The 57,671-nt window shown below is 37.4% G+C and carries 52 protein-coding genes and 1 riboswitch (1 of these 53 running past the window's edge); of the genes, 44 read left to right on the plus strand and 8 right to left on the minus strand.

Annotated features, from left to right (window positions below; all coding sequences use genetic code 11):
- Window positions 1–196 precede the first annotated feature (196 nt).
- The 11 genes from I589_RS16835 (at window position 197) to I589_RS16885 (ending at window position 14,105) form a co-directional block, all read left to right on the plus strand.
- A complete protein-coding gene (locus I589_RS16835; protein WP_010766892.1) occupies window positions 197–688 on the plus strand; it encodes a hypothetical protein in 492 nt (163 codons plus the stop codon).
- Complete coding sequence (locus I589_RS16840) at window positions 666–2,123, plus strand: helix-turn-helix domain-containing protein (protein WP_010766893.1); 1,458 nt, start codon at window positions 666–668, stop codon at window positions 2,121–2,123. Before I589_RS16835 ends, I589_RS16840 begins: the two co-directional genes overlap by 23 nt.
- A 434-nt stretch (window positions 2,124–2,557) precedes the next feature.
- A complete protein-coding gene (gene rny / locus I589_RS16845) occupies window positions 2,558–4,114 on the plus strand; it encodes a ribonuclease Y (protein ID WP_010766894.1) in 1,557 nt (518 codons plus the stop codon).
- Window positions 4,115–4,503: 389 nt separating this feature from the next.
- Window positions 4,504–5,211: a response regulator transcription factor gene (locus tag I589_RS16850; RefSeq protein ID WP_010766895.1), complete on the plus strand. Its 708-nt coding sequence runs from the start codon at window positions 4,504–4,506 to the stop codon at window positions 5,209–5,211.
- Window positions 5,201–6,544, plus strand: coding sequence for a sensor histidine kinase (locus I589_RS16855; RefSeq protein ID WP_010766896.1), 1,344 nt, complete (start codon window positions 5,201–5,203; stop codon window positions 6,542–6,544). The genes I589_RS16850 and I589_RS16855 overlap by 11 nt, the downstream gene beginning before the upstream one ends.
- Window positions 6,545–6,655: 111 nt before the next feature.
- Window positions 6,656–7,339, plus strand: coding sequence for a PepSY domain-containing protein (locus I589_RS16860; RefSeq protein ID WP_010766897.1), 684 nt, complete (start codon window positions 6,656–6,658; stop codon window positions 7,337–7,339).
- Window positions 7,340–7,488: 149 nt separating this feature from the next.
- Complete coding sequence (gene mprF, locus I589_RS16865) at window positions 7,489–10,071, plus strand: bifunctional lysylphosphatidylglycerol flippase/synthetase MprF (RefSeq protein WP_010766898.1); 2,583 nt, start codon at window positions 7,489–7,491, stop codon at window positions 10,069–10,071.
- 211 nt (window positions 10,072–10,282) lie between these two features.
- Complete coding sequence (locus tag I589_RS16870; RefSeq protein ID WP_010766899.1) at window positions 10,283–11,308, plus strand: threonine aldolase family protein; 1,026 nt, start codon at window positions 10,283–10,285, stop codon at window positions 11,306–11,308.
- A 331-nt stretch (window positions 11,309–11,639) separates the two neighbouring features.
- Window positions 11,640–12,596 carry an ABC transporter substrate-binding protein gene (locus I589_RS16875; protein WP_010766900.1) on the plus strand — a complete coding sequence of 319 codons (957 nt, stop codon included), beginning with the start codon at window positions 11,640–11,642 and terminating at the stop codon, window positions 12,594–12,596.
- Window positions 12,580–13,353, plus strand: a complete 774-nt coding sequence (locus tag I589_RS16880; RefSeq protein ID WP_010766901.1) for an ABC transporter ATP-binding protein — start codon at window positions 12,580–12,582, stop codon at window positions 13,351–13,353. Before I589_RS16875 ends, I589_RS16880 begins: the two co-directional genes overlap by 17 nt.
- On the plus strand, window positions 13,350–14,105 hold the full coding sequence (locus I589_RS16885; RefSeq protein ID WP_010766902.1) for an ABC transporter permease: 756 nt from the start codon (window positions 13,350–13,352) through the stop codon (window positions 14,103–14,105). Before I589_RS16880 ends, I589_RS16885 begins: the two co-directional genes overlap by 4 nt.
- Before the next feature lie 71 nt (window positions 14,106–14,176).
- Here I589_RS16885 and I589_RS16890 read toward each other — a convergent pair whose 3' ends face one another.
- The 3 genes from I589_RS16890 to I589_RS16900 all read right to left on the minus strand — a co-directional run bounded on the left by I589_RS16890 (window position 14,177) and on the right by I589_RS16900 (window position 15,718).
- Window positions 14,177–14,365: a hypothetical protein gene (locus I589_RS16890; protein WP_010766903.1), complete on the minus strand. Its 189-nt coding sequence runs from the start codon at window positions 14,363–14,365 to the stop codon at window positions 14,177–14,179.
- A gap of 11 nt (window positions 14,366–14,376) precedes the next feature.
- Window positions 14,377–14,862 carry an RrF2 family transcriptional regulator gene (locus I589_RS16895; RefSeq protein ID WP_010766904.1) on the minus strand — a complete coding sequence of 162 codons (486 nt, stop codon included), beginning with the start codon at window positions 14,860–14,862 and terminating at the stop codon, window positions 14,377–14,379.
- Between the two features lie 178 nt (window positions 14,863–15,040).
- The gene (locus I589_RS16900) at window positions 15,041–15,718 is read right to left on the minus strand and encodes a YoaK family protein (protein ID WP_034685568.1); all 678 of its coding nucleotides are present in this window, start codon (window positions 15,716–15,718) and stop codon (window positions 15,041–15,043) included.
- A 287-nt stretch (window positions 15,719–16,005) separates the two neighbouring features.
- Here I589_RS16900 and ispE point away from each other — a divergent pair, with 287 nt between their 5' ends.
- The 9 genes from ispE (at window position 16,006) to thiT (ending at window position 25,862) form a co-directional block, all read left to right on the plus strand.
- Window positions 16,006–16,857 carry a 4-(cytidine 5'-diphospho)-2-C-methyl-D-erythritol kinase gene (gene ispE, locus I589_RS16905; protein ID WP_034685570.1) on the plus strand — a complete coding sequence of 284 codons (852 nt, stop codon included), beginning with the start codon at window positions 16,006–16,008 and terminating at the stop codon, window positions 16,855–16,857.
- A 611-nt stretch (window positions 16,858–17,468) separates the two neighbouring features.
- The gene (locus I589_RS16910) at window positions 17,469–18,392 is read left to right on the plus strand and encodes a DUF7916 family protein (protein ID WP_010766907.1); all 924 of its coding nucleotides are present in this window, start codon (window positions 17,469–17,471) and stop codon (window positions 18,390–18,392) included.
- 336 nt (window positions 18,393–18,728) lie between these two features.
- A complete protein-coding gene (locus tag I589_RS16915; protein WP_010766908.1) occupies window positions 18,729–19,652 on the plus strand; it encodes a metal ABC transporter substrate-binding protein in 924 nt (307 codons plus the stop codon).
- A 19-nt stretch (window positions 19,653–19,671) separates the two neighbouring features.
- Window positions 19,672–20,352 carry a metal ABC transporter ATP-binding protein gene (locus tag I589_RS16920; protein ID WP_010766909.1) on the plus strand — a complete coding sequence of 227 codons (681 nt, stop codon included), beginning with the start codon at window positions 19,672–19,674 and terminating at the stop codon, window positions 20,350–20,352.
- Complete coding sequence (locus tag I589_RS16925) at window positions 20,325–21,158, plus strand: metal ABC transporter permease (protein ID WP_010766910.1); 834 nt, start codon at window positions 20,325–20,327, stop codon at window positions 21,156–21,158. The genes I589_RS16920 and I589_RS16925 overlap by 28 nt, the downstream gene beginning before the upstream one ends.
- Before the next feature lie 143 nt (window positions 21,159–21,301).
- Window positions 21,302–22,123, plus strand: a complete 822-nt coding sequence (gene purR / locus I589_RS16930; protein WP_010766911.1) for a pur operon repressor — start codon at window positions 21,302–21,304, stop codon at window positions 22,121–22,123.
- Window positions 22,124–22,333: 210 nt separating this feature from the next.
- Window positions 22,334–23,722 carry a bifunctional UDP-N-acetylglucosamine diphosphorylase/glucosamine-1-phosphate N-acetyltransferase GlmU gene (gene glmU, locus I589_RS16935; RefSeq protein WP_010766912.1) on the plus strand — a complete coding sequence of 463 codons (1,389 nt, stop codon included), beginning with the start codon at window positions 22,334–22,336 and terminating at the stop codon, window positions 23,720–23,722.
- A gap of 116 nt (window positions 23,723–23,838) precedes the next feature.
- Window positions 23,839–24,810: a ribose-phosphate diphosphokinase gene (locus I589_RS16940; RefSeq protein WP_010766913.1), complete on the plus strand. Its 972-nt coding sequence runs from the start codon at window positions 23,839–23,841 to the stop codon at window positions 24,808–24,810.
- Window positions 24,811–25,117: 307 nt separating this feature from the next.
- Window positions 25,118–25,219, plus strand: a riboswitch (TPP riboswitch).
- A 103-nt stretch (window positions 25,220–25,322) separates the two neighbouring features.
- Complete coding sequence (gene thiT, locus I589_RS16945; protein ID WP_245561639.1) at window positions 25,323–25,862, plus strand: energy-coupled thiamine transporter ThiT; 540 nt, start codon at window positions 25,323–25,325, stop codon at window positions 25,860–25,862.
- Between the two features lie 200 nt (window positions 25,863–26,062).
- On the opposite strand, the gene I589_RS18405 is transcribed toward thiT, so the two are convergent.
- Both I589_RS18405 and I589_RS16950 read right to left on the minus strand, forming a co-directional pair.
- The gene (locus I589_RS18405; protein ID WP_010766915.1) at window positions 26,063–26,230 is read right to left on the minus strand and encodes a hypothetical protein; all 168 of its coding nucleotides are present in this window, start codon (window positions 26,228–26,230) and stop codon (window positions 26,063–26,065) included.
- A gap of 475 nt (window positions 26,231–26,705) precedes the next feature.
- Complete coding sequence (locus I589_RS16950; protein WP_010766916.1) at window positions 26,706–27,485, minus strand: hypothetical protein; 780 nt, start codon at window positions 27,483–27,485, stop codon at window positions 26,706–26,708.
- A gap of 237 nt (window positions 27,486–27,722) precedes the next feature.
- Between I589_RS16950 and I589_RS16955 the strand changes: the two genes are divergently transcribed.
- The 22 genes from I589_RS16955 to I589_RS17060 all read left to right on the plus strand — a co-directional run bounded on the left by I589_RS16955 (window position 27,723) and on the right by I589_RS17060 (window position 52,704).
- Entirely contained in the window at window positions 27,723–28,445 is a 723-nt protein-coding gene (locus I589_RS16955; RefSeq protein WP_010766917.1) for a class A sortase, read from the plus strand.
- A gap of 99 nt (window positions 28,446–28,544) precedes the next feature.
- Window positions 28,545–30,227: a patatin-like phospholipase family protein gene (locus I589_RS16960; RefSeq protein ID WP_010766918.1), complete on the plus strand. Its 1,683-nt coding sequence runs from the start codon at window positions 28,545–28,547 to the stop codon at window positions 30,225–30,227.
- On the plus strand, window positions 30,221–30,439 hold the full coding sequence (locus I589_RS16965; RefSeq protein ID WP_010766919.1) for a YdbC family protein: 219 nt from the start codon (window positions 30,221–30,223) through the stop codon (window positions 30,437–30,439). The genes I589_RS16960 and I589_RS16965 overlap by 7 nt, the downstream gene beginning before the upstream one ends.
- 16 nt (window positions 30,440–30,455) lie before the next feature.
- Complete coding sequence (locus I589_RS16970; protein WP_010766920.1) at window positions 30,456–31,340, plus strand: YicC/YloC family endoribonuclease; 885 nt, start codon at window positions 30,456–30,458, stop codon at window positions 31,338–31,340.
- Between the two features lie 64 nt (window positions 31,341–31,404).
- Window positions 31,405–31,689 carry a hypothetical protein gene (locus I589_RS16975; RefSeq protein ID WP_010766921.1) on the plus strand — a complete coding sequence of 95 codons (285 nt, stop codon included), beginning with the start codon at window positions 31,405–31,407 and terminating at the stop codon, window positions 31,687–31,689.
- A 261-nt stretch (window positions 31,690–31,950) separates the two neighbouring features.
- On the plus strand, window positions 31,951–32,565 hold the full coding sequence (gene gmk / locus I589_RS16980) for a guanylate kinase (protein ID WP_010766922.1): 615 nt from the start codon (window positions 31,951–31,953) through the stop codon (window positions 32,563–32,565).
- A 4-nt stretch (window positions 32,566–32,569) separates the two neighbouring features.
- Window positions 32,570–32,875 (plus strand): DNA-directed RNA polymerase subunit omega, encoded by a 306-nt coding sequence (rpoZ, locus tag I589_RS16985; RefSeq protein ID WP_010766923.1) that lies wholly within the window; start codon window positions 32,570–32,572, stop codon window positions 32,873–32,875.
- A 165-nt stretch (window positions 32,876–33,040) separates the two neighbouring features.
- The gene (gene priA / locus I589_RS16990; RefSeq protein ID WP_010766924.1) at window positions 33,041–35,458 is read left to right on the plus strand and encodes a primosomal protein N'; all 2,418 of its coding nucleotides are present in this window, start codon (window positions 33,041–33,043) and stop codon (window positions 35,456–35,458) included.
- A 14-nt stretch (window positions 35,459–35,472) separates the two neighbouring features.
- Window positions 35,473–35,964, plus strand: a complete 492-nt coding sequence (gene def, locus I589_RS16995; RefSeq protein ID WP_010766925.1) for a peptide deformylase — start codon at window positions 35,473–35,475, stop codon at window positions 35,962–35,964.
- On the plus strand, window positions 35,957–36,898 hold the full coding sequence (fmt, locus tag I589_RS17000; protein ID WP_010766926.1) for a methionyl-tRNA formyltransferase: 942 nt from the start codon (window positions 35,957–35,959) through the stop codon (window positions 36,896–36,898). The genes def and fmt overlap by 8 nt, the downstream gene beginning before the upstream one ends.
- A complete protein-coding gene (gene rsmB / locus I589_RS17005; RefSeq protein ID WP_010766927.1) occupies window positions 36,898–38,262 on the plus strand; it encodes a 16S rRNA (cytosine(967)-C(5))-methyltransferase RsmB in 1,365 nt (454 codons plus the stop codon). The genes fmt and rsmB overlap by 1 nt, the downstream gene beginning before the upstream one ends.
- A gap of 13 nt (window positions 38,263–38,275) precedes the next feature.
- Window positions 38,276–39,037, plus strand: a complete 762-nt coding sequence (locus I589_RS17010; protein ID WP_010766928.1) for a Stp1/IreP family PP2C-type Ser/Thr phosphatase — start codon at window positions 38,276–38,278, stop codon at window positions 39,035–39,037.
- A complete protein-coding gene (gene pknB / locus I589_RS17015; protein WP_010766929.1) occupies window positions 39,013–41,025 on the plus strand; it encodes a Stk1 family PASTA domain-containing Ser/Thr kinase in 2,013 nt (670 codons plus the stop codon). The genes I589_RS17010 and pknB overlap by 25 nt, the downstream gene beginning before the upstream one ends.
- Window positions 41,026–41,176: 151 nt before the next feature.
- Window positions 41,177–42,064 carry a ribosome small subunit-dependent GTPase A gene (gene rsgA / locus I589_RS17020; protein ID WP_010766930.1) on the plus strand — a complete coding sequence of 296 codons (888 nt, stop codon included), beginning with the start codon at window positions 41,177–41,179 and terminating at the stop codon, window positions 42,062–42,064.
- Between the two features lie 12 nt (window positions 42,065–42,076).
- Complete coding sequence (gene rpe, locus I589_RS17025) at window positions 42,077–42,727, plus strand: ribulose-phosphate 3-epimerase (RefSeq protein WP_010766931.1); 651 nt, start codon at window positions 42,077–42,079, stop codon at window positions 42,725–42,727.
- A 1-nt stretch (window position 42,728) separates the two neighbouring features.
- Entirely contained in the window at window positions 42,729–43,367 is a 639-nt protein-coding gene (locus tag I589_RS17030; RefSeq protein WP_010766932.1) for a thiamine diphosphokinase, read from the plus strand.
- 443 nt (window positions 43,368–43,810) lie between these two features.
- Entirely contained in the window at window positions 43,811–46,534 is a 2,724-nt protein-coding gene (gene acnA, locus I589_RS17035) for an aconitate hydratase AcnA (protein ID WP_010766933.1), read from the plus strand.
- Window positions 46,518–47,792 (plus strand): NADP-dependent isocitrate dehydrogenase, encoded by a 1,275-nt coding sequence (icd, locus tag I589_RS17040; protein ID WP_010766934.1) that lies wholly within the window; start codon window positions 46,518–46,520, stop codon window positions 47,790–47,792. The genes acnA and icd overlap by 17 nt, the downstream gene beginning before the upstream one ends.
- A 208-nt stretch (window positions 47,793–48,000) precedes the next feature.
- Window positions 48,001–48,858: a rod shape-determining protein MreC gene (mreC, locus tag I589_RS17045; RefSeq protein WP_010766935.1), complete on the plus strand. Its 858-nt coding sequence runs from the start codon at window positions 48,001–48,003 to the stop codon at window positions 48,856–48,858.
- Between the two features lie 4 nt (window positions 48,859–48,862).
- Complete coding sequence (gene mreD / locus I589_RS17050; protein WP_010766936.1) at window positions 48,863–49,372, plus strand: rod shape-determining protein MreD; 510 nt, start codon at window positions 48,863–48,865, stop codon at window positions 49,370–49,372.
- 221 nt (window positions 49,373–49,593) lie between these two features.
- Window positions 49,594–50,904 carry a C40 family peptidase gene (locus I589_RS17055; protein ID WP_010766937.1) on the plus strand — a complete coding sequence of 437 codons (1,311 nt, stop codon included), beginning with the start codon at window positions 49,594–49,596 and terminating at the stop codon, window positions 50,902–50,904.
- Between the two features lie 474 nt (window positions 50,905–51,378).
- Window positions 51,379–52,704 carry a peptidoglycan DD-metalloendopeptidase family protein gene (locus I589_RS17060; RefSeq protein WP_010766938.1) on the plus strand — a complete coding sequence of 442 codons (1,326 nt, stop codon included), beginning with the start codon at window positions 51,379–51,381 and terminating at the stop codon, window positions 52,702–52,704.
- A 691-nt stretch (window positions 52,705–53,395) separates the two neighbouring features.
- On the opposite strand, the gene I589_RS17065 is transcribed toward I589_RS17060, so the two are convergent.
- Window positions 53,396–53,704 carry a hypothetical protein gene (locus I589_RS17065; RefSeq protein ID WP_010766939.1) on the minus strand — a complete coding sequence of 103 codons (309 nt, stop codon included), beginning with the start codon at window positions 53,702–53,704 and terminating at the stop codon, window positions 53,396–53,398.
- Window positions 53,705–54,068: 364 nt separating this feature from the next.
- Window positions 54,069–55,880 (minus strand): M3 family oligoendopeptidase, encoded by a 1,812-nt coding sequence (locus I589_RS17070; RefSeq protein ID WP_010766940.1) that lies wholly within the window; start codon window positions 55,878–55,880, stop codon window positions 54,069–54,071.
- A gap of 111 nt (window positions 55,881–55,991) precedes the next feature.
- On the opposite strand from I589_RS17070, the gene I589_RS17075 reads away from it, so the two are divergent.
- Together I589_RS17075 and I589_RS17080 are read left to right on the plus strand one after the other, a co-directional pair.
- Window positions 55,992–56,498 (plus strand): VanZ family protein, encoded by a 507-nt coding sequence (locus tag I589_RS17075; RefSeq protein WP_010766941.1) that lies wholly within the window; start codon window positions 55,992–55,994, stop codon window positions 56,496–56,498.
- A gap of 211 nt (window positions 56,499–56,709) precedes the next feature.
- Window positions 56,710–57,435: a YebC/PmpR family DNA-binding transcriptional regulator gene (locus I589_RS17080; protein ID WP_010766942.1), complete on the plus strand. Its 726-nt coding sequence runs from the start codon at window positions 56,710–56,712 to the stop codon at window positions 57,433–57,435.
- Window positions 57,436–57,490: 55 nt separating this feature from the next.
- Here I589_RS17080 and I589_RS17085 read toward each other — a convergent pair whose 3' ends face one another.
- On the minus strand, window positions 57,491–57,671 hold the final stretch of the coding sequence (locus I589_RS17085; RefSeq protein ID WP_010766943.1) for a L,D-transpeptidase family protein. The gene runs 1,232 nt beyond the window's last position; 181 of the gene's 1,413 nt are visible here — the last part of the coding sequence; the start codon falls outside the window, past its right edge; the stop codon is at window positions 57,491–57,493.

Consider the following 57,671-nt stretch of genomic DNA (forward strand, 5'->3'; position numbering starts at 1 on the left):
TTCTAGTTAATTTTACACATGGACAAAAAGTATTTAAACGAACAATTATCGTTCCTTATTCATGGAGTGATAAAGAGGTTAGAGAATACTTGCAGAACTCATTTCAGCAAGTATCTGTGTTAAAAGTCACTCTGATAGACTTTGCTTGGGTGCCTAATTCAACCTTTAAGTAAAAGTCAAAGAAATGAGGAATCGGATGTTGAAAAAAAATTCATTACTTTTTGGGTCATTGTTAATGGCCGCCTTGTTGTTTGATCAGTCTTACGTACATGGAGAAGCAGTCATTTATGATCCGCTTGATCCAGTAAATCAAATTGAACCTACAGAGCCATCATTTTCGAGTGAATCAGTAGAGAGTAGTACAATGAATACAACAATCTCTAGTGAGGAAGAAACCCAAGAAACGACAACAGAAACAACACAAGTGAAACAAACAGAATCATCTGCTGAGAAAAAAGAAGAAAAAAAAGTAAAAAGGAAATCCCAGAAACCGGCGCAGCAGGAATCTTATACACACAAAAAGATAACGATTGAAAAAAATATACTTCAACCTGACGATAATGGAGGAGGCGGAGAAAAAAATATGTTCAAGGCATCAGAGTTAAGTTACTCCCTCTCCGGTCTAGCAATCTATGGAAAAAAAGCGGAAGGTGGAGTAGAAATACATGTTCAAAATATTTTTAGATAAAGCAGATCAGCGAAAAATTGAACTTTTTCGTTATCTTGAAAACAGACCGGGTCTTGTTGAATCAAAAGAAAAAATTATTGAGGATTTATATACCTCTGATTTCTTATTAAATAAAATCATTGAAGAATTGAATTCTGATTTTGAAGAATACAAGCTAGCCGAAGAATTTCAGCTTATTTTAAGCGGTGCGACTATTACATTGATTGAATCTGGTTTAGCTACGTCCAATCAGTTTGAGATATTATTTATCAAAAACTCATTGATGTTTTCGATTCTTAGTGAATTATTCTTTGAAAAGTTTACCTCGGTAAGTGAGTATGCAGATAGAAATTTCATCAGTCATCCACCAATTTACAAAAAATTACGAAAACTGAAAAACTATTTTGAGCCATTTCAATTTACAATTAACAAGAAATTCGTGATTGAGGGAAATGAAAAGAATATTCGTAGTTTCTTTTCTTTCTTATTTCCTAAACTTTTCTATCAAAAATTAGATATTTATCCTTTGGAGATTCGAAAACAGGTCAGAAGCTTTATAAAAATGCTTGAGAAAAATTTGACAAAACCTATTTCGGAATATGCCAAGCTTAAACTTTCTCACTTTTTAGCTATCTCGTTTTATCGAATGAGCCAAGGAAAGTTCATTGAACCTGCTCCGCTTATTGTGAATGAGACCTTTCTTAAATCAAGTAGTGAGTATCAATGGATAGCTAAGTGGTTAAAGGCAAAGGGAACTAAGGAAACAGCAGCTTATATGGACTATGAAATTGATCAGCTACTTGCATTTTTAGTTAGTGAGGAAATTGTTTATCCGCCAGAGTATATTGAGAATGTTGAAAGAAAATTTTTCAGAAAATTAAGTAAGGAATTTATTCTCTCCGTTGAGGAGCACTTTCCGACAGCACACAAATACATTCGAAAAAAGAGAAAGCAAATTGATTTACTCCATTTTCAAATTATTTATTTCAAATTGGAATATATTGAAGCAACAAAAGAAATTGATATCAGTTATTTTGTGGAAAATTATGCAGAGTATGTTTCTTTTTGTCGGGAGTATTTAAATAGGCATAAATCTAAAAAGACGTTATGGGATATGAAGGAGTATTTGTTCTTCCATTATTTGGTCATCTTAGAGGACAGCATTCCGTTACAGACTATTCTTGAGCCTATTTATATGTATATTGATTTTTCGTTTGGGCGTACGTACAATAGTATGATTCAACGAAATATAGAGAAAATTACAAGCTTGAATATTGTTTATCAATCATATATCGATGAGCAGACTGATTTAATTTTATCGGATATTCATTTTGAAGAACGAGAAGCATTAGCGACGATTACTTGGTTAGCCCCACCACGAGCGATTGATTGGGCAAATTTAACAAACCAGTTAATGTTGTGTAGAGAAGAAAAATATAATAGAAATCAGGAGTAGGTGAGTATTATGAATCTATTCCTGATTTTTTGTCGTTTCAGCCGAAAAAAGGGCAAGGCAGTTTCTTCAGCAAAAAAATACCTGAAACCGCATGAAATGAGGAATATAACAAACAATGTTTCTCTTATTTGAAAGAATAAAGTACGAAAAAATAACAAAATTTTTAGTAAGCGTGGCAAATGAAAAATCAAAATTATTAATAAAATAACGTGAAAATAGATTTTTTTTTAGTTACTTGCGTGGTTTATTGATTAGATAAGTAATGGAAGCGTTACTCTACGTAATTAAAGTTGACACTCACCCTTACAAACATTAGAATAAAGTAGTGTGTAACCACACATATGCAAGTAGGCATATTGATAATTAAAAATAGTTTATCAAAAAACTACATTAATAGTTAAATGAAAAAGAAAGATAGTATGGAGGTGGATTCAATGGGACTTACTATTCTCCTCGCTATCATCGGTTTAATTGTCGGCCTTGTTTTAGGCTTTGTATTCGAAAAATCTCGTCATAACAAAGAGATTGACGGCGCAAAAAATTCTGCTGCAGGTATTTTAGAAGGTGCACGAAAAGAAGCAGAAACCCTAAAAAAAGAGGCGTTGTTGGAAGCTAAGGAAGAAAACCAGAAGTATCGGGCAGAAATCGAAAGTGAGCTGAAAGAAAGCAAATTAGAAGTAAAAGCACAAGAAAATCGTTTGCTGCAAAGAGAACAATCATTAGATCGTAAAGATGATTCTCTGGAAAAACGCGAAAACTCACTGGAAGATAAAGAAGAAAAACTTGGTGCTAGACAGCAATTAATTGACGAGCGAGAACAAGAAGTAGAAAAATTAATTGAAGAACAAAAACACGAACTAGAACGAATTGCTGGGTTATCTAAAGATGAAGCAAAAGATGTCATCATGAAGGAAACAGAAGAGGAATTGAACCATGAATTAACTGTTATGGTCAAGGAATCTGAACAACGAGCAAAAGAAGAAGCAGATCGCAAAGCGAAAAACTTACTTTCTCTTGCAATTCAGCGTTGTGCAGCAGATCAAGTATCTGAAACGACTGTATCAGTAGTTACTTTACCAAACGATGAAATGAAGGGTCGTATTATTGGTCGTGAAGGCCGAAACATCCGTACGCTTGAAACCTTAACAGGAATCGATTTGATTATTGATGATACACCAGAAGCGGTAGTATTATCCGGGTTTGATCCAATTCGTCGTGAAATTGCTCGAATGACTTTAGAAAAACTTATTCAAGATGGACGTATTCACCCAGCGCGCATTGAAGAGATGGTTGAAAAATCACGTAAGGAAATGGATGAGCGCATTCGTGAGTATGGAGAGCAAGCAGCATTTGAAGTGGGCGCACATACGCTTCATCCAGACTTAATTAAGATTTTAGGACGTTTACGTTTCCGTACAAGTTATGGTCAAAATGTGCTAAATCACTCAATTGAGGTTGCTAAATTAACGGGTGTTCTTGCAGCTGAATTAGGCGAAGACATTCAATTGGCAAAACGCGCAGGTTTGCTGCATGATATCGGAAAAGCGTTAGATCACGAAATTGAAGGATCTCACGTAGAAATCGGAGCAGAGCTTGCAGCGAAATACAAAGAAAATTCAGTCGTTATTAATGCGATTGCTTCTCATCATGGCGATGTTGAAGCAACATCTGTCATTTCTGTACTTGTTGCAGCAGCAGATGCATTATCTGCGGCAAGACCAGGAGCAAGAAGCGAATCACTAGAAAATTATATTCGTCGTTTAGAAAACTTAGAAAATATCTCCAACGGATTTGAAGGCGTTGAATCAAGCTTTGCTGTTCAAGCCGGACGTGAAGTTCGTGTAATGGTCAAACCAGAAGAAATTTCTGATTTAGATGCAGTTCGTTTAGTTAGAGATATTCGTAAGAAGATTGAAGATGATTTGGATTATCCAGGTCATATCAAAGTGATTGTTATTCGTGAAACGCGAGTGACCGATTACGCCAAATAGAACCTATGAGTCGAAATCCTTTTTGTATAAAGGGTTTCGGCTTTTTTTGGCTCTTTATCAAATGATGTTGTTTTAAAAATAAGTCACAGAATGGAGAACATTTTGGAAGCGAGCTTGTTAATTCAGTCTAAATCAGAAAGAAACGTCCCAACCTCGAGTTCTATGCAGGAATAGCTAGAAAATACAAACATTGATGATGCGAAAAAATACGTTTATGAAGCCCAACTAGGTTCGTCAGTTGTTTTTTAGAGACGTAAATTTTTTCTGGTGGTTGAGTCTAAATTGTGGAGAGAAACAGTTTTTTATAGCGGAATATGAAGATATTTTCATCATAAATCAGTTGACCCGGGGCAAAGAACTCAGTAATCTGAAGATACGGGGGTGGGGTTATGTCAAATGTACATATTCTATTAGTTGAGGATGAAGAAAGTTTAGCAAGCTTTATTTCAGATGAGCTTTCTTTTGAAGGCTACCATGTTACTCATGCAAAAGATGGAAAAGAAGCACTGGAGAAATTTGATGCACATCAAAAAGAATTAACCTTGATTTTACTTGATTGGATGCTTCCGGTTTATGATGGCTTAGCAGTTGCTCGTAGAATCCGCACCAAAAGTAATCTACCAATTATTATGATGACAGCAAGAGATCAGGTAAGTGATAAAGTGATGGGACTAGATGTAGGAACAGATGACTATATTACAAAACCTTTTGAGATTGAAGAACTACTCGCACGAATTCGTGTGATTCTCCGACGAGAAAAGCAGGTAAGGGAGTTAATAAAAGCCCCCTCTATCTATCAGTATGAAGATCTTGTCCTTGATCCCGCCAAGCATGTAGTTCATCGTTTTGACCAAGAAATTTTACTAACGCAAAAAGAAGTAGCCTTACTTTTGGCATTGTTGAGGCATCCAGAGGAAGTAAAAACCCGAGATGAGCTATTAAATGAAGTGTGGGGATATGATTACTATGGTCAAACGAATACTGTAGATGTTTATATACGTGCCTTAAGAAATAAAATAGATTTTGACAAGGAGAAGCGTGTGATTCAAACCATTAGAGGAGTTGGGTATGTATTGAGGGCAGACTATGGAAAATAAAAAAAGAAGAAATAGTGCCCGTTTTCAACTAACTATTCGATTTGCGCTGCTTTTGACAATTAGTATTCTTGTGTTGAGTATCTCTATTGTAACAGTATTAAGCAGAGAACTATACGATTCAACCAAAGAGCAGACAGAATTATTAAAAGAAACGATGAAGAAAGCTGATACGAAGAATCGAGTAGAGTGGCTAGAATTTTTGGATACCTATACCTCTGGAAAAAGTTCGCCTTATTATATCCAGGTTTTTTTGTCATCAGGAGAGAGCATCTATTCTCATGAGGCTCGTCAGGTATTCAGTCAGTTTGATGAAATGAATCAGTTTCTTTTTCTGCAAACATTATTATGGGAAGAAGAGGACGTCTATTATTACACAACTCTTGAAAAAGGAGAAGATACGGCGGCAATTCTTGTAAGTATGGAAGATCAGTTTGATTTAATCAAACGAGTTATTTTACTTAGCACCTTATTGACGATGATTGTTTTATTTGTGGGCGTCTGGTTCATAGCTCGGTTTGCAGGTGTGTTTAGCCGACCGTTACGTGTGATGAATAATGAGATAGGTACATTAAATCTTGAGGAAAAAAAAGGACGGTTAACTGTTCCTGAAGATCCTAGAGAGGTCAAATATGTTGCTGAATCCTTTAATGAACTATTAGAAAAACAAGAACGGTCGTTGGAAAGAGAAAAACAATTTGTAGCTGATGTTTCCCACGAGCTGAGGACACCGCTCACTGCGATTCGTGGTCATGTAAAGCTGATTCGTCGAAGAGGAGAAGCACATCCGGAAGTGATTCCTAAATCGATTGCCTATATTGATACGGAATCTAAGCGTATGACACTAATGGTCGAACAGCTCCTCACGCTAGGACGTTTAGAAAAAGGAACGGATGTGACAGATGTTTCTCAATTATTGAGGCAAATAGTAGATGATTTTCAGCTAATGATTCGACAAACACTTGAAGTGACGATTGAAGAAGACGTCTATCTTATAGCAGAAAAAGAACATTTGCGGCAAATCATTAGAAATTTGGTTGAGAATGCGGCGAAATATACGGAGCCTTCAGGAGGCATCTCAATTCAGCTGCGACAAACAAAAGAGGGTGTAACTCTAAAGGTAGCAGATACAGGAAAAGGGATTTCTGCTGAGGAACGACTGCATATTTTTGAACGTTTTTATCGGGCAGATCAATCTCGTTCAAGTCAGGTATCTGGGTCGGGCATAGGGCTGTCGATTGTTTGGGCGCTTGTTCATTTATATGAAGGACATATTGACGTTCTTGATAATCAGCCAAAGGGCAGCCAGTTTGTTGTTTATTTTCCAAAAAAATAGAATGAAGATTTTTTCATAAAGCTTTTATAGTTGATTGGTTTTTCTAAGGAAAAACTTTGATACGATAAATAGGTAAAAGCAAATGATTAAATTGCAAAGGAGTCGGTTATAATGAAAAAAATAAGTCTTATGGGTGTAGTTCTTTTAGGTATGGTGCTAAGTGGCTGCACATCTAACCAAAATACACTGCCAGAAAAAAGCAATTCACTGTCTGCTGTACAAGAAACGCAGAAACGCGCTGATTCAGAGACAAGTCACTCGAGGACAGAAGACAGTTCTAGTAATACCAAGACATCAAATACGACGAATCAGTCTACAACAAGTAGTCAGCCTGCAACAAATACAGAGGGCATTGATATTTCACTGGAAAAAGCCATTAGTATTTATCAGGATTTGTATCCAGACACTGCAGTAACCACTGTTGATTTAGATACGAGTTTTGGAAAATATTACTACGAGGTAAAAGGCGTGGACGACTCGATGGAATATGAAGTGAAGATAGATGCAAAAACAGGGGAAGCAAAGAAAGAGAAGGAAGAAAGATTAGATAGCGATGAACAAAATGGTGTTGAGAAAGACGAAAAAGCCCTCTCACTCGACAAGCTATTAGCGGTTGATAAGGCAGCTGAGGTTGCGGTGAAAGCAGCAGGCGGTGGAGAAGCGATTGAATGGTCGTTAGAAAGAGAATGGGCAACCACCTACTGGGAAGTAACGGTAAAAAATGGCCGCTCAGAAACCACTGTTACGTTAGATGCAAAAACGGGCGAAATCTTAGAAACAGAGTTAGATGACTAATTCTTTTAACTGAAAATAATAAGAGTCGTAAGTGACTATCCAGTGGTGGATAGTCACTTACGGCTTATTTTCATTGAGAATCAGTGGAAAATACGAACAGAATAAGCTACTATTAAGAGAATGAAAAACCTGTAAAGGGAGTCCGATTTGTGAAAAAGAAAATGCAACAAATTTATCAGCTACTAAAAAAACATAGTTTACTTTTCAAGCTTATTTTTTTCGGATCCATATTAATTTTTGTTTCAAGTCAAGTAGCGAATATTGCCCATGGAATGAGCTGGCATGATATTTTAGAAACGATGAAGCAACAAGATCGAATAAAATTGCTTCTCATGGCGTTTACAGGGTTAATAGGTGTGTTACCGATGCTTTTATACGATTGGGTAACGCTACGTGTTTTAGAGCATCAGGGAAAGCCTGAGATGCCTAGAAAAGAATGGTTCGTAGCAGCATGGACTACGAATACTATCAATAATCTAGCGGGCTTTGGCGGGGTCATTGGGGCGAGTTTGCGTGCAAAGTTTTATGGCAGTGGGACAGATAGAAAAAAAGTTCTGGCAACTGTCTCAAAAGTCGCATTATTTATGCTGTCTGGGCTTTCTATTTGGGCGTTCATCACGTTTATCGATAGTTTGTTTCTTCATAAAGAGTCTATCTTTTTGAGTTATTGGTTTTGGCTATTAGGTGGAAGTCTTGTGACACCTGGACTTTTACTCCTCGTCTATTTAAAAAGAAAAACATTATTCAAAGAATTTATTCCTCGGGGAATTATTGGTTTATTAACCGCTTCTTTTGGTCAATGGACAGGTGCACTTTTCGTTTTCTTAGTCATAGGGCATTTGATGTCAGCGCCGATTCAAATGGTGGAAATCTATCCCATGTTTATTATTGCTACATTGATTGGGATGTTAACGATGATACCCGGCGGAATGGGAACTTTTGATGTCTTAATGATTCTAGGAATGAGTCAGCTAGGTGTTGGACAAGACATGGCAGTTGTTTGGTTACTTTACTATCGTTTGTTCTACTATCTGGTTCCATTTTTATCAGGGATTTTCTTATTTGTTACACAAGCTGGTGTCAAGGTTAATCGATTCTTTGATAATTTACCTCGCCTATTTTCTCAAAAAATTGCACATACGATTGTAGTAGGGGCTGTTTATTTTGCTGGAATCATGATGGTACTGCTATCTACTATTACGAATTTGTCAGCAATCAGTAAAATTTTTCAATTTCTTTTACCATTTTCCTTTAACTTTTTAGATCAGACATTGAATTTACTGGTGGGTTTTTTACTATTGGGCTTAGCTCGAGGGCTGTCTATGAAGGTAAAAAAAGCATTTTGGCCGACGATTATTTTATTGAGCTTTGGTATTGTAAATACGATTCAGCGAACCACCTCTTTACGATTAATCGTTGTTTATGTATTGATTGTTCTTGCAGTATGGGTCGCAAGAAATGAATTTTATCGGGAAAAATTTGTTTACTCATGGGAAGCAATTGCCGTTGATGGCGTCTTATTTGGCTTTTTATTTATTGTCTACGCAATCGCTGGTTATTTCAGCAGTAGTGGGCGAATGCTATCAGGAAACTTGATTCCTAATAAATTTCTCTTATTTCCCTCAGATGATATTTGGTTTTCAGGATTGATTGGGTTAGGGGTCTCACTCCTTGCACTAGTTACTTTATACCAGTACCTAGCAACAACAAATGAGACGCTGGGAGAGGAATGGAATGAAGCGCGGTTTCATGCACTCTTGAAAAAATATGGGGGAACCAACGCTAGTCATTACCTAGAATTACCTGGGTATACTTATTTCTACTATCAAGAAGATGGCAGCGATCAAGTGGCTTTTGGTTATCAAATGAAAGGCAATAAGTGCTTTATACTAGGAAACCCTATTGGAAATCAGGAAAAATGGAAAAAAGCTACACTTGCCTTTATGATTAAAGCCGATAGATTAGGCTATCAGCTTGCATTTTATAAGATTTCAGAACAGTATATTGTTGCCTTACATGATTTAGGGTTTCATTTTGTTAAGGTGGGAGAATCGGGTGTTGTAGATTTACAAAAAGAAAATCTTCCTTCGTTTACAGAAGCTATCGAACTAAAACGTTTATCAAATGAAGGGTATCATTTCACTTTTTACCCAGAATTACCTAGTGAAGTATATAAAGAACTTGAATCCGTTTCAAAAGAATGGCTAGGAGGACAAACAGAAAAATATTTTTCTGTCGGTCGATTTGAAGAAGCGTATTTGAGTAAAAGTGGTGTAGGTGTGGTGAGAAATCCAACGAATCAGCTAGTAGGATTCATTACCCAGCAGCCAATTAATGAAAAATGCTCTTCTTATGACTTACTACGGGTTTCAGCGAATCAACCCGGCCAATTACCCAATTTTTTGATTGCTCATCTAATGGAATATTCAAGACAGCAGGGTGAAAAAGAGGTCGATTTAGGTATGGCACCACTGGTTCATGTAGGGGATACCCAATTTTCCTTTTTTGAAGAAAAAGTCATGCATATTATCTATAATTATGGCACTTCATTTTACGCGTTTCAGGATAACTATGAAGCGAAAAGCAAGTATGTAGATGCATGGGAAGGGCGTTATTTTGCCTACATGAAAAATAGTCGATTTACGTTAACTGCCGGACAACTTCTTCTGTTGATAGGAAGAGGGAAGACAAAAGGGGCAACCGTTGCAGAAGAAGCAATGATTGAGCTATAAGCTGAAGCTTTCAAGGCTTTCCTACGTACATGTGATAGGTATCTCTTAATGCTCAAAAATAAATCCCATTTTAGATAAAAGCTGTATGCTATACTTTTGGGATAAGGGATTGCCAGTCGGATTAGAGCAGCAAGGTGACCTTTTCTTTTTATGAGAGGTCGCCTTTTTATTAATAGAAAAATGAAGAGAGTATTGAAATGGAGGGAAAGAAATGATTTCTTTTGAAAATGATTATCTAGAAGGCGCACACGAAAAAATACTAACTCGTTTAGTAGAAACAAATAGGATACAAGCATCAGGCTATGGTTCAGATGAGTTCTCACAAAAAGCAGCTGAAAAAATTAGAGAAGTACTTGGTTGTCCTAAGGCAATGATTCGGTTTCTTATGGGAGGGACTCAAACAAATCAAGTAGTTATTAGTTCAATCTTAAAGAGGTTTGAAGGTGTGATAGCAGCTGATACAGGGCATATCAGTACACATGAAGCAGGAGCGATTGAGCTTACTGGTCATAAAATACTGCCTCTTTCAGCAATTGCCGGAAAAATCACAGCAGAGGCAATTGATCACTTAATTGAGACATTCTATAAAGACGCGACGCATACACATATGGTATTTCCAGGGATGGTCTATCTTTCTTATCCAACAGAGTACGGCACACTCTACTCCTTAGAAGAGTTAGAACGGATTTCACAGGTTTGCCGCACTCATGAAATACCCTTGTATATAGATGGAGCTCGATTGGGCTATGGGTTGGTTTGTGAGGAATCAGATGTAACTATTAAAGATATTGCAAGACTATGTGATGTATTTTATATTGGAGGAACAAAGATTGGTGCATTGTGTGGAGAAGCGGTTGTGTTCACTAAAAATAATGAGCCAGTACATTTTACAACATTAATAAAACAAAATGGGGCGTTGTTGGCGAAAGGTCGCTTGGTAGGTATTCAATTTTTAGAACTGTTTTCCAATAATTTATATTTTGAGATTAGTAAACACGCTATAGATATGGCGATGAAAGTAAAAAAAGGATTCATCGAAAAAGGCTACCATCTATTTATAGATTCACCAACTAATCAGCAATTTTTTGTTATGAGTAATGAGAAAGTTAATACACTAAAACCATTTGTACAATTTGCAAATTGGGAAACATACGATGAGACACATCAAGTGGTAAGAGTAGCAACAAGCTGGGGAACGACAGAAGAACAGGTAGAGTTACTTTTGTCTTTAGTATAAAAGAGAATAGAACCATACAGGTTAAACGGACATGTTTTTTTCTCTGTCTAATGATGGGGAAGAAACTTTTTGACAAATAAATGAAGAAAATTATTTTATAGTAAAAGAACAGAAGTATATTGATTTGTTTTGTGAAAAAAGTTCAATTCGTGATTTTCTTGAATGTGCTTTTTTTTTGAATTTGCTTAAAAAGTTGAAAAGCCTGATTTTTTCACAAGTAGAAACTTTTTTTTAATGATGGATTCATGTTAGAATAGACAATGGTTTCTTGAACAGAATGTTTAAGAGGACAATTAAGCATATATATATCTGTACAAAGGAGAACGAGAGAATGAAAAAAATGTTAGTTGCAGCAAGTTTGTTGGCATTATTTAGTTTATCTGCTTGTGGAAATAAGGACGAGAAAACAAAAGGTTCTGAAGAGGCTACAAAAGAGAAAGTGGAAACACTCTCTGTAGGTGTGATGCCTTCAACGGATAATATCCCGTTTATTCTTGCGCATCAACAGGGTTTTGATAAGAAATATGGAGTCGATATTGACATTCAGGCATTTAAATCTGCAAAAGATCGTGATGCAGCATTTTTAGCTGGGAAAGTCGATGCGATTAATACAGATTTAGTCGCGATGGCTATCTATCAACAAGGTGGACAGGATGTAAAGATTACCAGCTCTACGTATGGCCAGTTTGATTTGGTTACAGGAGATGATAGCGTTCAAGAGTTAAAGGACATAAAAGGCAAAGAAGTCGTGTTAGGAACTAACGGGGGAACTGAATATGCTGTAACACAAATGCTGGACAATATAGGTATGAGCGAATCTGACGTGAAAGTGACAGATGTTCCAGCTGTTCCTAGTCGTGTAGAGCTGATTAAAAGCGGTCAGGCAGCGGCAGTAGTTTTACCAGAACCTTTAGTAACAATTGCAAAAGCTGATGGTATGCGTGTACTTGGTTCTACAAGGGATATTGGAATCAATCCATTTGTTATTGGAGCACAAGCCAAAACGATTGATGAAAAATCTGCAGCATTTGAAGGAATGTATAAAGCTTACAATGAGGCTGTAGAATACATGAAATCTCATGACAAAAAAGAGTATATCCAACTGTTTATTGATGAGATTGGATTTCCAGAAACATTAAAAGATCAAATTACAATTCCAGATTATACCCCTGCGACACAAGCGACGGAAGAAGATATTATTGCTGCATTTGCTTGGGCAAAAGAAAAAGATTTGCTGGAAAAAGAGTTGACTCCTCAGGATGTGCTTAGCGATGTTTTCTTCAAATAACAAAAATAAGGCCCTTATCTTATCGAAAGTGAATGTCAGGGCTGGAAAGAAATTGATTTTAAAAGACATCTCCTTAACTCTCGAGCCCCAAACCATTTATACAGTGATTGGTCCTTCTGGGACAGGTAAATCGACGTTGATGAACGTGCTTAGCGGGTTGAGTTCTGTTGATTCTGGGCAGCTGCTTTATGGAGAGCAAGCATATCAACCCAAAGATCATGTATTAGGCCTAGTTCCCCAAAATTATGGGCTATTGCCTTGGGAGACGGCATGGAAAACCGTTACCTCTAATGTAAAAATTAGTCAGAAAAAAAGAAAACTGACCAAAGAGGATGAAGAAAAAATACATGACTTGTTTCGCGCGATGAATTTGGAAAGCGTAAAGGATTCTTATCCTAGTCAAATGAGTGGTGGCCAACAACAACGAGTGTCAATTACACGTGCCTTTGGTGTGGATGGGGACGTATTGCTGATGGATGAACCATTTTCTGCGTTGGATGCCTTTACTCGAGAAAAAATCCAAGGACTATTTTTAGATACGTGGAAAAATCATCCTGCAACGACTTTTTTCATTACACATGACATTGAAGAAGCCTTACTTTTGGGACATAAAATTGTGATAATGAAAGGTCAGCCGGGAGAAATACATCAAATAATGGATTCACCGTATAACCAAATAGAAACGTTGGAAGAAAAACGACAGCAGTCAGATTTCTACGAGCGTGTTAATGCCTTGAGAGAGGAGATTCAAGCGTGAAGAAGAATCCGTTTATTCAAAGATTTGTCGGGCTTGTTTTCGCAGCACTTGTCTTACATCTCGTTTGGTATATTGCAAGCATTATGTTAAATCAAAGCATGCTTCCTACACCACAGGTAGTGTACGCCAATTTTCCTAAGTTAATTGAAAAAAACATTGAATGGCATTTTTTAGTGAGCTTAGGACGCGTGCTGGCAGGAATGAGTATTGCCTTACTGATAGGATTTGTTTTAGGATTATTGATGGGGTCATTTAAAACGCTAAACAAGTTGTTTGATCCTATCCTTTATTTAACCTACCCAATCCCTAAAATGGCGATGTTGCCGATTGTCATGCTGTTATTTGGTTTAGGGGATACCTCAAAAATTATTATGATTGTTTTGATTGTTTTTCCACAGGTGGTGTTAGCGGTAAGAGACGCCGTGCGAACAATCCCCTCTCATTATTATGATATTTATCAGAGTATTCGTGCCTCAAAATGGCAGCAATTTCATCATATCACCTTACCTGCTTCTATGTATGCTATTTTAAGTACCAGTCGTGTTTCTCTGGGAACAGCCATTTCCATCTTGTTTTTTACAGAAAATTACGGGACGGAATATGGCATGGGGTACTATATTATGGATGCTTGGATGCGTTTGGACTATCCATCCATGTATGGCGCAATTTTATTATTGAGTCTAATGGGCTTTGTGTTGTTTTTGCTGATTGATTTTATTGGCTGGGCAACGATGAAGTGGGAGAGAGTATAGAAGAGTGACTAATAAAAAGGAATGTCCTTGTCCAACTGGATGGGGGACATTCCTTTTTTATACAAAAGATTCTAGTTAAATCGGTCTTTTATACTTTTAGAGAGGTCCTTGAATTGTTGTCCGACTTCCTGTCCTTTATCTTTGTATTCTTTTCCAATCTCTTTTCCTTCTTGCGCGTACTTATCGCCTAATTGTTTTCCTTGTTCTTTTGTTTGTTTAAACGTTTCTTTTAATTGTTCAATTTCTTCTTTAAATGACATGATTTGTCCTCCTAATTTTGGATGATTGTTTTCCAATCAATCTGAAGAATGTTTCCTGAAGAATCTTTTGGAAGAATTTCTACTAATAAATGAGTTTTCAATTCTTCTTTATATGCTGTTTCTGCAGCAGAGTGAATGGAAATAACAATCTCTGATTTTTTTGCTACAACAGTTGGATCAATAAACATTTGATGAATTGGTTCTAAATTTACATTGTGTAAAAAGGGTTGAGCACCTTCAACTGCTTCATAAATATCCAAAAAAGTAATCTCATGAAGGTTCTTTTTAATACGATACCCGCCTTGTTTGGAGGCAAGTGAGGTAACCAAATCTGCATGACGAAGTTTTGTCGCAATCTTTTGCAGATAGGAATGAGACACATTCATTCTTTGACTAATCTCACTGGATTTTAAAGATTCTGTTTCAGGAAGCTCTGCAAGCATAACGAGAATAGCGATTGCTTGCGCATAGGATGAAGATAGTTTGATTGTAATCACCTCTTATCTGTAGATATTATACATCCGTAGATTTTTTTTGTCTATAGTTTTTTGTTGAGAGGAAACTATCAGTAGAGTAGGAATGAAAGAGAAAAAATAGACTAAGAGTAAAAGAAACATCATCGACGGATGACGCTCCCTCTATTCTTAGTCTATTTGGCATTTGGTAATTAAATTACTAAATTTGTTCATGACGAAAAAAACGCCAAATAAGATAAGTTTCTGACAAAGAGAGAGAAAGAAAGAGACCAGATACTAATAAAATAGCTTTCGCACCTACCAGACGATAGAGGAGAACGGATAGGATTGCTCCTGATACGAATGCGAGTACGACAAGCAGAAAGTGAATAAATTTCTTTTTTGCTTCTATTGTACCTGTCACTAGAAAGTCATAGAGATTTGTTGCCACCCCTTTTAAGTTTCCTGTGGTGAAGAGATTTGTATAGGTGAGCCCATTAATTTTGTCAAAGGAAATCCATTGAATAGCAGCAGTGAATGCAATAATAATCGTCACTAGTGATGTTTGATGATTTAAAAAAGTTAAGCTAACCAAAAAGAAAATAAGTGTTTCAAAATAAAGGACAAACAGTCGCCAAAAATGGAGCTGTTTCTTTTTAAAATAGTCAATTAAAAATTTTGCTAATAAGATACCTAAAAAGAAAAATAAGGTAGAGAGCATTTTTTTTCCAACGCTTCCCCATTCTCCATCAAATGCCTGAATAATTGCTAACACAATGTTTCCAGTCTGTGCGGAAGCAAATGCATCATAATGTATATACGTATAGCTGTCCATCGCGCCACCGATAAAGCTTAGGAATAAGCCAACCCAGCGATCTTCATGGAAGGAAGTTTTCATCGTTTTCACCAACACTTTTTTAATGTTTTTATTTCTATAAAAGAGTGTATCACACATTTTCTGAAAATACACTGAAACCCTATTTGCTAGATATTTCTTAGAAAATGGCTAGAACGTTTCCCTTTAAGGCTGGTTTTTGGTAGTATTTAACTAATAATATAGGAAGAAAGCAGAGCGTATGAGAATATGAAAGAAAAAAGTCTCAAAAAAAAAGACGGTGCTATACTTTTTTTTCTCTCTGTGATAGAATACTGACGATTATTTAGAATAAGCGAATGGGTGAGCGGATGGAAATCATAGAAAAGGCACCGGCCAAGATTAATCTTGGATTGGATGTATTACATAAACGATCAGATGGCTATCATGAATTAGAAATGGTAATGTCTAGTGTAGATTTGGCTGATCGACTAACTATTGAAGAAATCGCTGAAGATAAGATTATTATTGAAACAAATCGCGCCTTTTTACCTGTTGATGAGAGAAATCATGTGTATCAAGCTGCGATGCTAGTAAAAGAACGATATAAAATCAATCAAGGAATTAAAGTATCTATAAAAAAGAGTATCCCCGTTGCTGCAGGTTTAGGTGGTGGAAGTACGGATTGTGCGGCTGCTCTTCGAGGGTTAAACCGATTATGGAACTTAGGATTATCCTTAGAAGAACTAGCGGCTATGGGAATGGAAGTGGGCACAGATGTACCGTATTGTGTTTATGGGAAAACGGCTCTTATTACTGGAAAAGGAGAAAAAGTGTTTCCCATACCAGATATGCCACAGTGTTGGGTAGTGCTTGTTAAGCCGCGAATGAGCGTATCCACAGGCAAAGTATTTAATGAGGTCGATATGAATGAAATTCACCATCCAAACATTTCTGAGTTAAAGTCTGCTATCTATGCAAATGATTACACGAGAATGACGCAGGCTGTGGGCAATAGCTTGGAGGCAATCACCATTAAGCGTCATCCAATTATCCAGCAAATTAAAGATCGAATGCTCAAATATGGTGCAGATGCTACATTGATGAGCGGAAGTGGGCCAACTGTCTATGCACTATGTCAACAATATTCCAGAGCGCAGAGAATATACAACGGATTAAAAGGGTTCTGCGATGAAGTGTATATTGTTCGAACTTTGAAGTAAGTTTGAGCTAGACGAAGTCGATAGTGAACGAAGGTCTGTTGTAAAATAAAAAAGACATGAATCTTATGAAATCTTGAACGTGTTAGAAATCAAGAAGGTCGGGACAGAAGTGTCCAGCTTTGAGAACAGACACTGTGCATCATCGGAAATGAAGCTTCGTGGATTTGCAGCACCAGGTACTGTGCATCATCGAAAGTGAAACTTCCGTGATTTATAGCACTATGTTTCATATGCAGAAGTTGTTGAGAGCGAAACGCAGTGGAGATGAGTTCCCTCCCCACCCAACACGTAGTGTAGATGAGATGCTTCTATTCCTAACCTTTATTAAGCGTTTGCGAGGTGGGGCATAACTTAATTGGTTATGCCTCACCTTCTTTTTTTAGAATTACACGCAATGCTAGTGTGTAGTTAGAATGGTGGACTGTGTGTAAAATCTGTATAGACCTTCTTAGTTGGTACTATGCTGTTTTGATTTGCTCATATTTTTGGCATGGTTCTTGCGACTTATAGAAGTGTAGACGAGACGTGCAGATTATTTCGATTGTTTAAAATGCAATGGATATAACTGCGTTTCACATTTAAAATGATAAATAAAATTGGAGGAATCAATTATGGTTCAAAGACTGATTAGTGCTACATCAAAAGAAATCAAAAAAATGACAAAAGAAGAGCTGTTCCAAAGCATCAAGGCGAGTGAAGGTCGTGTAATTTTAAGTGAAAATGTGGTTGTTCAAGCCTCTGTTGCAGGAGATATTACTTGTGCGGAATTATCTAAAGCATACGGAGCTGACATGATTTTGCTAAATGTATTTGATGTTAATCATCCGATTGTGGTAGCTGCCTATGAAGGGCAATATAGTGCAGAAACTTGTATTCCTAATGACGATGTTGTAAATCGTTTGAAAGAGCTAGTTGGCTTGCCAATAGGAATGAACGTGGAGCCAGTAGATGAAACAGCAAATTTAGAATCAACAAGAGTCGATGTTGCACCGGGGAGAAAAGCTTCGGTTGAAACGTTCAAAAAAGCGAATAAATTAGGGTTGGATTTTATCTTATTAACTGGAAATCCCGGAACTGGAGTAACGAATGAGTTAATCGCTAAAAATGTGAAAATTGCCAAAGAACATTTTGATGGAGTGATTATTGCAGGGAAAATGCATAGTGCAGGAGTAGATGAGCCTGTTGTAAGCCTTGAGTCTGCCCAACAATTTATTGATGCGGGAGCGGATATTCTTCTTGTGCCTGCGGTAGGGACAGTTTGGGGAATTACGGACCAACAAGTAAAAGAAGTAGTTGACTTAGCGCATGCTAACGGAAAATTAGTCATGAGTGCCATTGGAACTTCCCAAGAAAGCGCACAGCCAGATGTTATTCGAGAAATTGGGATTAGAAATAAAATATTAGGGGTAGATATCCAACATATCGGCGATGCAAATATGGGGTTGGTAGGTATCGAGAACATTAAAGAATTATCGGATGCGATTCGGGGCAAACGTCATACGGTTGCACGAATGGCGCGATCAATCAATCGATAGTAACGGATAGTGACTACAATACTGTGAAGGGAAAAGAAAAAGGGTCTTCAAAGCCTCATTCATTTTTATGAAGCTAAACACTTCTGTTCCCGCCGTTTATTAAAATTTTACGAGGATGGAACGTAACTGAGATAGTTATGTCCATCCTCGTTTTTTTCTGTTTACTGTTATAAAATGAGTAGTAGTTCATATTTTTTCCGATTTACAAGGAAATCATTTCTCTAAATCGGAAATTCTCCGATTTCTATTGACGAAGAGAAAATACTCTGCTAAATTAGTTCTTGTCGTCAAATCGTAATTTTCCGATTTGTCAAAAACAGGAGAAGAGGATTGCGTATGAAAAAATTTGGGCTGCTAGTCAGCGTATTTGCAGGAATGTTATTGTTAACTGCTTGTGGCGAAAGGAAAACAAGCTCTGATTCAGACAAACTACAAGTGATGACCACTTTTTATCCAATGTATGAATTCACCAAACAGGTTGTAGGAGAAGAGGGCGAAGTAGAGCTTTTAATTCCTGCGGGCACAGAACCTCATGATTATGAACCTAGTGCAAAGGATTTAGCAAAAATCAGCAATGCAGATGCATTTGTCTATAATAGTTCTGAACTTGAAACATGGGTGCCAAATGTAAAGAAAAATTTAGGTGAGAATTTAATTATTGAAGCGGCTAGCACAATTGATCTTGAAGCAGGGGAAGAAGATCATGATCACGAGGGAGAAACGCAAGGACATCATCATGAGCTTGATCCTCATGTGTGGCTAGATCCTGTTTTGGCAGTGAAAGAAGTAGAGAATATTTGTGATCAGTTAAGCAAAAAGTATCCTGAGCAAAAAGAAAATTTTGAAAAAAATGCGCGTATTTATATTACAGAATTAGAAAATTTAGATAAGGAATTTAAAGAAGCGTTTGAAGGGGCCAAAAATAAAACCTTTGTGACACAGCATGCTGCATTTGGTTATTTAGCAAGACAGTATGGACTAACACAAGAAGCAATTTCAGGTGTTTCTCCAGATCAAGAGCCTTCACCTAGCCGATTAGCAGAATTGAAGCATTATGTAGAAGAAAATGATGTAAAGGTTATTTATTTTGAAGAGAATGCCTCTTCAAAAGTAGCAGAAACACTTTCTAATGAAACAGGTGTTGAGCTTGCTGTACTAAATCCATTAGAAAGCTTAACAAATAAGCAGATCGAGCAGGGTGAAACCTATCTCACTGTTATGAAGAAAAATATTGAATCTTTGAAGAAAAGTATCCAATAAGTAGAAGAGGAGCTTAGTCATGCGTTATGTAGAAGTAGATGATCTAACATTTTATTATGATGACGAGCCTGTGTTGGAGAACGTTTCCTATCATGTAGATGCAGGTGAGTTTGTCATTTTAACTGGTGAAAATGGTGCCGCAAAATCGACGCTCATAAAATCCACGATAGGGCTGTTGAAGCCAACGAAGGGGACGATAAAAATTGCAGAAAAAAACGTCGAAGGTCAAAAACTTTCGATGGGCTATATACCTCAGCAAGTTGCTTCATTTAATGCGGGGTTTCCAAGTACTGTTTTAGAGTTGGTCCGTTCAGGCAGATATCCAAGAGATCGGTGGTTTAAGCCGTTGACAAAAAAAGATCATCAGCATGTGGAAAAGGCACTAGAAGCAGTGGGTATGTGGGAAATGCGTCACAAAAGAATTGGGGAACTATCGGGAGGACAAAAGCAGCGAATTAGCTTGGCGAGAATTTTTGCAACAGATCCTGATTTATTTATTTTAGATGAACCTACAACAGGAATGGATGAGAAATCACGAAAAGATTTTTATCGTCTGCTACGTCATAATGCACATGACCATGGCAAATCAATTTTGATGATTACACATGACCATGAGGACATCAAAGAATATGCTGATCGACAAATTCGGCTTGTTAGAAAGGAGGACTCTCCATGGCGTTGTTTTCATATGAATTCATGAGACTGGCCTTCTTGGCTGCCATTTTCATTTCAGGAATAGCCCCTATGTTGGGTGTCTTTCTGGTGATTCGCCGGCAGTCGCTGATGGCAGATACATTATCACATGTCTCTTTAGCAGGTGTGGCATTAGGCTTCTTTCTAAACTGGAATCCTGATGTAACGACTCTCATCATTGTAATCATTGCGGCAATCATTTTAGAGTATCTGCGAATGATCTATCGAACCTACTCAGAAATTGCCATCGCTATTTTAATGTCAGGTGGTTTAGCACTAGCTTTAGTACTGATGCAATTTAGCAGTGGGAATTCAGCAACAAGTATCCAATCTTATCTATTTGGTTCGATTATCACAATTACAAAGGGACAAGTTATTTTCTTAGGCAGTTTATTTGTTGTCATTGCTGCGTTGTTTTTCTTGTTTAAGAGACCAATGTACGTATTAACCTTTGACGAAGATGCAGCACATGTAGATGGTTTGCCGACACAATGGATGTCCATGCTGTTTAATGTTGTAACAGGAGTTGCTATTGCTGTCATGATTCCGATAGCCGGGGCTCTTTTAATTTCTGCGATTATGGTTTTGCCAGCAGCAATCGGTTTAAGAATAGGAAAAAGCTTTAATGCGGTGATTGCAATTAGTGTGGTCGTTGGATTTGTTGGAATGCTTAGTGGTTTAACAGGTTCATTTTACTGGGAAACACCTCCAGGAGCTACAATTACATTAGTGTTTATCGGATTGTTTTTAGTTGTGAATATAAGCAAACGGTTGATTATTGGAATACAAAGAAAAAAACATTTGGAAAAGTAGAGAAAAACGAAAGTTTTTCTCTATTTTTTTCTTAATTTTAATGAATAAGCCATTTTTTACAAAAATATAGAGAAAACACTCGATATTATTCGGATAAAGCCTTATAATGAAAAACGATAAACTATGAGAAGGAGTTGAATTGTGTGAAAGTTCGTCGAAGTGAACGATTAATTGACATGACGCAGTATTTACTTGATCATCCGCACGAATTGGTTTCATTAACTTATTTTGCTGCACGTTATGAGTCAGCAAAATCATCAATTAGTGAAGATTTAGCAATTATTAAAAAAACATTTAAGGAAAGAGGAACAGGTCGATTGGAGACAATCCCTGGGGCAGCTGGTGGTGTCCAGTTTCTTCCAGAGATGTCTTATGAGGAGGCTAAAGAGTACATTACTTCTTTAGCAGATCGTTTGTCTGAACAGGATCGTTTATTGCCAGGTGGTTATGTTTATCTTTCTGATCTTTTGGGTGAGCCAGAAATGCTTCGTCAAGTAGGTCGAATCATCGCTTCAAAATATTTAGGAAAACAAATTGATGCAGTAATGACTGTTGCTACAAAAGGAGTACCGATTGCGCAAGCAGTTTCTTACTATCTTAATGTGCCATTTGTTATTGTTCGTCGTGATTCAAAGATTACTGAAGGCTCAACCGTAAGTGTAAACTATGTATCAGGTTCATCTGAAAGAATTGAAAAGATGGAGCTGTCAAAACGCAGTTTAAAACGCGGGTCACGAGTTTTAGTTGTCGATGACTTCATGAAGGGCGGCGGAACAGTTAACGGAATGAAGAGCTTGATTGAAGAATTTGAAGCGGAGCTAGTAGGAATTACTGTATTTGCAGAATCGAAATTTCACGGAACACGTGCAATTGATGATTATACGTCATTATTGTATGTTGAAGATGTTGATACACAAACAAAAACGATTTCAGTTGTTCCAGGTAACTATTTTAAAGAAGCTTAGTTGAGTAAATACCTTTTGTTAACTATGCTAGAGATAGAGTGGATGCTAAATTATTTTTCACGAATGGTTCATAGATAAAATCCGTGCTTGCGACAGTTGGGTTGTCGCAGGCTTTTTTTGTGAAAAGTAATTGGTCTAGTTGAAAAATGGAAGTGTGTAAGCTACACTAAATAAGAAATAAAGAGGAAAAATAAAATAGGAGTGAACAAGATGGAAACTCGTTATGCAATCATCATGGCGGCTGGTAAAGGTACCCGCATGAAATCAAAATTATATAAAGTTCTTCATTCAGTAGCTGGAAAACCAATGGTTGAGCATATTATCAACCGAGTGGTAGAAACAAATCCTGCGGAAATTATTACGATTGTAGGCCATGGCGCTGAAATGGTAAAAGAGCAGTTGGGAAATCGAAGCAAATATGCCCTACAAGAGGAACAATTAGGAACAGGGCATGCGGTATTACAGGCAGAGCCCTTTTTAAAAGGAAAAGAAGGAACAACTCTAGTTATCAGTGGAGATACCCCTCTGTTAACTTCAGAAACTTTAAATAATTTATTTGAATATCACCAGGGAAAAAAGGCAAGTGCGACAATTTTAACTGCGCATGCTGAAAATCCAACGGGCTATGGTCGTATTTTACGAGATCATGTAGGTATTGTGAAGAAAATTGTTGAACAAAAAGATGCAACGATAGAAGAAGCACGTGTCCAAGAAATAAATACAGGAACTTACTGCTTTGACAATGAAGCTTTATTTGAAGCGTTGAATAAAGTTGAAACAAACAACGCACAAGGGGAATACTATTTAACAGATATCATTGAAATCCTAAAAAATGAAGGGAAAACAGTTGCAGCTTATCAGACGGATAGCTTTGAAGAGTCTTTGGGAGTCAATGATCGGATTGCTTTAGCCAATGCAAATAAGAGTATGCGCGAGCGTATCAATAATATGCACATGGTAAATGGCGTAACCTTTATTGATCCGGCCAATACGTATATTGATGAAGGCGTAAAAATTGGTTCAGATACATTAATCGAAGCAGGTGTTCACATTAAAGGAGAAACAGTCATTGGTGAAGACTGCTTTATTGGGGCAAATTCACAAATTGAAGATAGCGTTATTGAAGACAACGTTAAAATTCTTTCCTCTGTTGTAGAAAAAAGTTTAGTGCATTCTCATGCTGATGTAGGTCCGTATGCTCATCTTCGTCCAAAGGCTGAAATTGGCACCGGCGCACATGTGGGAAATTTTGTAGAAATCAAAAATGCAATCATTGGGGAGAAAACGAAAGTTGGCCATTTAACCTATGTAGGCGATGCTACCTTAGGAAAAGAAATTAACGTAGGCTGTGGGGTAGTATTTGTGAATTACGACGGGAAGAATAAGTACCGTACCAATGTAGGAGATCACAGTTTTATTGGTTCAGCAGCAAACCTTGTAGCACCTCTAGAAATCGCCGATAATACGTCGATTGCTGCGGGGTCTACCATTACGAAGGATGTACCAGAATATGCACTTGCTATTGCACGTGCAAGACAAGAAAATAAAGAAAACTATGCAAAAAAATTACCTTTTTTAAATGAGAGTTTCCATAAATAGCTTGATTTATCTGATAAAAATGACTAGTATTTATATGGAAGAATTGTTTGGGAATTTGTTGAAAGAAAATTTTTCAGACAGCTTAATTTGCCAACAAAAAGAAAGTGGAGGTCCCCATGTCGAAACATTACTTTGATCCAAGATTGAAAATTTTTGCACTAAATTCAAACCGTCCTTTAGCTGAAAAAATTGCAGCAGCTGTGGGTGTTGAATTAGGAAAGTCTTCTGTAACCCAATTTAGTGATGGTGAAATTCAAGTAAATATTGAAGAAAGTATCCGTGGTTCTCATGTATACGTGATTCAGTCAACAAGTAGCCCAGTCAATGACAACTTAATGGAGTTATTAATTATGATTGATGCATTGAAACGTGCGAGTGCAAAAACGATTAATGTGGTTATGCCTTATTACGGATATGCGCGTCAAGACAGAAAAGCACGTGCGCGTGAACCAATTACAGCTAAATTAGTTGCAAACATGATTGAAAAAGCAGGGGCAACACGCATGTTAACACTTGACTTACATGCTGTCCAAATTCAGGGATTCTTTGATATTCCTGTAGATCACTTGATGGGCGCGCCATTGATTGCAAATTATTTCTTGGAAAAGGGCATTTCTGGTGATGACGTAGTGGTTGTTTCACCTGACCATGGTGGTGTAACTCGTGCTCGTAAATTGGCAGAGTTCTTAAAAGCACCGATTGCGATTATTGATAAACGTCGTCCAAAAGCGAATGTAGCAGAAGTAATGAATATTATCGGAAAAGTTGATGGGAAGACATGTGTCTTAATTGACGACATGATTGATACAGCTGGGACGATTACGTTGGCTGCTAATGCATTGAAGGAAGCTGGCGCTAAAAGTGTCTATGCTTCTTGTACACATCCTGTATTGTCAGGACCTGCATTACAACGAATTTCAGATTCTGCAATCGAGCGCTTGGTTGTAACGGATTCTATCAATTTACCAGAGAACCGAAAAATTGAAAAGATTGATGAAGTAAGTGTTGGTGAATTAATGGGAGACGCAATTAAACGTATTCATGAAAATAAACCAGTAAGTCCACTATTTGAAACAAAAAAACAATAATCGAATGTGAAGAAGACCGGTTAGCTGAAGGATTCAGCAGCTGGTCTTTTTACCTTATCAAGTACAGGGGATTTTTGTTAATTCGTTTAGCTAGTTCTTAAGATGAATGTTCAGTTCTACAATGAATCATCTAAGGTACAAGAGATACATTTGTTGTGTCTGTTTATCGTGTTAGTGGGGAAATCAATTAAATTATCGAAAAAGAGGAGACAACAGAATAAAATACATAGACGAGAATGAACTATTTCCTTCTTTTGAGCAGATGTGCTATTATATGTGGGTAAGAATTATTAAAATTAAATAGAACACTATCACAAAGGGGAGCCTTCTTTGGCTGAGAATGAGGAAACTCTAAACCCTTCGTACCTGTATCGATCATTCGAGCGTAGGAATTGTGATGGAGTAATGATAATATTACTTCTCCTTTGTGACATTTGTTCTAGAAGGAGGAGTTTTTTTTGAACAGAGAATTAAAAGTGTGGATAGAGGGGACAATTATTGCGGCGCTTGCCATGGCATTATCTTTTATTCCTATCCAAATTGGTGTCAGCTTTTCGATTTCCCTAGGGCAAATTCCGTTGACCGTTTTTGCGCTACGCAGAGGCTGGAAAGCGGGCGTTATGTCAGGACTGCTTTGGGGGCTGCTTCATTTTCCAACGAGTCAAGTGTACTATCTGTCAGTTATTCAAGTACTAATTGAATATCCGATTGCATTTACTTTTGGCGGATTAGCAGGTCTTTATGCGATGAAGCTTCGCAAAGCAACATTAGAAGGTGATTATAAAAAAGGGCGTAGCTATATTCTTGCTGGTTCGTTTGCAGGAGGGCTTGCACGTTACTTTTGGCATTTTATAGCAGGAGTGGTTTTCTGGGGAAGTTTTGCAATGTGGGGATTCAGTCCGTTTCTTTACTCTCTAGTGATGAATGGGTTAAGTGGATTAGGGACTATTTTGGTAACGATAGTGGTTGCCTTGCTTATTTATCAAAAGTCACCAGAGCTGTTTATACCAAAAGAGATTCGCAGAGAGTATCACTTAGAAAAAGGAAAGTAAATCAAAAATATAATTATTTTTTTTCACTAAAGTATTAAATAAAAAAAGAATCTACCCAGATTCTTTTTTTATTTAATGTATTTTCGATAGTATTGTTTAAAATCATAAACAAAAAGGGAATAGATACTTGAGTGTCCACTTTCTAGATGAGAGAGTAGCTGTTTCTACAGTTTCAGGGAAGTGGCAGACGTTTTGAACATCTATTGTTTTTTCAAATTTTGTTTATTTTTTAACGCGACAGATAGCTCAAATAAAGCATACAAGACAATTGAAATGACTAAAGGATAGACGAATATTCCACCAATATACAAACTCAAGAACGCTGTGAGAGCAACAAAACTGATTAAAAAATTTCTGACTTTTTCCATTTTTCTTACCTCCAAATGTTTCTACTTGTTTGCTAAAAAATATGTATCTCATGCATTAATTATACTCTGTTCCAGTTATATTTCAATGAATAGTTATTAATTTAAAATTTTTAAAAATAAAAATTTAATAATTTTAATTATTATTTAGGGAGTAATTCCTCATTTTTGTACATAATAAATAGTTGAGAAAAAATTCAAGATAGATTCCTCGTTTGTTATAGTCATGCAATGTTCTAAAGAGATTCTACCTGATTAAGAAACAGCTGTTTTCAGACTAGAAGATTCTGTTAATACAAATTTACGAAAACATTAGAAGTGACAAGCACTAAGGCGTGTGAGGAATCTGGTTTCTACTTCCTTTTAGTTGTCCATTTAATAAGTATTCCGCTTTTTGAATCATAAAATACCTCTTATTTTCTCCGCTATTGGGAAAAATAAGGCAAGACATAAGAGAGACAGGTGTCCCACTCATTTCTTACCTTGTATATTGGGCGAATAGTAAGTCTTCATGACTTTTTTCTAGCCGCCATCTTCGTTTATTCGACTGATAAATTAAAGTTGCCAATAAATTTTCTTCCTGATAACGGGAGCCTTTTATTTTCCATAAATAGTCTTCTACTACATAAATAGGAATACGATACTCTTTATCAATAAGTTCTGTTTGCTCGAAAGAAAAAACAACGCCTTCTTGGAGAATCCCCCTCATATCTTTGAGTAGATCACTATCAAGTTTTTCAACAGAGACCCCTTTTCGAAAGAAGGTTTTTCGATCATTTAATTTTTCTAAAACAATTCGTGTTAGTTTATCGGCAAGGATGCGATAAAATTCATCCATGTAGCGGTAGTAGACACGAGTCATATCTTCATTAAAATCAAAATATACAAAATTATTTTGCAATTTATAAAAAAATGGAGAATGGAGATGCGTTTTCATGTGACCAAAATAAAGTAATTCAGAAATTTCTAACGGGGTAAGTTCTTTTAACATAGCGATATCAGTGAAATCAATCCATTTTAAAGAGCTGCTTTGACGTTTTCGATAGATTTCATCAAAGTAGGCAGTTACCTCCTCTGTTCCCCGAAGGACCTTTAGCCCTGTATGTGTATCATATTCACCATAATCTGCTACAGGATCTAATAATAACAGGTTTTTGGGCTGGTGAACGATGCCGCGTACAAAATCAGAAGCGTGGATACCATGAGAGACAACCGCATTACTAATCGGATCTATATGTATATAAATTTTTTTCGTCATCTCATTCACCCCTTCTACGTAGCTAGTTTCATTTTACAACACTATGGCAGAAATTGCTTGTTTCTTTTACTTTAAGATTCTATTACAAAATAGTGATTTTCTAGGGAATTTTCAAATTATTTCTGTCATTTTTGAATCATTTTTTCTCATAAAAAAATTGAATAAATAACTAGAAACATATAGGTGGTTTTTTTTAGTATTTATGATAAGATAAAAACGATATAGAGGGGAGATCATATGAGAAATAAGAAGAAACGTTCTAGATTATCTAATTGGATTATAAACATATGTTTAGTTCTACTATTATTAGTAGGGTTAGCCTTAGTGTTCAATAATCAAATTAAGAACTATTTAATTAAGATGAATGGGGAAAATTATGCGTTATCCTCTTTAACGAGTGATGAACTAGAAAAGAATATGAAGATGGATACGACCTTTGATTTTGATTCGGTCAATTCCATTAGCACGGAAGCTGTTTTTAAAGCGCAGCTTGCTAATAAACGGTTACCTGTCATTGGTGGAATTGCTATTCCGAGGGTGGAGATCAATTTACCTATTTTTAATGGACTATCAAATGAAGCCTTGCTTTGGGGAGCTGGGACGATGAGTCCTAACCAGGTAATGGGTGAAGGAAATTATGGATTAGCGAGTCATCGCGCCTATGAGCCAGATTTGTTATTTACACCATTGGAAAATATGAAAAAAGGCGATACGATTTATATTACCGATTTGAAAAATATTTATACGTATAAAACCATTGTTAAGCGCCAAGTAGAACCAACCGAAGTAGAAGTGTTGGATGAAGTAGAAGGGAAAAAGCTGATTACGCTAATTACCTGTGCGGAGATTGAAGGAATCAATCGGATTGTCGTTCAAGGAGAGTTGGAATCAGTGACACCTGTAGAAAAAGCAACAGAGGATATGAAAAAAGCCTTTGAATTAGAACAAAAAACATATTAATAGTGAAGGAGGACAGAGAAACGAATCAATGTTGCTTTGTCCTTTTTTTGTCGGGATCAACGGATATTTGCTATACTGGTAAAAAGAGGTGAGCCAAGCATGAATTTTCAAAAAGTCTACCCTTCAGAGAAATCGAAGCTTCTTTCCAAAATACAAAAAAGTCAATTACTATGGCCGTTTTATTCAGAACATTCACGCGCCAAGAGAGTCTTCCTTCAAGAAATAATGAATGGGCGTGCTTGGCAGATAAAGGAAAGCGAACGAGTCGTTAGTTTCCTTTGCTTTTCCAGAGTGAAACCGGGGGAACCATTAATAGTGACAAATGCACTATTTCTAGATAGTCAGATGGGATGGAAACAGAGTCTTCTGCATCTAGAAAAAGTTGCTAAAAAGCAGTTTTGTTCTGAGATAGTATTTGAGTTTCCTGGCGATTCCTTACAACTGAAATTTTTAATTGAACAAGGATATCATCAGACGGGCACGCAATTTCAAAAAGAGCTTTCTTATCATACAGCATTGGTTCTTGGTGGAGGGGGTGCACATGGAAGCTATCAAATTGGAGTATGGCAGGCATTAAAAGAGTTAGGGATTACTTTTGAGCTTGTAACAGGGACTTCTGTAGGTGCATTAAACGGAGCGTTTGTTTTACAGGATGACATTAAAGTAGCTAAAAAAATGTGGCAATCCTTATCTACGGAAGCAGTGATGAGTTTTCCTGCTGCTGCAAGAAATAATCAAACGATACGGGAGCTGATTTGGCAAATTGCTTCTTTAACAACTACGGCTATTCGTCAAAAAGGAGTCTCTACTCAACCTTTGCGTAAATTGTTAGAAGCAGCGATTCGACAGGACAAGATAGAAAGCAGCCCTATTCGATTGTTTGTTGTGGCAACAGAGATGAGCGCACTAAAAGAAACCGTTGTAGAGATTAATAACGTAAAGCCAGATCAAAGAGTAGAGTGGTTACTAGCCTCCGCTTCCTTTTTTCCAGCGATGCAGGCAACAGAAATTGATACGTTCTCCTATATGGATGGCGGGTACAGAAATAATTTGCCAGTAGATGTGGCTATCCAAAATGGGGCAACAGAATACATTGCAATTGATATTAAAGGGCCTGGAATTACCAAGCATACTCGATTACCAGAAACGGTTGTTTCTACTTCGCTTCACAGCCCTTGGGAATTAGGAACATTTTTAGTGTTTGACGCGACACGTTCCCAACAAAATTTACAGTTAGGATACCTGGAAACGTTAAAAAAGTTTGGCCAATTGAAAGGGCATTGGTATGCATTTGAACAGACAAAGGATATAGAGATATTATGGACTGGTTTTTGGCGAACTATACAAAAAGAGGGCTGCTTTAAAGAAAAAGATTTAATGGAAAAAAATATTCTGCATAAACTGCGTAAGTTATATAAAGACAGGGTGACAATAGAAACAATGGGATTGGCGTTTATTGAACTTGCGGCAAAGTCATTTCAACTTTTACCAACGAAGGTGTATACTATCAATCAGTTAAAAGAAGAAATGAAGGGAAAACAACAACAGCCGCAGAGCAACGAGCTTGGTGTTTTGTCGGTTCAAGAATGGCTAGATAGATTTAAGGAAGAGACCTATGTCTTTTCGGAAAGAAATCAATTAAGATCTTTAAAAAAGGTATTGTTGGAGACAGAAGTTCTGTCAAAAAAACCGCAGGACATACAAAAAATAGTGCAAAGACAGCCAATTCAATTGCTTCTTGTTTTATTTATTGATTATTTAATGGAGGGAACTACATGGTAAAAGAATTTTCATATGAGATTGTTGAAGAAATTGCTGTATTAAGCGAGAATCCAAAAGGTTGGAGAAAAGAGTTAAATTTGGTGAGCTGGAATGGACGACCACCAAAATTTGATATTCGTGACTGGGCACCAGAGCATGAGAAAATGGGAAAGGGTGTTACGCTCACAAATGAAGAGTTTGAGCTACTGCAAAAAACAATAAAAACAATGTAAAAGGAGCACCCTGTCGATGAAGAGTATGACCGGCTTTGGAAAAAGCGTGAAAGAAAATGAATGGTATCAGTTAGAAGTAGAAATAAAAAGCGTCAACCATCGATTTTTAGATATTCAATTACGAATGCCAAGAGAGCTAAATGTATTTGAATCAGCAATGCGTGCAGCAGTAAAGGAAAGCTTACAAAGGGGGCGTGTTGAATTATTCTTTAAATTAACCCCTAAAAATAGTGGAACAAAAGAAGTGGTTGTCCGCTGGGAGTTGATTGATCAGCTAGTTCAAAAACTTCAATCAGGAATGAGTGAACGCTATGGACACAAGGAACTTTCGATGGACGGTCTTTTGCAGCAGATTGTTGGAAACGAGGCGTATGTTGAGATTGTAGAAGAAACAAAAGAAGAAATGAATCTTGAATCGCTTACAAAGGACGCACTAAACCAAGCATTGCAAGCTATTGAAGACAGCCGTATTCAAGAAGGAAACATGATTCAAAAAGTATTAGAAAATTATCGGAAAGACTTCTCGGCTTTAGTATTGGCATTAAATGAGTTTGTAGAGGGGTTTGAGGCAGATTACAAGGAACGTTTTGAAACTAAGTTGAGAGAGTATTTAGGAGAGAATGTAGACGAGTCTCGGTTATTGACAGAAATGGCTATTTTACTTGAACGAGGAGATATCCATGAAGAGCTCGATCGTTTGACTATTCACTTGGAGAAACTAGGGGTACTTTTACAACAAACAGAACCTGTTGGTAGAGAGCTTGATTTTCTTATTCAAGAAATGAATCGCGAAGTGAATACGGTAGGTTCTAAGTCAAGTCCAATAGAGATTAAGAATCTGGTTGTCCAAATGAAGACAGTGTTAGAAAAAATTCGTGAACAAGTGCAAAATATAGAGTAGTTTTTATTTTTGAAATAAAGGAAGACGAAGTATACTAAAAGAAATAGATAAAGGAGCGAGAAGAATGAAGTATTATGATATAACGTTTCATGAGTTAAGTGGGAAAAGTGTGGTAAAGCGGTCTATTCCCTCTTCTTTAGAAGGCTTTGAGGTATGGAAGGATGCTTGTGTCTCTTATACAGAAGATGAGCTTTTGATACTAGTGAATGAAGGAACGTATGTGACACTGAAACAACGCTATATTGTAAGAATTGATGCTAAAGAAGTTGATGGACCTGTGGAAAAACTTCTTTCTCGTCAGGATGAAATTATGGGCGTGGTCAATACGCTTGCCAATATGGGCTTCTAGTCTTTGAATCAGCATTAAAATTATCGAAACGAGTGCAAAAGATTTTTTCATGTTCTCTAGGCAAGTATAGAATCGAAAATAACTAAGCACACTTCTGTCCCGACATCCTCATTTCACGAATAGTCTATAATTCTCACTAGAGGTGCTTGGCAGGCTAGCTTTTTGAAGAAAATCTCGCTATAATAAAGAAAGCCTTGAAAATTACAGAAAAAAAGTGCAGAATAGACGTTAAGTGAAAAAGACAAGTGAAAGGACGTCATCATGACAGAACGTGGATTATTAATTGTATTATCCGGTCCTTCCGGTGTAGGGAAGGGAACCGTACGGAAAGCTATTTTTGAAAGTGAAGATAATGACTTTCAGTACTCGATTTCAATGACCACTCGTAAAATGCGAGAAGGGGAAGTGGAAGGTGTCGATTATTATTTTCGGGATAGAGAAGAATTCGAGAAGATGATTGAAGCTGGAGAAATGTTGGAATATGCAGAGTATGTTGGAAATTATTATGGTACACCTCTGTCTTACGTCAATAAAACCTTAGATGAAGGAAAAGACGTCTTTTTAGAAATTGAAGTTCAAGGAGCACAGCAAGTAAAAGACAAGGTGCCAGACGGTGTCTTCATCTTTTTAACACCTCCTGATTTAGCAGAATTAAAATCACGAATTGTTGGACGTGGAACAGACGCTGAAGAAGTGATTGAGGAACGAATGAAAGTCGCTCGAGAAGAGATTGAAATGATGGCTTTGTATGACTACGCTGTTGTAAACGATCAGGTGCCATTGGCTGTACAACGAATCAAAGAAATTATTGCTAGTGAACACTTTCGGGTGGACCGCGTAATTGGAAAATATATTAAAATGCTAAAGGAGATGTAGGCTCATGATGTTAAAACCGTCAATTGACTCATTATTAAACCAAGTAAATTCAAAATATTCTCTTGTGATTTTGGCAAGTAAACGCGCACATGAATTAGATGCAGGCGCACAAGCAACGGTTGATTCATTTGAATCTGTAAAAAGTGTAGGCCAAGCGTTAGAAGAAATCGATGGTGGGACAGTAATCAATGATCCTAATCCAGAATTAAAACGCGAACGTTTAAAAATGGAATCCGAAGAACGAAAAGCACAACGTGAGCGTGAACAGCGTGAACTAGAAGCACGTATTCGCGACGAACAAAACTTATAAAAGTGAAAAGCGGGGACAGGGTGAAGTGAATTGTCTCGGCTTTTTTATTTTCCTATTTAATAAGTCAAAAAAGAGGATTAATTTTTATTTATAATAAATCAATGCAACAAGACAAATCATTGCTTCTTTAGTACAATAGTCGAGAAGTAAAAAGGAGGAAATGCGATGAATAAATATGCCGAAGTAATTGTAGACGTCCCTACCATGCAAACCGATCAGCCGTTTACATATCTTATTCCGCAAGCACTTCAACCTTCTTTAAGCAAAGGAATGCGTGTAGAAGTTCCTTTTGGTAATGGAAATCGTCATGTACAGGGCTTTGTTACATCCGTCATCGAAAATCTATTGCCTAATCCAACAATTCCACTAAAGAGTATTGTGCGGGTTCTTGATCTGGCACCAGTATTGAATGATGAACTTTTATTGATGGCCGACTTTATGAAAGAAAAAACGTTTGCCTTTAAAATTACCTGTCTGCAAACAATGCTTCCAAGTGTAATGAAAGCCGAATATGAAAAATATATTTATTTAAAGCAAGAAACCCACTCTGCTAAAAAACTGTATTTTGAAGAACAAACAGAAATCTCCTGGGAAGAAGCAGAGACAAGAGGAATTCTCCCTCCTTTAATGCAGCTTCGCCAAGAACAAGTCGTTGATATTCGTTATGAAGTCAAAACAAAAAATAAAGTGAAAACGATACGAATGGTGAAGACTGAGCTTTCAAAAGAGGAGTATCAGAAAGTGCAAGCTGGGATTGCCAAGAATGCAAAAAAACAGATTGAACTTCTTGAGCAGCTAAAAAATCAAGGGGAAGACTACATTTCTGTGAGCCAGTTTAAGGCACAAGGACTTAGCACAGCCGTGTTAAATCAAGGGAAAGAAAAAGGCTGGTTATCCTTTATTGAAATGGAGCAGTATCGAGATCCGTTTAACGAGCGGACATTTGAACAGACACATGCCTTAGCGTTAAACCCTGAACAGCAAGTAGCGGTTAATAAAATTGTCGAAAATGTGGGTGAATCCATAAGTAAGACATTTTTACTAGAAGGAATTACTGGAAGCGGGAAGACGGAAGTTTACCTGCAAACAATTTCTGAGGTTTTGGCCAAAGGGAAGACAGCGATTATGCTCGTTCCTGAAATTGCTCTTACGCCACAAATGGTGGAACGGTTTAAGGGAAGATTTGGTGAGGCAGTAGCGGTTCTTCACAGTGGCTTATCTCAAGGTGAAAAATATGATGAGTGGCGAAAGATTGAACGTAACGAAGCACAAGTGGTAGTAGGCGCGCGTTCTGCAATTTTTGCTCCCCTTCTAAATCTAGGGGTGATCATTATTGATGAAGAGCATGAAGCTACCTATAAACAAGATGAATCCCCACGGTATCATGCAAGAGATTTGGCTTTGTGGCGAGGAAATTATCATCATTGTCCTGTTGTTCTAGGAAGTGCAACCCCCTCTTTAGAATCAAGATCTCGAGCACAAAAAAATGTTTATCAGTTGTTGACGCTCTCAAAACGAGCAAATCCAAAAGCCTCCTTACCTAGGGTGGATATTATTGACATGAGAGATGAGTTTAAAAAACAAAATACGTCTTCTTTCTCTCTTGTATTGCAGGAAAAGATAAGGCAGCGTTTAGAAGACGCTGAGCAAACAGTTTTAATGCTTAATCGCAGGGGCTACTCTTCTTTTGTCATGTGTCGTGACTGCGGGTATGTATTACCTTGTCCAAACTGTGATATTTCTCTAACACTACATATGGACACAAAGACAATGCGTTGTCATTATTGTGGACATGAAGAGGGGATTCCTCATCGCTGTCCAGACTGTGGGAAGGACAAAATACGTTATTATGGTACGGGAACACAAAAAGTGGAGGAAGAATTACAGGCACTTTTCCCAGAGGCTCGTATTTTACGAATGGATGTTGATACGACACGACGAAAAGGGGCACATGAGAAGATTCTTACAGCGTTTGGGGAGAAAAAAGCAGATATATTATTAGGCACACAGATGATTGCTAAAGGATTGGATTTTCCGGATGTGACATTAGTGGGTGTACTTAATGCAGATACGTCCCTTAATTTACCCGATTTTCGTTCAAGTGAGCGGACATTCCAGCTTTTAACACAGGTAAGCGGACGTGCTGGACGTGCACATAAAGCCGGCGAGGTGATTATTCAAACCTTTAACCCAGAGCATTATGCTATTCAATTGGCGAAAACACAAAATTATGAGGACTTTTATCGGCAAGAGATGGTTGTTCGTCATCAAAGTGACTATCCCCCATATTATTTCACCGTAAAAATTACAGCAAGCCATCCAGAAGAACAGGTGGCTGCACAAAAAATATTTGCTGTTGCAAAAGAGCTGAAAGAGACGCTCAGTGACCAAAGTCTGTTATTGGGTCCTACACCAAGTGCTATTTTGCGAGTGAAAAATCGTTATTACTATCAAATAATTATAAAATATAAGCGAGAGCCTAAGCTACAAGAAGCATTAACGAAGTTATTAAACGATAGCCAAGCAACACAAAGACAAGGGCTATTGCTCTCCATTGACAGTGAACCAATGCATTTTATTTAAGAAAGGAAGCTTGCATGCGTTATCCAATTATTATTTACCCGAATGAATACTTAACAAAAAAAATGGCACCTGTAGAAGCGATTACCGATGAGATTATTGCCTTACTGGATGATTTACATGAAACAATGATCGCACATGATGGAATTGGAATTGCTGCTCCTCAAATTGGGAAAAACCTTCGAATTGCGCTTGTAGAGGTTGATGAAGGAGATTTATTTGAACTGATAAATCCTGAGATTATTGAGACAAAAGGTTCTAGTATAGATGTAGAGGGATGTTTGAGTATCCCTGAAACGTATGGCACCGTTGAACGTGCCGATGAAATAACTGTTCGTTATTTTGATCGTGAGGGAGAAGAAATAGAGGTAGTAGCGTATGAGTATTTGGCACGCGCTTTTCAACATGAGATTGATCATTTAGATGGAAAACTATTTATAGATAAAATGATTGAACAAATTCCAGCAGACCAGCTAGAAACGTATATGGAGGAGCATCAAGATGACTAAAGTAGTATTTATGGGGACACCTGCATTTTCAGTTCCTATTTTAGAAGGACTCATTGAACAAGGCTATGATGTACAGGCTGTTGTTACACAACCGGATCGCCCAGTGGGAAGAAAAAAAATCATTACAGCAACTCCTGTAAAAGAAGCTGCGCTTGCCCATCATTTACTTGTTTTACAGCCAGAAAAAATCTCTAGTTCACCAGAGATGGAAAAAATTCAAGAACTTAAGCCAGACATTATTGTAACAGCTGCGTTTGGTCAATTTTTACCTGAGAAATTGCTACAGGTGCCTACACATGGAGCAGTAAATGTTCATGCATCGTTGTTGCCTAAATATCGTGGAGGAGCTCCTGTTCATTATGCAATCATCAACGGGGAAACTGAAGCAGGTGTAACGATTATGGAAATGATTAAGAAGATGGATGCGGGTGGAATTTTTTCTCAAGGAAAAGTAGCCATTACGAAACAGGATGATGTAGGAACGATGTTTGAGAAACTTAGCCTTTTAGGAAGGGACTTGTTGCTTGAAACTTTGCCTAACATTCTTTCTGGTGAGTTGACACCTATACCTCAAAAAGAAGAGGATGTGACATTTTCACCTAATATTTCACGTGAAGAAGAAGCGGTTAATTGGGAGAAAACAGCAGAAGAGGTGGATAATCAAGTTCGCGGCATGCGCCCTTGGCCAATTGCTTATACAACATATGGTGATATACGTTGGAAGCTTTGGGCGACGGAGCCACTGGATGAAACAACAGACGAGAAGCCCGGTACAATTATTCATCGGAGTAAAAAAGAGCTTTGGATTGCTTGCGGGAACAAGAGTGTCTTAGCAATCAAAGAGCTTCAGCCAGCAGGTAAGGCAAAACAAGACATACAAGCCTTTTTAAATGGGGTTGGACAATCAGTAACTACGGGACAGCAGGTGAACTAATGGGAAAAAAGATTCCAGCAAAAATTAAGAAATCCGTTCGGTTTGTTGCTCTAGACACGCTAGAACGCGTAAATAAAGGTGGCGCCTATTCTAATTTATTATTGAATGATATGATGTCTAAAGCCAAACTAAGTGAAAAAGATGGCCGTTTGTATACAGAGCTAGTTTATGGGACAATTAGTCGCCGTCTGTTACTCGAGTTTTATCTGCAGCCATTTATTGCAAAAGCAAAAAAAGTAGATGATTGGGTGGTAACGCTCCTATGTCTTTCTCTTTATCAATTGGAATTTTTAGATAAGGTTCCAGCACATGCTGTGTTAAATGAAGCTGTTGAGATTGGTAAGGCAAGAGGAAACGTGGGAATTGGTAAATTTGTTAATGGCGTTTTACGTTCCATTCAAAGAGAAGGTCTGCCGAAGATTACTTCTATAAAAGACCCAATGACCCGTTTATCTGTTGAAATTAGTATGCCGCTGTGGCTAACCAAAAAGCTAGTGGAGCAGCTGGGTGTTGAAGAAACCCTTAAACTAGGACTTTCTCTTTTTGAAGTAAGTCATGTGAGCGCCCGAGTGGACACAAGAATGGTTGAAAGAGAAGAAGTCATTGCGACTTTGGAAGAAGAAGAAGGAATCTTTGCACGAGAAAGCGTGGTTTCCCCTTATGGAGTAGTTGCAGAAAAAGGCTATTTGGCTAATAGCAGATTATTTCAGTATGGGTTAATGACGATTCAAGATGAAAGCTCTATGCTTGTGGCACCGGCTATGCAAATTCAAAAACACCATAAAGTACTTGATGCATGTGCTGCACCAGGTGGAAAAACAACTCATATTGCCACCTTCCTTGATCCGACATTTGGCGGAGAAGTCACTGCTTTAGATATTCACGATCATAAAGTGAAGCTTATTGAAGAGAATGCTCGCAGATTGCGTGTAGAAGAGGCTATCCATGCCCAAAAAATGGATGCTAGAGCGATTCATGAACAGTTTGAGCCAGAAAGCTTTGACCGTATTTTAGTAGATGCACCTTGTTCTGGATTAGGACTTATGCGTAGAAAGCCCGATATTAAGTACCATAAAAAATTAGAGGATTTTTTACAGTTGCAAAAAATTCAATTAGAAATTTTAGAAAGTGCGGCCCCAACACTAAAACATTCGGGTATAATGACATATAGTACATGTACAATTACAAAAGAAGAGAACCAAGAAGTAATTGAAACTTTCTTAGCAGCTCATCCAGAGTTTGAAAAAGTTGAAGTCACTGTTAATCCGCAGATTCAAGATGCGGTGTCAGACGACCAGTTGACATTGTATCCTCATCAATATATGACTGATGGGTTCTTTATCTGTTGTTTACGTAAAAAGTAGTGAGGTGAATGGAATGAACATTTATTTTCAATCAGATGTTGGAAGACGTAGAAACTCAAATCAAGATTATACCAATCTTTTTAAGAACAAACATGGTATTCAGTTAGCAATTTTAGCAGATGGCATGGGTGGACATTTGGCAGGAGATGTAGCAAGCCAGATGGCTGTAAATGATCTGGGAAACGCATGGGAAGAGGCAGAAATTCTTGATGAAGAGAAAGCTGCACAATGGTTTATTCAGCAACTTCAACTAGAGAATGATCGAATCTATGAGAAGGGGCAGTCCATGCCAGAATATAACGGCATGGGAACAACAGTTGTTGCAGTCGCTATATTTGAACATAATTTTGTGATTGCAAATGTTGGTGATAGCCGCGCTTACTTAATTCGTAATCAAAAAATTCTTCAGCTGACTGAAGACCATTCTTTGGTGAATGAGCTAGTAAAGTCTGGCGAAATCAGTAAGGAAATGGCGGCAAATCATCCACGTAAAAATGTATTAACACGTTCGGTTGGCATGCCCGGTCTTTTGGAAGTCGATGTTACAAATCAGGAATGGTTGGATAAAGACTTTGTTTTGTTGTGTTCAGATGGGCTAACAAACATGGTGAGTGAAGAAGAAATAGTCAACGTTGTCCATGGTACAGGGAGTCTTGAAGAAAAAGTCAACGAATTAATTGAAAAAGCCAATGCTGCAGGTGGCGCAGACAACATTACAGTATTAATCATTCAGTGTGAGGAGGAAGGGCCATGCTTGAAATCGGGCGAAAATTAAACGGCCGATATAAAATTATCGGAAATATTGGCAGCGGTGGTATGGCAAATGTTTTTCTTGCACATGATTTGATTTTAGATCGTGATGTTGCAGTAAAGGTTCTGCGTTTTGACTTTCAAAATGATACGGCAGCAATTCGCCGGTTTCAAAGAGAAGCGTTAGCAGCTACTGAGCTTGTTCATACTAATATTGTGAGTGTGTATGATGTTGGTGAAGAAGAAGGAATGCAGTATTTAGTAATGGAATATGTAAAAGGGATGGATTTGAAGAGATACATTCAGACTCATTACCCGATTCCTTACGCAACAGTTGTTGATATTATGCAGCAGATTCTATCTGCGATTTCATTGGCCCACGATCATCGAATTATTCATCGAGACTTAAAGCCTCAAAATATTTTGATGGATGAAAATGGTACAGTCAAAATTACTGATTTCGGGATTGCGATTGCACTTTCTGAAACCTCTATTACACAAACGAATACAATGTTGGGCTCTGTTCATTATCTTTCTCCCGAGCAAGCAAGAGGAAGCATGGCAACAAAACAATCAGATATTTATGCCTTAGGAATTATTTTGTATGAGTTGATGACTGGAAATGTACCTTTTGATGGCGAATCTGCTGTAACTATTGCGTTAAAGCATTTTCAAAATGAATTACCCTCTATAAAAAATTATGATAGAAATGCACCGCAGTCAATGGAAAATGTCATTCTAAAAGCGACAGCAAAAGATACCGCAGATCGCTATAAAACAGCAGAAGAGATGAGTCATGATTTGGCGACAGTATTGTCTCCTGAGCGATTAAATGAACCCGCATGGAAGCCAGTTGCCATGTTAGACGAGACAATAGCATTGCCTGATATGAAAGAAGAGCTGGCGAAAAAACAGCCACCTGTTGTCCCACAGGAAAAACCGGAAAATAAGGTGGCGGAAGCGCCAGAAGAACCAAAAAAGAAGAGAAAACGACGCTGGCTTATTCCCTTGTTCATTATTTTTATTTTGGCGTTGGGTGGTGTGGGCTATCTTTGGGCAACGAGCGGAAGTAAAGATATTCCAGTTCCAGATGTATCGAACCTGACAGAAGCAGAAGCCATTGCTGAGCTGGAATCTAAAAATCTAAAAGTTGCAAGGGAAACAGAAAAGATTCCAGACGATAAAATTGAGGAAGGTCTTGTTGTTAAGACAGATCCTGCTGCAGGAACAGATGTAAAAGAAGGTAGTAATACAGAGATCATTCTATTCATCAGTTCTGGAACGAAAAAAATTTCGTTGAAGGACTATGAAGGGGAACAAATAGATGATGCGGTTGCTGAGTTAAAAGGCTTGGGATTTTCTGAAAATCAAATTAAAATTGTTCAGACTTACGATGAAAGTGTTGAAGAGGGTGAAATTATCACACAAAATCCTTCTAAGGATGATGAAGTAGATCCTAAATCAGATACTATTTCATTTACAGTAAGCAGAGGAAAAGAGACCGTTACGCTAGAAAATTATATTGGAAAAAGTTATCAAGATGCGTTAGATGATTTAACAAGCAAAGGGATTTCTACTAGCCAAATTCAAATAGAGTATCAAGAATCTGATGAAAGTCCTAATATGGTCATTGATCAAAACTTCTATAGTGGAACAGAGGTTGTTCCTAGTGAGGCTTCTCTTGTTTTGTATGTGAGTAAAGAACGTGAGAAAATAAAATTAGACGATATCAGTAGTTACTCAAAAAAAGATGCGAGAGACTATCTAAATGAAATTGGGATGACGATTAGTGAGCAGGAAGAGTACAGTGATACTGTTAGTTCTGGTCAAGTTATTCGGACTGATCCTAGTGGTGGGGCAGAGCTTCAAAAGGGCAGTACGGTGAAAGTTATTTTCTCTAAGGGGAAAGATCCAGCTACTGAGGAAACTACATCAGAAGATAAGAATAAGCCTAAAGAAGCTGACAAAACGACTGATTCTCCTGATTCAAAAGAAGATACAAATCAACCTTAAACAAAATTATTATAGTTTGTAAGAAGAGGAAGAAAATCCTATCCGATTTTCTTCCTCTTTTTTATTGAACAGGAAAACAAACACAGGAATTTTTCCCATCTTGAAAAAGAGTGTGTTAGAATAAATAAGACAAAAGAGATTGCTTTAGGAGGTGTCATTTATTAAAGGACAGATTAGAAAAGCACTAAGCGGATTTTATTATATATATTCAGACGGTGAGACTTATCAGACGCGTGCTCGAGGAAATTTTCGAAATAGACAAATCACTCCCTTAGTGGGCGATGAAGTCATTTTTGAAAGTAGTAGTTTGACGGATGGCTACTTATTGGAAATTATGCCTCGTGAAAATGAATTGGTGCGTCCCCCGGTAGCAAATGTAGATCAGGGCGTTGTAGTAACTAGTTTAGTTGAACCAGATTTTTCCTATAATCTACTTGATCGGTTTTTAGTGACGCTGGAAAATAAAGGGATTGAACCCATTATTTATTTAAGCAAGACAGATTTAGATCCAACCAATCCGCTAATTAAAGAAGTCAAACAAGTCTATGAAGCGATTGGCTATACGGTCATCATTCCAAAAAAGGAACAAGAAGTTACCGAGCTAGAACGACAATTTCCTGAAAGAGTAACGGTTTTTATGGGACAATCTGGTGCAGGAAAATCAACATTGCTTAATCGGCTTGCCCCGCATTTAGCACTAGAGACTGCTGAAATATCAGAAGCGCTGGGACGAGGAAAGCATACAACCCGGCATGTTGAGCTACTTCCTATTTATGATGGTTTAGTTGCTGACACACCTGGATTTAGTGCCATTGAGTTTTTAGAAATTCAAGCGGTTGATTTACCTAAGGAATTTCCTGAATTTGTAAAAGCTGCTCCATTTTGTAAGTTTCGTGAGTGTAAGCATGATAAGGAGCCTTCTTGTGAGGTAAAAAGACGAGTAGAAACAAAGGAAATTGCACAAACAAGATATGAAAACTATAAACAATTTTTACAGGAAATAGAAAATAAACGACCTGTTTATAAAAAGAAAAAATAGGAGGTAACAAGAATGAAGATTGCACCATCCATTTTAAGCGCAGATTTTGCAAATTTACAAAGAGATGTTCAATTAGTTGAAAAAGCAGGGGTAGACTATATTCATGTGGATGTTATGGACGGTCAATTTGTGCCGAACATAACTATTGGAGCAGGAGTTGTAGCCGCATTACGTCCAGTAACAAAATTACCATTAGATGTGCATTTAATGATTGCAAATCCAGAAAATTTCATTGATGATTTTGCAAAAGCAGGCTCCGATATCATTATGGTTCATGTAGAGGCCACACCTCATATACATCGTGCAATTCAAATGATTCAAGCTCATGGAGTGAAGTCTGGAGTGGTTATTAATCCTGGAACACCTGTAGCATCGATTGAGCATGTCCTTTCAATGGTGGACCAGGTCTTAGTGATGACAGTAAATCCTGGCTTTGGAGGTCAGAGCTTTATTGAGGAATGTGTTGGAAAGATTGCTGAGCTTTCTGCTATTCGAAAAGAAAATGGCTATAAATATGAAATTGAGGTAGATGGTGGAATTGTACCTGAGACCGCTGAAAAATGTAAAGCTGCTGGAGCAGATGTATTCGTAGCAGGTTCTTACATTTATTCTGCAGAAGATCCAACCCAACGAATTGATTTATTAAAAGAGGCGTTACGATAAGATGAATATTTTAGTTGTAGCCGGAGCGAATCCGCAAACGTGGCCGGAAATCCTTCCTTCTGAGTTTGATATTTTTGTAGGTGTAGATAGAGGAGGTCTTTTTCTTTTAGAAAGAGGATTTCCTTTAGATATAGCCATTGGTGATTTTGATTCTTTAGCAAGAAAAGAAAAGATATCTGTCCTTGAACAAGCAAAAGAAGTGATAGAATCACAGCCCGAGAAAGATGACACGGACACGCAGCTCGCTTTACAACATGTGTTTCGGACATTTCCAGAAGGGAATGTTACATTAATTGGAGCTACAGGTGGACGCTTAGACCACTTGTTATCGAATCTCTGGCTAGGACTAGAGCCGCGATTTTTCCCATTCTTGTCGCGATTTGTACTGAAGGATAGACAAAATAATGTACGATTCTATTCTCCAGGAAATTATCGAATCTACAAAGAGCCGCAGATGAAGTATCTTGCGTATTGTTGTTTAACACCTGTGGAAAACCTTTCTTTGTTTGAAAGTAAATATTTGCTGGAAAATGTGGCTGTTTCTTATCCTTATTCTTATGCAAGTAATGAGTTTGTTACAGAGACTGCTAGTTTTTCATTTGGGAAGGGGATCATTGCGGTAATCCAAAGTAAAGATTAATAAGAAAAAAGGGTATACTGATGTGAGCTTGCCCATAATTAAACTGATAGCAGCACTGCCGTTACATTCATGAAAATTGATAGGTGACGGTGGTGTTTTTTTGCTGCTTAAAAATCAGCAAATGGAGGTCGGAACAGAAGTGTTCAGCTTATTTTCGAAGGAGCTGCTTCTGTTCCCGCCGTTTATTAAGATTTTACAAAGGTGTGGAATAACTTAATTAGTTATGTCCCACCTTCTTGTGGATAACTAAGAACGGGTAAAAAAAGCTTGCACATGTGGATAAGTATTTCTAAAGAAAAACAGGAAATTATACACAAGATTGTGGATAACACAATGATGTTAGATTAGAATTAAATGATAAAAATTAATTTAAAATGAATTTACAATGAGAAATAAAATAGGTATACTAATTCTTATGAAATAGCTTGGTAAGGAGTGAAGAAATGAATAGTAAAAAAATTGCCAAACAAACATTAACTTTTGAAGGAACTGCGTATACTTATTATGAAGTGAAAAAAGTGACTGATTTTTTTGGAACCAATCTGAAAACTCTTCCTTATACGATTCGTATTTTATTAGAATCACTGATTCGACAAGAAGATGGAAGAGATATTACTGAACAGACCATTCAGACACTTTCACAATGGGGAGACAAGAAGCTTGATGGAGAGATTCCCTTTAAACCTACACGTGTGGTATTACAGGATTTTACAGGAGTGCCAGCAATTGTTGACTTGGCTGCAATGCGCGAGGCTATTGTGAAGCTTGGCGGAAAACCAGACCAAATTAACCCGGAAATTCCGGTGGATTTAGTTGTGGATCATTCCGTTCAAGTAGATTATTTTGGAAATCCTCAGGCGTTAGCTGCCAATGCAAAAGTAGAATTTGAACGAAACTATGAGCGATACGAATTTTTAAAATGGGCACAAAATTCATTTGATAATTACCGGGTCGTTCCACCTGCAACAGGAATTATTCATCAAGTAAATATTGAATTCTTGTCAGATGTTGTTGTAACAAAACAAACAGGAGAAGGAATTGAATTGTTTCCAGATAGTCTAGTCGGAACTGATTCTCATACAACAATGATTAACGGTATCGGTGTTCTTGGCTGGGGAGTGGGTGGAATTGAAGCAGAAGCGGGAATGCTTGGAGAGCCTTCCTATTTTCCAATTCCAGAAGTGATTGGTGTAAGACTAATTGGCGCAATGCAGTTAGGCGCTACAGCGACAGATGTTGCTTTGAGCGTTACTCAGTTGCTGCGTGAAGAAAACGTTGTCGGCAAGTTTGTCGAGTTCTTTGGACCTGGATTAAATTCTTTGAGTCTTGCAGATCGTGCGACGATTGCCAATATGGCACCTGAATATGGAGCGACTTGTGGTTTTTTTCCCATTGATGAAGAAACCCTCAACTACATGAGCTTAACGGGTAGAACAGCAAATCAAGTGTCCCTTACAAAGGCATATGCTAAAGCAAATGCACTTTTCTATGATGAAACCAATGAACCTACTTATACGAAAGTCATTAATCTAGATTTAAGTGCTATTTCAACGAATTTATCTGGTCCTAAGCGTCCACAAGATTTAATTCCTTTGGAAGAGATGGCGGATCGATTTTCAGACTCAGTGACAGCTCCCGAAGGAAACAAAGGGTTTGGACTAGATAAAAAAGAGCTGTCAAAGCAAACGACAGTGATTATTGATAAAGAAAAATGGACACTTGCTACAGGAGATCTGGCTATTGCAGCAATTACGAGTTGTACGAATACATCAAACCCTTATGTAATGCTTGCAGCAGGTCTTTTAGCAAAAAAAGCGGTGGAAAAAGGATTACGTGTTTCGCCCACAGTAAAAACATCATTAGCTCCGGGCTCTAAGGTTGTGACGGGCTACTTGGAAGAGTCAGGGTTAATGCCTTATTTAGAAGCGCTAGGATTCTCAGTTGTCGGGTACGGCTGTACAACCTGTATTGGGAACTCTGGTCCGCTAGTGTCTGAAATAGCCGAACAAATCCAAGAAACGAATCTGCTTGTTGCTTCTGTTTTAAGTGGCAATCGTAATTTTGAAGGTCGAATTCATCCATTAGTGAAGGCAAATTATCTTGCCTCTCCTCCACTAGTGGTAGCGTATGCACTTGCGGGAACTGTTACGAGAGATTTAACGGTAGAAGCGATTGGAACAACGAGAAAAGGTGTCTCCGTTTACTTATCAGATATTTGGCCTGAAAAGAAGGAAATACAGCAGTATGTGGAAACATATGTGACACCGAATTTGTTTCAAAAGTATTATTCTGAAGTCTTTCGTGCAAACGAAGATTGGAATGAAATTCCTACAACCAAAGAAGCACTGTACAACTGGGATGCACAATCCACCTATATTGCCAATCCACCTTATTTTGAAGGAATGTCTCCAGAGCCAATAGAAATTAAAACGTTACAGAGATTAACAACACTTGCCAAATTTGGCGACTCTGTGACGACAGATCACATTTCGCCTGCTGGTGCTATTGCGATACGTTCTGCTGCCGGTAAGTATTTGATTGAACAGGGAGTTTCACCAAAAGAGTTTAACTCCTTTGGCTCAAGAAGAGGAAACCATGAAGTGATGATGAGGGGAACCTTTGGAAATATACGGATTCGAAATCAGTTAGCACCAAGCACTGAAGGTAGTTATACCACCTATTTCCCAACAGGAGAGGTTCTCTCAATTTACGAGGCTGCAATGAACTATAAACAGCTTAGAAAAGAGCTCATTGTTTTAGCAGGAAAAGACTATGGGATGGGCTCTTCTCGTGATTGGGCGGCAAAAGGAACTAGTTTACTAGGGGTTAAAGCAGTAATAGCAGAAAGTTTTGAACGAATTCATCGATCCAATTTAGTGATGATGGGGGTGCTGCCACTTCAATATATGGAGGGAGAAACTGCGGAAACACTTGGGCTTGACGGGACAGAACTATTTACTATTCACTTAACACCGGAAACAGGGATTGGTGAGATTGTCAAAGTAACAGCAGAAAAATTGACTGGAGAACAAAACGAATTTCAAGTGAAGGTTCGTTTTGATGCACAAGCAGATATCCGCTACTATCGGCATCAAGGAATACTGCCCATGGTCATTCGCAAAAAGACACAATCAGATGGAGGAGAACTAGATGAGCCAAATAAATAAAATTACGATGACGCAAACCGGTATTCACACACCAAATCAGCCAGTTATTCCATATATTATTGGCGATGGAATTGGTCCGGATATTTGGAAAGCTGCGGTGCGTGTGTTTGATGCGGCCGTTGAGGCATCTTACCAAGGAACAAGAAAAATTCAATGGTTAGAAGTTTTAGCAGGTGAAAAAGCATTTGAACAAACAGGGGAATGGCTCCCTAGAGAAACTGTTGAGACAATTGATGAGTACTTAATTGGGATTAAAGGTCCTTTGACAACCCCGATTGGCGGAGGGATGAGGTCATTAAATGTCGCTTTGCGTCAAGAATTAGATTTATATGTTTGTCTGAGACCTGTCCGCCACTTTGCAGGAGTTCCTTCACCAGTGAAGCATCCAGAACAAGTCGAGATGGTCATTTTCAGAGAAAATACTGAAGATATTTATGCAGGGATTGAATTTCCGGAAGGCTCGGTGGAAGCTAAAAAACTGATTTCTTTTTTACAAACGGAATTAGGTGTTACCAGCATTCGTTTTCCAAAAACTAGTGGAATAGGGGTTAAACCAGTTTCTAAAGAAGGATCAGAAAGATTGATTCGTTCAGCAATTGACTATGCAATTGAGCACAAGAGAAAGTCGGTTACGTTTGTTCATAAAGGAAATATTATGAAGTATACAGAAGGGGCTTTCAAAAATTGGGGTTACGAGCTTGCTGAACGTGAATATGCAGATGCTGTGTTTACCTGGAATCAATATGATGAGATTAAAGAAAACCAGGGAATTGAAGCAGCAAATCAAGCACAAAAGGATGCTGAATCTTCGGGAAAAGTTATTATTAAAGATTCAATTGCCGATATATTTTTGCAGCAAATCTTAACGCGTCCGGCAGAATTTGATGTGGTGGCGACAATGAATCTTAACGGAGATTATATTTCAGATGCACTTGCTGCACAGGTTGGAGGAATTGGTATTGCTCCAGGAGCAAATATAAATTATCAAACAGGTCATGCCATTTTTGAAGCAACACATGGAACTGCGCCAAAATATGCCGGTTTAGATAAAGTGAATCCTTCTTCTGTAATCCTTTCGGGTACATTAATGCTTGAACATATAGGATGGAAAGAAGCAGCAGAAAAAATTGTGAAAGCATTGGAGCAGACGATTGAACAAAAAGAAGTGACCTATGACTTTGCTCGACTGATGGAGAATGCCACAGAAGTAAAGTGTTCAGAGTTTGCAGATCGCATCATACAAAAAATAGGAAAATAGATAAAGAGTAGCAAAAAGAATTCGACAGAGGATAAAAATCAAATAGAAAAAAAGATGACAATTGTTAAATAATATACGCAGTTGTCGTCTTTAATTTTTCTATCCCCAATTTACTAAAAAAATACTTAAGAACTCTTACTTTTCTTTTGTTTGAGGAAAATTAGTGGTAGAATGATGGTTATCAGTTTAAATAATTCGAGGTGCTCTTGTGAAGAAATTCAACCCCAATAAAAATATAATTATCACATTAATCATCGTTATTGTAGTGGTAACAATTATCAGTATTACTGCTGCAAAACGGGCAAATGACGGAAAATCTAATCTTTTCCAAGCAATTATAAATGATTCAGTAGCGTTTGTTGACAAGGTCGTTTCTACACCAGGTCATTTTATCAAAAATAGTGTAAGTTCCATTGATAATTTATTTAATACGTATAGTGAGAATGAACGTTTGAAAGAAAAACTAGACGATTATGATGCAGTTGCTCAAAAAAATAAGAATAACGAAAAAGAAATTTCTGCGCTGAAAGAGGAACTGTCTTTGAACCAAACATTAACAAGCTATGAAAAAGTGACAGCAAATGTGGTTACTCGTTCGCCAGACAGCTGGCAGGATACATTGATTGTTGACAAAGGATCATCTGATGGCGTTGAAGTGAATATGGCGGTGATGTCAAACAACGGATTGATTGGTCGCGTTATTGAAGTGAATCTTAGTTCTTCAAAAATTGAATTGCTGACTTCTGGAAATGAAAATTCAAATCATTTTCCAGTGAAGGTGAGCTCGAAAGAAGGCGATGCGTACGGTCTATTACGTACTTTTGATGAAAAGACGCAAACACTCATTGTGACACAGCTAACAGGAAACACAAAAATTAAAGAAGGCGATGTTGTGCAAACATCTGGTTTAGGTGGGAACTCTCCAGCAGATTTACAGATTGGAACGGTTGTCAAGGTTGAACCAGATAGCTTTGGCTTGGATCGACAAGTATTTGTTAAGCCATATGCTGAAATGTATGATATTTCCGTTGTAACAATTATCAAGCGTTTAGCAGGGGAAGGATAGGACCATGTTGCGAAAAGAATACGTTAAATATTATGCGCCTATTGTTTTCTTTTTATTAATGCTGATTGATGGACAATTGACACGATCAGTAGGGATTTGGTCAAATGGTGGCTATTTGGCAAATGTACACCTTCTTCTTTTAGCAGTCTTATGCGGATGTATCGTATTACCTAAAAGATTTATGATTATTACAACCATCGTTATTGGGCTTCTTTATGACAGCTATTATATTGGTGTAATAGGAATTTCTGCGGTTGCCTTGCCAATTACTGTTTTATGCATGTATGGATTATCCAAAACGATCAATATGAATGTCTTTACTATCTTTTTTGGCTATATTATCTTTATTACCAGTTTTGAAATCATCTCATTAGCTATTCAGTTTGTTTTTAAATTGGCCATTATTGATGGAAGTGTATTTATTGCTCAGTACTTGGGACCAACTTTACTTTTAAATATGGGTGTTTTTGTATTGTTTATTGTCCCATTCAAGAAACTATTCGTCATTGAGTAGTTTCTTTTTTTTCTCAACTAGCTGATAAATGTGAATATAGCAAGGATTTTTCAAGGGAAATTCTAATTGTCTAATTAAAAACACCAAATGAAATATTTTTGTAATGTTACTATTATCTGTCTGAAATACTGCTATGGTATTATCTTATTGTCGTTAAGAAAGTCTTAAACAATTTTAGATTTTTATAAATAATAAAAGAAACCAGTCGGAGGAATGAAACATTGAAAAAGAGTTTATTATCAACAGTAATGATTTGTTCTTTAACACTTACTACATTAGCAAGCCCATTAGTGGCCACAGCAGATAATCTGGATGATCAAATTGCTCAACAGAACCAAAAAATTTCAGAACTACAAGGTCAGCAAGCAGATGTACAAGCACAAATTAGTTCTTTACAAGCTGAAGTTGACACAATCAACGGAAAAGCTGAAGACTTATTAGCAAAACAAAAAGAACTATATACAAAATCTGATGAACTAAAAACAGAAATCAAGAACTTACAAGAACGAATTGAAAAACGTGAAGAAGCTATCACTGATCAAGCACGTGACGTACAAGTCAATGGTGGAAGTTCAAACTTCATCGATGCTGTTTTAAATGCTGATTCATTTACTGATGCAATTGGACGTGTACAAGCGATGAACACAATCGTTCAAGCAAACAATGATTTAGTTGAACAACAAAAACAAGATAAAGCAGATGTTGAAGCAAAAGAAGCTGAAAATAAAAAACAATTAGAAGAAATTGCTGCAAACCAAGCAGAGTTGGAAAATCAAAAAGGTGTGCTTACTGAAAAACAAGCAGATCTAAATGTATTGACAACTACTTTAGCTGCTGAACAAGCAACAGCAGAAGGTAAAAAATCTGATTTAAACAAACAAAAAGAGGCAGCAATTGCTGAACAAGCTCGTGTTCAAGCAGAAGCTAAAAAAGCTGAAGAAGTGAAAGCAGCGGCTGCAGCAGAAAAAGAAAAAGCAGAAGCTGAACAAGCAGTTACTCCTGTAACAGAAACACAAACTTCTGGCAATACACAAAATGTAGTAAATAATGATGAACCAGCTAAAGTACCAGAAACGCCAGCTGCGAATTCAAATACAACATCAAACACAACGCCGAATACAACACCTGATACTACACCGGCCGAGGAAAAACCAGTAACGCCAACACCAGCGCCGTCTGGGAATGGTTCTTCAGTAGTTGCAGAAGCATATAAATATATTGGTACACCTTATGTATGGGGTGGAAAAGATCCAAGCGGATTTGACTGTTCAGGATTTACAAGCTATGTTTATAGACAAGCAACTGGACGTGAAATTGGCGGATGGACAGTTCCTCAAGAATCAGCAGGAGCGAAAATTGGAATCAATGAAGCTCAAGCAGGAGACTTATTGTTCTGGGGTTCACCAGGAGGAACACATCACGTAGCGATTGCTCTAGGTGGCGGACAATATATTCATGCTCCGCAACCAGGTGAAAGTGTAAAAATTGGTTCTTATCAATGGTATGCACCAGACTTTGCAGTTCGTATGTAATTTAAGACAGACTCAATACCGATACGATTTCGTATCGGTATTTTTTTGTTCTATAAACTTTGGTATTAGGATAAGACGTTTGCTGATACCTGTCTGGGGTGAAATAATAGTAAAAAAATCTTGTCAAACTGGATGAATGAAGTTGAATTCAAAACTTAAAAGAGAATCTGTTTATTCCAGTTCTGTTAGCTCCTGTACATCAGCGAAAATAAAACTTCCGATAATGGGCAGTTTCTTGGTTCTAGGAGCGAAACACTTCTATCAGACCTCTTGTAGAAAATAATTATAGGTGAGTGGATTGTTAAATAGAGTAATTCTATATTGTCATTTTCCTGTAACAAAACTTTGCATTATATTTCAGTTAGATTAAAAATGGACTTCCTTCATACAAAATACCGAATCTTCACAAAAAACACACATTATTTGACTAAACTTAAACATGTTAATTCTATTACTACAAAAGTGAGGATAATCATGATTAAATTAAAGAGAGTCGCGACGTTTAGCATTCTTTTAGCTATTCTTGGTGGACCACTTGCTGCAAGTGCAGATGAGCTGGACGATAAGATCAACGAACAAAATGCAAAGATTGAGACAATCCAGAATAATCAAAATGCGGCGCAAGCGCAATTAACAGCAATTGAAGAAAATGTTGCTAAAATTGAAAGCGAAGTCTATGCCGTTCTTAAAGAGAAAAACGAAGAAGAACAAAAGCTTACAGATTTAAATAAAGAGATCGAAGATTTAAAAGTAGTCATCGATAAAAGAGACGAGCAAATTCAAAATCAAGCACGTGATGTACAAACAAATCAGGGTGCAAGTTCGATTATTGATATTGTTGTTGAATCAAAATCTGTAAATGAAGCTATTGAAAAAGCAATTGCGGTGAATACGCTGATTAAAGCAAACAACGATATTATGCAAGAGCAAACAAAAGATAAAGAAAAACTAGAAGTGCTGCAAAAAGAATCTGAAGAGCGCCTAGTTGTGATTACAGATAAAACGGCTGAATTAAAACAAAAACAAGAAGATTTAGTTACTGCAAAATTGGATCAAGAAGTCCAAATTAATGAACTTTCTGCTTCACTAGCTACTGAACAAGGTGAAAAGAAAAAATTTGAAACACAAAAAGCAGAAGCTGAGAAAAAACGTGAAGCGGAGTTAAAAGCATTAGCTGAACAAAAGGCAAAAGAAGAAGCGGCACGTAAGACTGCTGAAGAAGCGGCAGCTAAGGCTCAAGAAAAACAAGCGCAAGAAGCACAAAATACGCAAGAGCAAGTACAAGCTGAAGAGCAACAAACAACAGAAACAACCAATGATACAACTTCAGGAAATGGAAACACTACAGAAGATACAAATACTACCGTAGATCAAGGGACACCTGCACCACCAGTATCAACAGGAGGCGGATGGCAGTCACCGTTGTCATCATTAGTCATTACAAGCCCATTTGGTAGTCGAGTAGATCCTACAGGTAATTCTGGTTCATTCCATGACGGGGTTGACTTTGCTGGAGCATCAGGTACACCTGTTTATGCTTCTAAAGGTGGAACAGTTGTAGAAGCTGGTTTCCATTGGTCAGCAGGAAACCATGTAATCATTCAACATGCTGATGGATACTACTCATATTACATGCACCTAAGCAGTTTCAATGTCGCTAATGGACAAGAAGTAAGTGCAGGAACAGTTGTAGGTGGAATGGGAACAACTGGAAACTCAACGGGTGTTCATCTACATTTCGGTGTTTCAACTGGTTTATGGTCAGGATTTGTTAATCCAGCACCTTTACTAGGATTATAATTAAAAAATAAGAAATAAGTGATAACAGCGGCTGAATTTTGTATGAAATTCAGCTGTTGTTTTTTTGGCTCTTTGTCAATTAGGACTGATGGGCTGAGTTAAAGGGCGTCTTTTCAAGTGATGGGAGTGTAAAATGGCTGTATAAGTTATTCATCGACAATATAGACGATGAAGCTTTTGGACATAGGTTTTTCAATGTTTACATTTGTTTAAATAATCAAAAAATTAAGTAAGCTTTTTTTTACGGATTTTCTTTTTGAAATATAGAAAATAGTTCTGATATTTGTATCCATTGTTAATTAATTGGGGAGAATCAATTGGGAAAGAAGGAGACTAAGTTTAGTCAGTTGGTATGAGATGCGTTTAAATCTACTATAGAGTATTCAATCATGACTGATGTTCAGCTGATAGTTTTTCAACAGGGAGATTCTTTTATAGTATTAAAGCAAATAGACCAGAAGAGGGGAGGAGCAGAGCGTAGAAATTTTCTCTTCTAATGATAGAGATAAGAAGTCTGCTTCTTAATTTAACTGTTCAAAATTATCTTGATGGAATTGAAGCATAGGTGGTTTACCTATTGATGGATTTGTTGAGCTAATTATAAATAAGTAGGTTTATAATTGTAAGACCATAAAAATAGTTTACGAGGCTTTTTAAGGAGAAGAGAGGTCCAATTTGATGTAGCAAACAATCATATAAATTGTTCGGAATAATAGCTGATATTTTTACCAAGTGATTTTGCAAAATCTATTTCTTTTAGTGTACTTTCTCCGATATATCTATCTACATCAATGATGAATAGTTCATCAGCTAGTTCAATTTTTCTGAAATGAGCTTTGCCAAAAAGCAATGCTTCTTCTTTTGTAATTTCTAAGTCGTCTCCAAAAATTGGACGTAAGACTGTGAATCCTTTTCGAGCTAACTCTATCTCTACTTCTTTGAATTGTTTAGAAAACTTTCTTGAGCCGCATAGGGTTATGACCTTATTATTGTTCATCATGCTTTTACTGTGAACTCCTTTTTTTGTTTATCTATTTTCATACAATCAGTTTTTTACTTTCTATTACTAATGAACTTACTTGAGTAATAAAGCACAAATAAATTATATTTTTGAGGGAGAATGCTGAAATTGACGAGCACGTCTATCTTTTGAAGATGAGACAAAAAGGTTGGGACAGAAGTGTTCAGCTACAAGAAATAAGAAAAAGTTCCTTCTCGTCCGAACCTTGATTAAGATTTTACGAGGAGGGGTATAACTTATTTAGTTCTGTTTCACCTTTATCGCCTTCAATTATTGTAAAAAAACTCCCTATACTGGCTATCTATTTACGTGTCCAGTATAGGGGAGAGAAAGTCTTTTTTGTCTACTTGTTTACATATTCTTCAGTTAATTCTAAGAATTCAGTGACATCACTTAAGACTCTGTCGATTCCTGCTTGCCAGAAGTCTGGTTTTGTTAAATCAACATTTAAGTGTTTCTCTGCAAGTTCTTCTGTCGTCATAGAAGCAGTATCTCTTAATAAAGCGATATATTGATCTTCAAAGCCTTCACCTTGTTGATTTGCATAAGCGTAGATACCCATACTAAATAGATAGCCAAAGGTATAAGGGAAGTTGTAGAAAGGAACGTCATCAATAAAGAAGTGTAGTTTTGCCGCCCAGAAATGTGGATGGTAGCTAGCTAAGCTATCTTGATAGCTCTCTTTTTGAGCAGCAACCATTAACTCTGTAATTTTCGCTTCAGATACAAGTCCTTTTTGACGTGCTTGATAGAAACTATTCTCAAAAATAAATCGTGCATGAATGTTCATAAACATAGCAATTGCATTTTGCATTTTTGTATCTAGAAGATTGATTTTTTCTTCTTTCGTTTGAGCTTCTTTTAATGTTGCATCGGCTACAATTAATTCAGCAAAGGTACTAGCAGTCTCTGCAACGTTCATAGCATAATCACGATTAAGCTCAGGAAGATCCCACATAACCTCACTATGGAATGCATGACCTAACTCGTGGGCAAGTGTTGCGACTTCATTTACAGAATTACTATAAGTCATAAAAATACGTGATTCTTGTGATTCAGGTAAGCCTGTACAATACCCGCCAGGGCGTTTTCCAGGACGGTCTTCTGCTTCAATCCAGCTGTTATCAAAGGCTTTTTTAGCAAATGTTGCCATTTTTGGGCTGAACTTCCCAAAGTTTTCAATAATAAATTCGGCTGCTTGGTCGAATGTATAGGTTTTTTCTTTTAAATCGCCAAGAATAATTGGCGCATCCTGATCCTGCCACTCCATTTTTTCTTTCCCAAATAATTGAGCTTTTCTTGTTAAAAAGTCAATGATTGGCTGTTTGTTTTGTTGGATGGTATCCCACATAACATCTAAAGTTTCTTTTTTCAGACGGTTGTACTCTAGCGGCTGTTTTAAATAATCTGTTACTCCATGCAGTTTATAAGTGGCAAGGCGGAAGCCATCCAAATGGTTCAAGGTGTCCGCAAAAACAGGTGCTTTTTCTGACCATGCAGCTTCCCATTTTTCAAAAAGCTCTTTTCGAACGTTTGCGTCTGGATCTCCCATCATTTTATTAAACGCTTGACCAGCTGAAAGAGAGACGGTTTCTCCATCTTTACCAGTAAAAGGTATGGTAATTGAGGCAACAATAGTATCATAATGTTCGCTCCATGCATTTAATCCGTCAAGAGAAAGCGTGTTGATGATATTTTCTTCTGTTTCTGAAAGTAGTTCGTTTCCATCTCGGCGAATTTCGCTTAGACGAAAAGCAAGTGGAGATAAGCTGTCGACTGCAATTAATTTAGCCCATTCGGCATCAGAAATAGCAGTTAATTTTTTTGAAAAAATCGTTTGAGATAATTGGAACTCAGGCGATAAACTTGTTAAATCACCATATAGAATTTTTGCTTTTGTATCGTTTACGTTTGCAGAGGTTAATGCTGTAATAAAGCTCCCACATTGTGAGAATCCCTCTGAAATAGATTCAGCTAATTGGATGATTTCTAATAAACCTTGGTAATCAGAGTCATTGTTAGCTTCCCATGTAGTTACCTTTTCGTGATGGTGCTTGATTTGTTCTTCAAGAGTTTCCAGCCGTTGTTTTAAATCGGTGGATTCACTACCTCCTGAAAAAATAGATTCTAAATCCCAAATTAAAGAATAAGACATAAACATACTCCCTTCAAAAGTTTATTTACTACCAGTCTATAGTATAGCAATAAAATTCGAGAAATGATTGTTCTTTTTTGAAAAATTGGTAATATAGAGTGGAGGTGTATGATGAAAACAATAAAAAAACAAATGAAGAATGGAAACTTTTATTTAGGTATTGCCTTTGTCGTCATGGTGATTCTCTTTTATAGCTCTTCTCAAACCTATGAGCAGCAATCCCAGATTTCGTTATTAGAAAAAGTTTTGAAAAATCAGCCATTTAAAGAATTTTTTGAAACGATTTCGTTTGTCTATGCAGGAGATGAAGTGAGTGTGAAAGCACGCGGATATTTCAAATTTGTGGAATTCTTTGTTCGAAAAGGGGCTCATTTTGGAACATATTTTATTATGGGAGGAAGCCTATTTTTGGGACTATATCCACGATTGAAAGTCCGATGGCTTCCAGCAGTTCTTGCGTGGCTTTGTGCGACTGGTTATGCGGGATTGGATGAGTTTCATCAAATGCTAACAGGTGGACGAACCCCCTTGTTTCAAGATGTTGCACTTGATTCTTGTGGGGCGCTTACGGCCGTTGTTTTATGCGTAATTATTCATACTTGGCGCAAAAAGAGATAAACGTTGTCCATTTTAAACTTTGGTAAAAATTCAATAAGCATGTATAATGAAAGAGCAGGCTACCGAGCGGTTCTTTCTTTTTCTATGAAGTTTTATAGAATGATTTTTGGTTTACAGATGAGTAGAAAAAATAGAGATAATGCTCTGATAGTGAGTTGAAATAGTATAGTTAGTAAAACTTTATAACTGAAGTGAAAGGACGGAAGGCAAGATGTCAGGACATAGTAAATGGAGTAATATTCAAGGAAGAAAAAATGCACAGGATGCAAAACGTGGGAAAATATTTCAAAAGCTTTCTCGCGAAGTGTACATGGCAGCAAAAGCAGGCGGAACGGATTCGGCGTTGAATCCGGCTCTTAGATTAGCAGTAGACAAAGCTAAAGCGGCCAATATGCCCAATGACAATATAGATCGGGCAATAAAAAAAGCAGACAGCTCAGCAGAAAATACAAATTATGATGAAATTATCTATGAAGGATATGGACCTGGTGGTGTGGCTATACTTGTGTATGCCTTGACTGATAATCGAAATCGAACTGCAACGAATGTCCGTGTAGCTTTCACACGTAATGGAGGCTCTCTGGGAGAAACTGGATCTGTTAATTATTTGTTTGACCGAAAAGGATATATTGCAATTGAACGAAAGAATTTAACAGTGAATGAGGATCAGATGTTTGAAGATGTATTAGAAGCTGGAGCAGAGGATTTACTTGTATCCCCAGAAGTCTTTGAAATCTACACAGCACCAGAAGAGTTTGTTCAGGTACGAGAATCACTGGAAAAGTCAGGGTTTCATTTGGCTCAGGCAGAACTAACGATGGTTCCGCAAACTACGATTTCATTAACGGAAGAACAACAAATACAATTGGAACGTCTTGTAGATAAATTAGAGGATGATGACGATGTGTCTGAAGTATTTACTTCTGCTGAAGAATAATTGAAAAAAGAAAAGAAGCATTCTTTCTGAGTTTCAGAATGAACGCTTCTTTTTATTAGAATACCAATACAGGTGTTCCGTTTTCAACTGCTGCATATAATTCTTTCATGACACCAGGAGGCGTATTTACACATCCGTGAGAACCACGTGTTTTCCATAGTTCACCACCATATTCAGGTTGCCAGTCAGAGTCATGAATTCCGACGCCAGTCCAATCAATAGGCATCCAGTAATTT

Origin of the sequence: Enterococcus phoeniculicola ATCC BAA-412, assembly GCF_000407505.1 — a bacterium.
Lineage (GTDB): Bacteria > Bacillota > Bacilli > Lactobacillales > Enterococcaceae > Enterococcus_K > Enterococcus_K phoeniculicola.

Bases quoted from the DNA above. Each gene is read 5' to 3' on its own strand.
- I589_RS16835 (WP_010766892.1), top strand. From the start codon at position 197: ATGTTGAAAAAAAATTCATTACTTTTTGGGTCATTGTTAATGGCCGCC.
- I589_RS16840 (WP_010766893.1), top strand. From the start codon at position 666: ATGTTCAAAATATTTTTAGATAAAGCAGATCAGCGAAAAATTGAACTT.
- rny (WP_010766894.1), top strand. From the start codon at position 2,558: ATGGGACTTACTATTCTCCTCGCTATCATCGGTTTAATTGTCGGCCTT.
- I589_RS16850 (WP_010766895.1), top strand. From the start codon at position 4,504: ATGTCAAATGTACATATTCTATTAGTTGAGGATGAAGAAAGTTTAGCA.
- I589_RS16855 (WP_010766896.1), top strand. From the start codon at position 5,201: ATGGAAAATAAAAAAAGAAGAAATAGTGCCCGTTTTCAACTAACTATT.
- I589_RS16860 (WP_010766897.1), top strand. From the start codon at position 6,656: ATGAAAAAAATAAGTCTTATGGGTGTAGTTCTTTTAGGTATGGTGCTA.
- I589_RS16870 (WP_010766899.1), top strand. From the start codon at position 10,283: ATGATTTCTTTTGAAAATGATTATCTAGAAGGCGCACACGAAAAAATA.
- I589_RS16875 (WP_010766900.1), top strand. From the start codon at position 11,640: ATGAAAAAAATGTTAGTTGCAGCAAGTTTGTTGGCATTATTTAGTTTA.
- I589_RS16880 (WP_010766901.1), top strand. From the start codon at position 12,580: ATGTTTTCTTCAAATAACAAAAATAAGGCCCTTATCTTATCGAAAGTG.
- I589_RS16890 (WP_010766903.1), bottom strand. From the start codon at position 14,365: ATGTCATTTAAAGAAGAAATTGAACAATTAAAAGAAACGTTTAAACAA.
- I589_RS16900 (WP_034685568.1), bottom strand. From the start codon at position 15,718: ATGAAAACTTCCTTCCATGAAGATCGCTGGGTTGGCTTATTCCTAAGC.
- ispE (WP_034685570.1), top strand. From the start codon at position 16,006: ATGGAAATCATAGAAAAGGCACCGGCCAAGATTAATCTTGGATTGGAT.
- I589_RS16910 (WP_010766907.1), top strand. From the start codon at position 17,469: ATGGTTCAAAGACTGATTAGTGCTACATCAAAAGAAATCAAAAAAATG.
- I589_RS16915 (WP_010766908.1), top strand. From the start codon at position 18,729: ATGAAAAAATTTGGGCTGCTAGTCAGCGTATTTGCAGGAATGTTATTG.
- I589_RS16920 (WP_010766909.1), top strand. From the start codon at position 19,672: ATGCGTTATGTAGAAGTAGATGATCTAACATTTTATTATGATGACGAG.
- I589_RS16925 (WP_010766910.1), top strand. From the start codon at position 20,325: ATGGCGTTGTTTTCATATGAATTCATGAGACTGGCCTTCTTGGCTGCC.
- glmU (WP_010766912.1), top strand. From the start codon at position 22,334: ATGGAAACTCGTTATGCAATCATCATGGCGGCTGGTAAAGGTACCCGC.
- I589_RS16940 (WP_010766913.1), top strand. From the start codon at position 23,839: ATGTCGAAACATTACTTTGATCCAAGATTGAAAATTTTTGCACTAAAT.
- thiT (WP_245561639.1), top strand. From the start codon at position 25,323: ATGGCATTATCTTTTATTCCTATCCAAATTGGTGTCAGCTTTTCGATT.
- I589_RS18405 (WP_010766915.1), bottom strand. From the start codon at position 26,230: ATGGAAAAAGTCAGAAATTTTTTAATCAGTTTTGTTGCTCTCACAGCG.
- I589_RS16950 (WP_010766916.1), bottom strand. From the start codon at position 27,485: ATGACGAAAAAAATTTATATACATATAGATCCGATTAGTAATGCGGTT.
- I589_RS16955 (WP_010766917.1), top strand. From the start codon at position 27,723: ATGAGAAATAAGAAGAAACGTTCTAGATTATCTAATTGGATTATAAAC.
- I589_RS16960 (WP_010766918.1), top strand. From the start codon at position 28,545: ATGAATTTTCAAAAAGTCTACCCTTCAGAGAAATCGAAGCTTCTTTCC.
- I589_RS16965 (WP_010766919.1), top strand. From the start codon at position 30,221: ATGGTAAAAGAATTTTCATATGAGATTGTTGAAGAAATTGCTGTATTA.
- I589_RS16970 (WP_010766920.1), top strand. From the start codon at position 30,456: ATGAAGAGTATGACCGGCTTTGGAAAAAGCGTGAAAGAAAATGAATGG.
- I589_RS16975 (WP_010766921.1), top strand. From the start codon at position 31,405: ATGAAGTATTATGATATAACGTTTCATGAGTTAAGTGGGAAAAGTGTG.
- gmk (WP_010766922.1), top strand. From the start codon at position 31,951: ATGACAGAACGTGGATTATTAATTGTATTATCCGGTCCTTCCGGTGTA.
- rpoZ (WP_010766923.1), top strand. From the start codon at position 32,570: ATGATGTTAAAACCGTCAATTGACTCATTATTAAACCAAGTAAATTCA.
- priA (WP_010766924.1), top strand. From the start codon at position 33,041: ATGAATAAATATGCCGAAGTAATTGTAGACGTCCCTACCATGCAAACC.
- def (WP_010766925.1), top strand. From the start codon at position 35,473: ATGCGTTATCCAATTATTATTTACCCGAATGAATACTTAACAAAAAAA.
- fmt (WP_010766926.1), top strand. From the start codon at position 35,957: ATGACTAAAGTAGTATTTATGGGGACACCTGCATTTTCAGTTCCTATT.
- rsmB (WP_010766927.1), top strand. From the start codon at position 36,898: ATGGGAAAAAAGATTCCAGCAAAAATTAAGAAATCCGTTCGGTTTGTT.
- I589_RS17010 (WP_010766928.1), top strand. From the start codon at position 38,276: ATGAACATTTATTTTCAATCAGATGTTGGAAGACGTAGAAACTCAAAT.
- pknB (WP_010766929.1), top strand. From the start codon at position 39,013: ATGCTTGAAATCGGGCGAAAATTAAACGGCCGATATAAAATTATCGGA.
- rpe (WP_010766931.1), top strand. From the start codon at position 42,077: ATGAAGATTGCACCATCCATTTTAAGCGCAGATTTTGCAAATTTACAA.
- I589_RS17030 (WP_010766932.1), top strand. From the start codon at position 42,729: ATGAATATTTTAGTTGTAGCCGGAGCGAATCCGCAAACGTGGCCGGAA.
- acnA (WP_010766933.1), top strand. From the start codon at position 43,811: ATGAATAGTAAAAAAATTGCCAAACAAACATTAACTTTTGAAGGAACT.
- icd (WP_010766934.1), top strand. From the start codon at position 46,518: ATGAGCCAAATAAATAAAATTACGATGACGCAAACCGGTATTCACACA.
- mreD (WP_010766936.1), top strand. From the start codon at position 48,863: ATGTTGCGAAAAGAATACGTTAAATATTATGCGCCTATTGTTTTCTTT.
- I589_RS17060 (WP_010766938.1), top strand. From the start codon at position 51,379: ATGATTAAATTAAAGAGAGTCGCGACGTTTAGCATTCTTTTAGCTATT.
- I589_RS17065 (WP_010766939.1), bottom strand. From the start codon at position 53,704: ATGATGAACAATAATAAGGTCATAACCCTATGCGGCTCAAGAAAGTTT.
- I589_RS17070 (WP_010766940.1), bottom strand. From the start codon at position 55,880: ATGTCTTATTCTTTAATTTGGGATTTAGAATCTATTTTTTCAGGAGGT.
- I589_RS17075 (WP_010766941.1), top strand. From the start codon at position 55,992: ATGAAAACAATAAAAAAACAAATGAAGAATGGAAACTTTTATTTAGGT.
- I589_RS17080 (WP_010766942.1), top strand. From the start codon at position 56,710: ATGTCAGGACATAGTAAATGGAGTAATATTCAAGGAAGAAAAAATGCA.